This window comes from Pseudomonas berkeleyensis (assembly GCF_014109765.1).
Lineage (GTDB): Bacteria > Pseudomonadota > Gammaproteobacteria > Pseudomonadales > Pseudomonadaceae > Aquipseudomonas > Aquipseudomonas berkeleyensis.
In genome coordinates this window covers 2984008-3040082 of record NZ_CP059139.1, presented here as the reverse complement: position 1 = coordinate 3040082, position 56075 = coordinate 2984008, and the positions used below count along the sequence as shown (strand labels likewise).

General features: G+C 60.8%; 54 protein-coding genes and 1 pseudogene (1 of these 55 running past the window's edge). 32 read left to right on the top strand and 23 right to left on the bottom strand.

Annotated features, from left to right (window positions below):
* Nucleotides 1-100 precede the first annotated feature (100 nt).
* On the bottom strand, nucleotides 101-397 hold the full coding sequence (locus HS968_RS14125) for a hypothetical protein (RefSeq protein ID WP_119691450.1): 297 nt from the start codon (nucleotides 395-397) through the stop codon (nucleotides 101-103).
* 173 nt (nucleotides 398-570) lie between these two features.
* Between HS968_RS14125 and HS968_RS14120 the strand changes: the two genes are divergently transcribed.
* The 7 genes from HS968_RS14120 (at nucleotide 571) to HS968_RS14090 (ending at nucleotide 10627) form a co-directional block, all read left to right on the top strand.
* A complete protein-coding gene (locus HS968_RS14120) occupies nucleotides 571-1038 on the top strand; it encodes a PaaI family thioesterase (protein ID WP_119691449.1) in 468 nt (155 codons plus the stop codon).
* A complete protein-coding gene (locus HS968_RS14115) occupies nucleotides 1035-1481 on the top strand; it encodes a PaaI family thioesterase (RefSeq protein WP_182366560.1) in 447 nt (148 codons plus the stop codon). The genes HS968_RS14120 and HS968_RS14115 overlap by 4 nt, the downstream gene beginning before the upstream one ends.
* A gap of 72 nt (nucleotides 1482-1553) precedes the next feature.
* On the top strand, nucleotides 1554-2792 hold the full coding sequence (locus HS968_RS14110; protein ID WP_182366558.1) for an MFS transporter: 1239 nt from the start codon (nucleotides 1554-1556) through the stop codon (nucleotides 2790-2792).
* A 223-nt stretch (nucleotides 2793-3015) separates the two neighbouring features.
* Nucleotides 3016-4914, top strand: coding sequence for a molecular chaperone HtpG (gene htpG / locus HS968_RS14105; RefSeq protein WP_182366556.1), 1899 nt, complete (start codon nucleotides 3016-3018; stop codon nucleotides 4912-4914).
* 135 nt (nucleotides 4915-5049) lie between these two features.
* A complete protein-coding gene (locus HS968_RS14100; RefSeq protein WP_182366554.1) occupies nucleotides 5050-8742 on the top strand; it encodes a PAS domain S-box protein in 3693 nt (1230 codons plus the stop codon).
* Nucleotides 8739-9743: an HD-GYP domain-containing protein gene (locus tag HS968_RS14095; protein ID WP_119691445.1), complete on the top strand. Its 1005-nt coding sequence runs from the start codon at nucleotides 8739-8741 to the stop codon at nucleotides 9741-9743. Before HS968_RS14100 ends, HS968_RS14095 begins: the two co-directional genes overlap by 4 nt.
* A 95-nt stretch (nucleotides 9744-9838) precedes the next feature.
* Nucleotides 9839-10627: a dienelactone hydrolase family protein gene (locus HS968_RS14090; protein WP_119691444.1), complete on the top strand. Its 789-nt coding sequence runs from the start codon at nucleotides 9839-9841 to the stop codon at nucleotides 10625-10627.
* Nucleotides 10628-10689: 62 nt separating this feature from the next.
* Here HS968_RS14090 and HS968_RS14085 read toward each other — a convergent pair whose 3' ends face one another.
* From HS968_RS14085 to HS968_RS26750, 8 genes and pseudogenes are all read right to left on the bottom strand, one after another.
* Nucleotides 10690-11469, bottom strand: a complete 780-nt coding sequence (locus tag HS968_RS14085) for a DUF4394 domain-containing protein (protein WP_125879309.1) — start codon at nucleotides 11467-11469, stop codon at nucleotides 10690-10692.
* A 183-nt stretch (nucleotides 11470-11652) separates the two neighbouring features.
* Complete coding sequence (locus tag HS968_RS14080; protein ID WP_182366551.1) at nucleotides 11653-12366, bottom strand: anti-sigma factor; 714 nt, start codon at nucleotides 12364-12366, stop codon at nucleotides 11653-11655.
* The gene (locus tag HS968_RS14075; RefSeq protein WP_182366546.1) at nucleotides 12363-12911 is read right to left on the bottom strand and encodes a sigma-70 family RNA polymerase sigma factor; all 549 of its coding nucleotides are present in this window, start codon (nucleotides 12909-12911) and stop codon (nucleotides 12363-12365) included. The genes HS968_RS14080 and HS968_RS14075 overlap by 4 nt, the downstream gene beginning before the upstream one ends.
* Nucleotides 12912-13033: 122 nt before the next feature.
* On the bottom strand, nucleotides 13034-13846 hold the full coding sequence (locus HS968_RS14070) for an XAC2610-related protein (RefSeq protein ID WP_182366543.1): 813 nt from the start codon (nucleotides 13844-13846) through the stop codon (nucleotides 13034-13036).
* A 59-nt stretch (nucleotides 13847-13905) separates the two neighbouring features.
* Nucleotides 13906-14766 carry a pirin family protein gene (locus HS968_RS14065; protein ID WP_119691439.1) on the bottom strand — a complete coding sequence of 287 codons (861 nt, stop codon included), beginning with the start codon at nucleotides 14764-14766 and terminating at the stop codon, nucleotides 13906-13908.
* A complete protein-coding gene (locus tag HS968_RS14060) occupies nucleotides 14763-15164 on the bottom strand; it encodes an OsmC family protein (protein WP_179624835.1) in 402 nt (133 codons plus the stop codon). Before HS968_RS14060 ends, HS968_RS14065 begins: the two co-directional genes overlap by 4 nt.
* Nucleotides 15165-15269: 105 nt before the next feature.
* Complete coding sequence (locus HS968_RS26755; RefSeq protein WP_371919656.1) at nucleotides 15270-15422, bottom strand: PDC sensor domain-containing protein; 153 nt, start codon at nucleotides 15420-15422, stop codon at nucleotides 15270-15272.
* Between the two features lie 411 nt (nucleotides 15423-15833).
* Nucleotides 15834-16175: pseudogene (locus HS968_RS26750) on the bottom strand (methyl-accepting chemotaxis protein); the annotation flags it as partial.
* A gap of 739 nt (nucleotides 16176-16914) precedes the next feature.
* On the opposite strand from HS968_RS26750, the gene HS968_RS14050 reads away from it, so the two are divergent.
* Together HS968_RS14050 and HS968_RS14045 are read left to right on the top strand one after the other, a co-directional pair.
* Nucleotides 16915-17925 carry an amidohydrolase family protein gene (locus HS968_RS14050; RefSeq protein WP_119691436.1) on the top strand — a complete coding sequence of 337 codons (1011 nt, stop codon included), beginning with the start codon at nucleotides 16915-16917 and terminating at the stop codon, nucleotides 17923-17925.
* Nucleotides 17926-17991: 66 nt separating this feature from the next.
* Entirely contained in the window at nucleotides 17992-18456 is a 465-nt protein-coding gene (locus HS968_RS14045; protein ID WP_182366537.1) for a DUF3859 domain-containing protein, read from the top strand.
* Here HS968_RS14045 and HS968_RS14040 read toward each other — a convergent pair whose 3' ends face one another.
* From HS968_RS14040 to HS968_RS14020, 5 genes are all read right to left on the bottom strand, one after another.
* Nucleotides 18457-18843: a diacylglycerol kinase gene (locus HS968_RS14040; protein ID WP_182366535.1), complete on the bottom strand. Its 387-nt coding sequence runs from the start codon at nucleotides 18841-18843 to the stop codon at nucleotides 18457-18459.
* Nucleotides 18840-19544: a lipopolysaccharide kinase InaA family protein gene (locus tag HS968_RS14035; protein ID WP_182366532.1), complete on the bottom strand. Its 705-nt coding sequence runs from the start codon at nucleotides 19542-19544 to the stop codon at nucleotides 18840-18842. Before HS968_RS14035 ends, HS968_RS14040 begins: the two co-directional genes overlap by 4 nt.
* Nucleotide 19545: 1 nt before the next feature.
* Complete coding sequence (locus tag HS968_RS14030) at nucleotides 19546-20235, bottom strand: class I SAM-dependent methyltransferase (RefSeq protein WP_119691432.1); 690 nt, start codon at nucleotides 20233-20235, stop codon at nucleotides 19546-19548.
* Nucleotides 20236-20316: 81 nt separating this feature from the next.
* Nucleotides 20317-21585, bottom strand: a complete 1269-nt coding sequence (locus tag HS968_RS14025) for a sensor histidine kinase (protein WP_182366529.1) — start codon at nucleotides 21583-21585, stop codon at nucleotides 20317-20319.
* On the bottom strand, nucleotides 21575-22258 hold the full coding sequence (locus tag HS968_RS14020; RefSeq protein WP_179624840.1) for a response regulator transcription factor: 684 nt from the start codon (nucleotides 22256-22258) through the stop codon (nucleotides 21575-21577). Before HS968_RS14020 ends, HS968_RS14025 begins: the two co-directional genes overlap by 11 nt.
* Before the next feature lie 103 nt (nucleotides 22259-22361).
* Between HS968_RS14020 and HS968_RS14015 the strand changes: the two genes are divergently transcribed.
* The 5 genes from HS968_RS14015 to HS968_RS13995 all read left to right on the top strand — a co-directional run bounded on the left by HS968_RS14015 (nucleotide 22362) and on the right by HS968_RS13995 (nucleotide 27848).
* On the top strand, nucleotides 22362-24320 hold the full coding sequence (locus HS968_RS14015) for an LTA synthase family protein (protein ID WP_182366526.1): 1959 nt from the start codon (nucleotides 22362-22364) through the stop codon (nucleotides 24318-24320).
* A gap of 9 nt (nucleotides 24321-24329) precedes the next feature.
* Nucleotides 24330-25055, top strand: a complete 726-nt coding sequence (locus HS968_RS14010) for a phosphatase PAP2 family protein (RefSeq protein ID WP_182366523.1) — start codon at nucleotides 24330-24332, stop codon at nucleotides 25053-25055.
* Nucleotides 25052-25741, top strand: coding sequence for a phosphatase domain-containing protein (locus HS968_RS14005; protein WP_182366520.1), 690 nt, complete (start codon nucleotides 25052-25054; stop codon nucleotides 25739-25741). Before HS968_RS14010 ends, HS968_RS14005 begins: the two co-directional genes overlap by 4 nt.
* Nucleotides 25738-26088, top strand: coding sequence for a hypothetical protein (locus HS968_RS14000; protein ID WP_182366517.1), 351 nt, complete (start codon nucleotides 25738-25740; stop codon nucleotides 26086-26088). The genes HS968_RS14005 and HS968_RS14000 overlap by 4 nt, the downstream gene beginning before the upstream one ends.
* A gap of 119 nt (nucleotides 26089-26207) precedes the next feature.
* On the top strand, nucleotides 26208-27848 hold the full coding sequence (locus tag HS968_RS13995; protein WP_407681630.1) for a methyl-accepting chemotaxis protein: 1641 nt from the start codon (nucleotides 26208-26210) through the stop codon (nucleotides 27846-27848).
* 63 nt (nucleotides 27849-27911) lie between these two features.
* On the opposite strand, the gene fabB is transcribed toward HS968_RS13995, so the two are convergent.
* From fabB to HS968_RS13980, 3 genes are all read right to left on the bottom strand, one after another.
* Nucleotides 27912-29132, bottom strand: a complete 1221-nt coding sequence (fabB, locus tag HS968_RS13990) for a beta-ketoacyl-ACP synthase I (RefSeq protein WP_182366514.1) — start codon at nucleotides 29130-29132, stop codon at nucleotides 27912-27914.
* Nucleotides 29133-29143: 11 nt separating this feature from the next.
* Nucleotides 29144-29659, bottom strand: a complete 516-nt coding sequence (fabA, locus tag HS968_RS13985; protein WP_119691423.1) for a 3-hydroxyacyl-[acyl-carrier-protein] dehydratase FabA — start codon at nucleotides 29657-29659, stop codon at nucleotides 29144-29146.
* Nucleotides 29660-30134: 475 nt separating this feature from the next.
* The gene (locus tag HS968_RS13980; protein WP_182366511.1) at nucleotides 30135-32033 is read right to left on the bottom strand and encodes a response regulator; all 1899 of its coding nucleotides are present in this window, start codon (nucleotides 32031-32033) and stop codon (nucleotides 30135-30137) included.
* 287 nt (nucleotides 32034-32320) lie between these two features.
* Between HS968_RS13980 and HS968_RS13975 the strand changes: the two genes are divergently transcribed.
* From HS968_RS13975 to HS968_RS13940, 8 genes are all read left to right on the top strand, one after another.
* Entirely contained in the window at nucleotides 32321-33343 is a 1023-nt protein-coding gene (locus HS968_RS13975) for an NAD(P)H-dependent glycerol-3-phosphate dehydrogenase (protein ID WP_179624843.1), read from the top strand.
* A 29-nt stretch (nucleotides 33344-33372) separates the two neighbouring features.
* Nucleotides 33373-33720 carry a DUF4389 domain-containing protein gene (locus tag HS968_RS13970; protein ID WP_119691420.1) on the top strand — a complete coding sequence of 116 codons (348 nt, stop codon included), beginning with the start codon at nucleotides 33373-33375 and terminating at the stop codon, nucleotides 33718-33720.
* Nucleotides 33717-34175 (top strand): phosphohistidine phosphatase SixA, encoded by a 459-nt coding sequence (gene sixA, locus HS968_RS13965; RefSeq protein ID WP_182366508.1) that lies wholly within the window; start codon nucleotides 33717-33719, stop codon nucleotides 34173-34175. The genes HS968_RS13970 and sixA overlap by 4 nt, the downstream gene beginning before the upstream one ends.
* 123 nt (nucleotides 34176-34298) lie before the next feature.
* On the top strand, nucleotides 34299-35966 hold the full coding sequence (locus HS968_RS13960) for an AMP-binding protein (protein WP_182366505.1): 1668 nt from the start codon (nucleotides 34299-34301) through the stop codon (nucleotides 35964-35966).
* 55 nt (nucleotides 35967-36021) lie between these two features.
* The gene (locus HS968_RS13955; protein ID WP_182366502.1) at nucleotides 36022-36465 is read left to right on the top strand and encodes a hotdog fold thioesterase; all 444 of its coding nucleotides are present in this window, start codon (nucleotides 36022-36024) and stop codon (nucleotides 36463-36465) included.
* A gap of 205 nt (nucleotides 36466-36670) precedes the next feature.
* A complete protein-coding gene (locus HS968_RS13950) occupies nucleotides 36671-37474 on the top strand; it encodes an AraC family transcriptional regulator (protein ID WP_182366499.1) in 804 nt (267 codons plus the stop codon).
* Between the two features lie 46 nt (nucleotides 37475-37520).
* Complete coding sequence (locus HS968_RS13945) at nucleotides 37521-38153, top strand: LysE family translocator (RefSeq protein WP_182366496.1); 633 nt, start codon at nucleotides 37521-37523, stop codon at nucleotides 38151-38153.
* Nucleotides 38154-38287: 134 nt separating this feature from the next.
* The gene (locus HS968_RS13940) at nucleotides 38288-39469 is read left to right on the top strand and encodes a PqqD family peptide modification chaperone (protein WP_182366493.1); all 1182 of its coding nucleotides are present in this window, start codon (nucleotides 38288-38290) and stop codon (nucleotides 39467-39469) included.
* 93 nt (nucleotides 39470-39562) lie between these two features.
* On the opposite strand, the gene HS968_RS13935 is transcribed toward HS968_RS13940, so the two are convergent.
* From HS968_RS13935 to HS968_RS13915, 5 genes are all read right to left on the bottom strand, one after another.
* The gene (locus HS968_RS13935) at nucleotides 39563-41362 is read right to left on the bottom strand and encodes an asparagine synthase-related protein (RefSeq protein ID WP_182366490.1); all 1800 of its coding nucleotides are present in this window, start codon (nucleotides 41360-41362) and stop codon (nucleotides 39563-39565) included.
* 2 nt (nucleotides 41363-41364) lie between these two features.
* Complete coding sequence (locus HS968_RS13930; protein WP_182366488.1) at nucleotides 41365-42348, bottom strand: HPr kinase/phosphorylase; 984 nt, start codon at nucleotides 42346-42348, stop codon at nucleotides 41365-41367.
* Nucleotides 42349-42350: 2 nt separating this feature from the next.
* Complete coding sequence (locus HS968_RS13925) at nucleotides 42351-43919, bottom strand: glycosyltransferase family protein (RefSeq protein ID WP_182366485.1); 1569 nt, start codon at nucleotides 43917-43919, stop codon at nucleotides 42351-42353.
* 311 nt (nucleotides 43920-44230) lie between these two features.
* Nucleotides 44231-44392, bottom strand: a complete 162-nt coding sequence (locus tag HS968_RS13920; protein WP_182366482.1) for a hypothetical protein — start codon at nucleotides 44390-44392, stop codon at nucleotides 44231-44233.
* Nucleotides 44393-44425: 33 nt separating this feature from the next.
* The gene (locus HS968_RS13915) at nucleotides 44426-44755 is read right to left on the bottom strand and encodes a PqqD family peptide modification chaperone (protein ID WP_182366480.1); all 330 of its coding nucleotides are present in this window, start codon (nucleotides 44753-44755) and stop codon (nucleotides 44426-44428) included.
* Between the two features lie 413 nt (nucleotides 44756-45168).
* Between HS968_RS13915 and HS968_RS13910 the strand changes: the two genes are divergently transcribed.
* The 4 genes from HS968_RS13910 (at nucleotide 45169) to HS968_RS13895 (ending at nucleotide 48937) form a co-directional block, all read left to right on the top strand.
* Entirely contained in the window at nucleotides 45169-45972 is an 804-nt protein-coding gene (locus HS968_RS13910) for an alpha/beta fold hydrolase (protein WP_182366477.1), read from the top strand.
* Nucleotides 45969-46832, top strand: coding sequence for an alpha/beta hydrolase (locus HS968_RS13905; protein WP_182366474.1), 864 nt, complete (start codon nucleotides 45969-45971; stop codon nucleotides 46830-46832). The genes HS968_RS13910 and HS968_RS13905 overlap by 4 nt, the downstream gene beginning before the upstream one ends.
* Nucleotides 46833-46971: 139 nt before the next feature.
* Entirely contained in the window at nucleotides 46972-47775 is an 804-nt protein-coding gene (locus HS968_RS13900; RefSeq protein WP_182366471.1) for a DUF4892 domain-containing protein, read from the top strand.
* Nucleotides 47776-47851: 76 nt separating this feature from the next.
* Entirely contained in the window at nucleotides 47852-48937 is a 1086-nt protein-coding gene (locus tag HS968_RS13895; RefSeq protein ID WP_182366468.1) for an AI-2E family transporter, read from the top strand.
* Here the strand turns inward: HS968_RS13895 and HS968_RS13890 are convergent, their stop codons facing one another.
* Complete coding sequence (locus HS968_RS13890; RefSeq protein WP_182366466.1) at nucleotides 48938-49951, bottom strand: patatin-like phospholipase family protein; 1014 nt, start codon at nucleotides 49949-49951, stop codon at nucleotides 48938-48940.
* Nucleotides 49952-50260: 309 nt separating this feature from the next.
* On the opposite strand from HS968_RS13890, the gene HS968_RS13885 reads away from it, so the two are divergent.
* The 6 genes from HS968_RS13885 to HS968_RS13860 form a co-directional block, all read left to right on the top strand.
* On the top strand, nucleotides 50261-50539 hold the full coding sequence (locus HS968_RS13885; RefSeq protein WP_119691405.1) for a hypothetical protein: 279 nt from the start codon (nucleotides 50261-50263) through the stop codon (nucleotides 50537-50539).
* Nucleotides 50539-51144 (top strand): flavin reductase family protein, encoded by a 606-nt coding sequence (locus tag HS968_RS13880; RefSeq protein WP_182366464.1) that lies wholly within the window; start codon nucleotides 50539-50541, stop codon nucleotides 51142-51144. The genes HS968_RS13885 and HS968_RS13880 overlap by 1 nt, the downstream gene beginning before the upstream one ends.
* A gap of 127 nt (nucleotides 51145-51271) precedes the next feature.
* Nucleotides 51272-53236 (top strand): methyl-accepting chemotaxis protein, encoded by a 1965-nt coding sequence (locus tag HS968_RS26915; RefSeq protein ID WP_182366462.1) that lies wholly within the window; start codon nucleotides 51272-51274, stop codon nucleotides 53234-53236.
* 202 nt (nucleotides 53237-53438) lie between these two features.
* On the top strand, nucleotides 53439-54356 hold the full coding sequence (locus tag HS968_RS13870; protein ID WP_106740885.1) for an AAA family ATPase: 918 nt from the start codon (nucleotides 53439-53441) through the stop codon (nucleotides 54354-54356).
* Nucleotides 54356-55312, top strand: coding sequence for a DUF58 domain-containing protein (locus HS968_RS13865; RefSeq protein WP_182366460.1), 957 nt, complete (start codon nucleotides 54356-54358; stop codon nucleotides 55310-55312). Before HS968_RS13870 ends, HS968_RS13865 begins: the two co-directional genes overlap by 1 nt.
* Nucleotides 55309-56075, top strand: partial view of a transglutaminase TgpA family protein gene (locus tag HS968_RS13860; RefSeq protein WP_182366458.1) — the 5' portion only. It continues 1219 nt past the right edge of the window; the window shows 767 of its 1986 coding nt (coding positions 1-767); its start codon is at nucleotides 55309-55311; the stop codon falls past the right edge of the window. Before HS968_RS13865 ends, HS968_RS13860 begins: the two co-directional genes overlap by 4 nt.

Sequence of the window (56075 nt, the reverse complement as noted above, 5' to 3'; positions counted from 1 at the left end):
CGCACGGACTTATCTGCCTTCAAAAAGAAAACCCTCGGAGATCGCTCTCCGAGGGTTTTTTGTTTACTGGCCTATGCAGTGGCTGGCACTGCCGGCTTGCTTACTGGCCGTCAACCTTGTCTTTGGCTTCTTCGCCTGCGTTTTCGATGGCGTCAGCGGCGTCACTAGCAGCATCTTCGATCTTTTCGCCGGTGGTAGGCTCGGTGCCCATCACTTCGTCGGTTTTCTGTTCGATGGCATCGCCGGTTTCTTTGGCGGCATCGCCCAGGTTGTCCATGGCTTCGGAGACTGACTCCTTGGCCGACTCCATCTTGTCTTCCGGGGTTTTCTCGCAAGCGGCGAGACCCAGGGCAGTGGCAAGCAGCAGGGCATAAGTCAGAGGTTTGTTCACGGTCATCACTCCATGTGTGAGAGTTTTTAGGTGCCAGGGCAGACCCCATGCGCACAATCCTTCGAACATGGCCCCTGTGTTTTAGTTCCCTGAGCGGCCTGTCGCCGCTAGCCCAGCGCGTGTGAGCGCTGGCGCAAGGCGTTATGATGCGCACCTTTTTCACGTGGTGCAGATGTGCGATGAGCGATCAGTCGATTCAGGAGCGGGCGCAGCGGTTTCTTGCCGCCCTGCGTCATTGTCAGGTGCTGGGCATGAGCGTGGAGGCGGCCGACAACAAGGGCCTGACGCTGCGCTTGCCTTATGCGGCGCATATCGTCGGCAATCCAGATACCGGCGTCATCCATGGCGGTGCGATCACTACGCTGATGGACACCACCTGCGGGATTTCCACGGTCTGCGTGCTGCCAGAGTTCGAGATCTGCCCGACCCTCGACCTGCGTATCGACTACATGCACCCAGCCGAACCCGGCAAGGACGTATTCGGCTTCGCCGAGTGCTATCGGGTTACGCCCAACGTCATCTTTACCCGCGGCTATGCCTACCAGGACGATCCCGAGCAGCCCATCGCCCACGTGGTCGGCGCCTTCATGCGCATGGGCAAGGCCGTCAAGGGCAAGGGTGAGCTGACCCAAGGCGGTGCGGCATGAGCGATCTGAACCTGGAGCAACTGGTGGCGCGTGCGCACCAGCAGAACGACTACGACCCGCTGATCAACCTGATTCCCTACGCCAAGCTGCTCGGCATCGAGTGCCTGCGCCTGGGCGATGACATGGTCTTTCGTCTGCCGGCCAATCGCGACTGCATCGGCAATCCGGTATTGCCGGCGCTGCATGGCGGGGTGATCGCCGGCTTCATGGAGCATGCCGCCATGCTGCATCTGTTGATGTTCATGGGCATTCCACATTTGCCCAAAATCATCGACTTCTCGATAGATTACCTGCGCGCCGGCCATTATCGTGACACCTATGCGCAGTGCCAGGTCTGGCGCCAGGGGCGGCGGGTGGCCAACGTGGCGATCACCGCCTGGCAAACCACCCAGACCGAGCCGACTGCCACCGCCCGCGCTCATTTCAAGGTCGATGAACCCTGAGCCACTCATGAGGCTTGCCCGGTACCCGGAGCAGGCTGGCAGCGCAGCGAAATGACCACAAGGAATCTGTAGATGGATGCGTTGCTGATAATTGGTGGCCTGTTGCTGATGCTGGCCGGCCTGGTCTGGTTGGTGACGCGGGCATTCGCCACCAGCCTGCTGTGGGGCTGGGGTAGCCTGCTGCCGCCGATCACGCTGATCTACATCATTCGCCACTGGGTGCGTGCGCGCAGTGCCGTGATGCTGATTGGCCTCGGGGTGATTCCCCTGGTGGTCGGTTTGACCCTGCTGGCCAGCAAGGACGCCGAGCGCCTGGCGGCGATCATTCGCCTCGACTGGCTCAAGCCAGACATACAGGAGCCGGCCGAGCTGGCCATCGAGCTTGCCGGTGAGCTCAATGGTCAGCCTTTCCGGCCGCAGCAGGGGGAGTTGATCGACGGTGTGCTTACCCTGCGTGAAGGTCTGGATTTCTTCGCCCTGCGTGAACTGAGCATTCGTCTGCCGCAGCCGGTGGAAGGTCGTGTGCGTGTGGATGTCTTGCCACAGGACAGCGGCAATCTGCCGGAGGTGGAACTGAGCTGGTTGCTGCCGGAGCAGGATCTGCCCGAGGCGCGGCGCCTGAGCCGTGGTTACACCCTGCATCTTGACTTGCAGCCGCAGGAGCCGAATCGGCTGGCCGGTGACTTCCACCTGGTGCTGCCGCCGCGCTTCAAGACCAGCCTGAGTGGTCGGGTAGAGCTATATCGTGATCGGCTGCGTTATACCGATGGCCAGATCGACGTGCGCTTCGATTCTCGCGACACCATCGCCCATGTGCTGCAGGACTATCTGCAACGGCGTTTTGCCACGCGCAACGTGAGCGAGCTGAAGCTGCCGCCGTTCACTTTCGAGGGTGACACGCTGGAGGTGCAGGTCGAGGCGCAGATCGACCGGCGCAGCGAACGCCTGCCAATTCGCCTGCACAAGCGCGCCGGGCAGGGCTGGGCCGTGGACGGCGATCGCTTTCCGGCACTCCCTGCCGTGACGGCAACGCAATCGAGTGAGGCTGCTCCTGCGGAAGAGCGCCTGAGCCGTCCGGTCGACCGGCGCCAGCGTTTCAGCCTGGCCCGTTTGCAACGTAACCCTGAGCAGTATCGCAACCTCAGCATGCGCCTGAGCCGCGCCAGCGGCGGCACGGTGGAGGGGCGTTTTGCCGGTCTCGACGCAGACGGCAGCATTCGCCTCTCTCAGCAAATGGGAAGTGGCGGTGGCCAGGCCAGTTTCAGTTTCAAACCGGAGGAGATTGGTCGTCTGGAGTTGCTGGAACCCTAGTGTTACCCCACAGATCAGGCTGTTCGTAGGGGGTGCCGTGCGCACCAGGCAAGCACCGCGGTCTTCGCGGTGCGCGCAGCGCACCCTACTTCAAAGCACCCGACCGCATGCTGACATGAGATCCGTGTCGTGATGCCAGGCCCTTGAAATCCATTAGGTTGCCCCCATCTGCAGGTCATCGCCGCCGTAGCGGTTCCTGTCCTACAGATGGAGTTAGAAGACCATGAGTGTGGAAACTCAAAAAGAAACCCTGGGCTTCCAGACCGAGGTGAAGCAACTGCTTCACCTGATGATCCATTCCCTCTACTCGAACAAGGAAATCTTCCTGCGCGAGTTGATCTCCAACGCTTCCGATGCTGCTGACAAGCTGCGTTTCGAGGCGCTGGCCAAGCCCGAACTGCTAGAAGGTGGCGATCCGCTGAAGATCCGTCTGTCCTTCGACAAGGAGGCCAAGACCGTCACCCTCGAAGACAACGGTATCGGCATGAGCCGCGAGGAGGTCATCGCACACCTGGGCACCATCGCCAAATCCGGCACTTCCGACTTCCTGAAGAATCTCTCCGGCGACCAGAAGAAGGACTCGCACCTGATCGGTCAGTTCGGTGTCGGTTTCTATTCTGCGTTCATCGTCGCCGATCAGGTCGAGGTGTTCAGCCGCCGTGCCGGCAGCCCGGCCAGCGAAGGCGTGTATTGGGCGTCGAAAGGCGAGGGTGAGTTCGAGGTCGCCACCATCGACAAGGCCGAGCGCGGCACGCGCATCGTCCTGCACCTGAAGAGCGGCGAAGAAGAGTTCGCTGACGGCTGGCGCCTGCGCAACATCGTCAAGAAGTACTCGGATCACATCGCGCTGCCCATCGAGCTGCCCAAGGAACATCACGGCGAAGACGCCCCTGCAGAAGTCGAGTGGGAAACCGTCAACCGTGCCAGCGCCCTGTGGACGCGTCCGCGTACCGAGATCAAGGACGAGGAGTATCAGGAGTTCTACAAGCACGTCGGCCATGACTTCGAGAACCCGCTGAGCTGGAGCCACAACAAGGTCGAAGGCAAGCTGGAATACACCTCGCTGCTGTATGTGCCGGGCCGTGCGCCATTTGATCTGTACCACCGCGAAGCGCCGAAGGGTCTCAAGCTCTACGTGCAGCGCGTGTTCATCATGGATCAGGCCGATCAGTTCCTGCCGCTGTACCTGCGCTTCATCAAGGGTGTGATCGACTCCAACGACCTGTCGCTGAACGTCTCCCGCGAAATCCTGCAGTCCGGCCCGGTCATCGATTCGATGAAGTCGGCGCTGACCAAGCGCGTGCTGGACATGCTGGAGAAGCTGGCCAAGGACAAGCCGGACGACTACAAGACCTTCTGGAAAGCCTTCGGTCAGGTGCTCAAGGAAGGCCCGGCGGAAGACTTCGCCAACAAGGAGAAGATCGCCGGCCTGCTGCGTTTCGCCTCCACCAACGGCGAAGGCGAGGAGCAATCGGTTTCGCTGGCCGACTACCTGGGCCGCGTCAAGGAAGGTCAGGACAAGATCTACTTCCTCACTGGCGAAAGCTACGCACAGATCAAGAACAGCCCGCACCTGGAAGTCTTCCGCAAGAAAGGCATCGAAGTGCTGCTGCTTACCGATCGCATCGACGAGTGGCTGATGAGCTACCTGACCGAGTTCGACGGCAAGCAGTTCGTCGACGTGGCCCGTGGTGACCTGAACCTGGGTGAGCTGGACTCGGAAGAGGACAAGAAGGCTCAGGAAGAGGTGGCCAAGGCCAAGGAAGGGCTGATCGAGCGCCTCAAAGGGGCGCTGGGCGAGCAGGTTGCCGAGGTGCGCGTGTCTCATCGTCTGACCGACTCGCCGGCGATTCTTGCCATCGGCGAGCAGGATCTCGGTCTGCAGATGCGCCAGATCCTCGAAGCCAGCGGGCAGAAAGTGCCGGATGCCAAGCCGATCTTCGAGTTCAACCCAGCGCACCCGCTGATCGAGCGCCTGGATGCCGAGCCGGACGAGGATCGTTTCACCGACCTGTCGCACATCCTGTTCGATCAGGCCGCTTTGGCTGCTGGCGACAGCCTGAAAGACCCTGCCGCTTACGTGCAGCGTCTGAACAAATTGCTGGTAGAACTTTCTGCCTGAGTGGTCAGTTATTAGAAAAGCCCGCTTCGGCGGGCTTTTCTATGGGTGTTATTGATCTGCTCTAATTGACAAGCGTGACCCCGTCGTTTCAGATGCTGGCAATTGGCTGGCTTTCTGCCGGTACCCTGGGGTTGTATGTCGATTCTCGAGCTGTTCTTCATCATGGGCGCGGATCCTAGTGTTCTCGTGCTCAGCCACTACGATCCAGAGCTGGTGTTGTTGTCGCTGGCCATTGCCGTATTCGCCGCCGGCATGGCGTTGCAACTGGCTGGTGAGGCCCGCAACAGTTCCCACCCCGTCGCTCGGCAAATCACCATCTTTACCGGCTCGCTCGCGCTCGGCGGTGGCATCTGGGCCATGCACTTTCTCGGTATGCTCGCTTTCGAGTTGTGCGCGGCGGTGCGTTTCGACCTGGGTATCACGCTGCTGTCCATGCTGCCGAGCTTGGCAGCCTCCTGGGTCGCCCTGAACCTGTTGGCGCGACGTGATCTGAGCCTGCTGCAGCTTTGCGTCGGCGGTGTGCTGGTTGGCGCCGGCATTGGTGCCATGCACTACAGCGGCATGGCGGCGATGCAAATGGCGCCGCTGCTGCGTTATGACCCCTGGATGTTCGCCCTGTCGATTGTCGTGGCCGTCGCCCTGGCTATCGTCGCGCTGTGGGTACGCTTCGGTCTGGAGGGGCGCCTGCCGACGCTTTGGGCCTTGTTGATCAGTGCGCTGGTGATGGGCCTGGCAATCAGCGGTATGCACTACACCGGCATGGCAGCGGCACGCTTCGTCGGTACGCCGGAATCTGAGACGCCGATGGCGGTGGTCGACAGTGGCTATATTGCCGTCGCCATCACCCTGCTGACTGTGGCGCTTACGGTATTCGTGGTGGCGGTCAACACGTTGCTGCGCTATCGCCGCATGAGTCATCAGCTAAAGGCCAGCGAGCAGCACCTGCGTTCGATCTTCGATACCGCGCTGGATGCCATCGTCACCGTCGACCATGCCGGCACCATACGTTCGGCCAACCGTGCGGTCGCGCGTCTGTTCGGCTGGGAACCCGAGGATCTGGTGGGCATGCACATGCGCTCGCTGATGCCGGCGCGTTACGTCGGCCAGGTGGAGCAGCTCCTGTCCGACTACCTCAGAACCGGACGGCTGACCATACCGGGCGGTGAGCAGGAACTGGTCTGTCTTACCAGAAGTGGTGAGGAGAAACCCGTCCGCATCAGTGTCGGCATCACTCATGCCGGCAGCCGCCCACTATTCGTGGTGTTCGTCGCCGACATCAGCGAAAGGCAGCGCATGGAAAAGGCGCTGCGCAACAGCGAACAGCAATACCGCTCGCTGATCAGCAACATTCCGGGAGTGTCGTTCCGCTGCCTGCTGGATCGTGATTGGACCATGCTGTTCGTCAGTGACGCCGTGCAGACCCTGACGGGCTGGAGTGCCGACGATTTCATCAGCAAGCGTTGTTCTATAGCCGATCTCTACCACCCGGATGACTATCAACCCACTGCCGATCAGGTGATCGCGGCCATCGAGCAGGGGCGCAACTATACGGTCGAGTACCGCCTGTTCGACCGTGAGGGCAAGGAGCACTGGATCTGGGAAAGCGGTAGCGCGGTGTGCGATGAACAAGGCGTGCCGCGCTGGATCGACGGCGTTCTGCTCGATCAGACCGAAACCAAGCGACGCAACGCCGAATATGAAGGCAAGGTGACGGCGATCAGCAAGGCCATGGCGCTGATCGAATTCGACCTCGATGGCAACATTCTGGACATCAACGACAATGCCCTGGCGTTGTTCGGCTATGAGCGCGACGAAGTGATTGGCCATCACCACGGGATGTTCTGCTACCCGGATCAGATCGCCAGCGATACCTACCGTCAGGGGTGGGTCGACCTGCGTGCCGGCCAGTTCCGTGCGGGCGAATATCGCCGCAAGGGCAAGGATGGGCGTGAGGTCTGGATTCAGGCCACTTATAACCCGATCCTCGACACCGACGGCAAGCCGTTCAAGGTGGTCAAGCTGGCCACCGACCTGACGCCACGACGTCTGATGGAGCAGGAGCTGCGTGCCGCCCGTGACCGTGCCGAGGCCGCTGCTGCTGCGCGCAGCAGCTTCCTGGCCAACATGAGCCACGAAATCCGTACGCCGATGAACGCCATCATCGGCTTCACCGACTTGCTGCTGGAAACCTCGCTGTCGGTTGATCAGCGTCGCCACCTGAGTACGGTTCAGCATTCGTCACGCTCGCTGTTGGGGCTGCTCAACGACATCCTCGACACGGCCAAGCTCGACCGCGGCGCCATCGAGCTGGAACAGCTGGATTTCTCCCTGCGCGAACTGTGCGAGCAGGTCATCGCCAGTCAGCGCCTGGCCGCCGAAAGCAAAGGCCTGCAACTGCACCTGGATTACCCGGCAACCGTTACCGACTTCTTCTGTGGCGACCCGCTGCGCTTGCAGCAGGTGCTGACCAATCTGCTCGGTAATGCGGTCAAGTTCACCCTACGTGGCGAGGTTCGCCTGAGGGTGACGGGCGAGCCGGGGGCAATGCGCTTGGCGGTGAAGGACACCGGTATTGGTATCGCCGCCGATCGATTGGAGAAGATCTTCGAGCCCTTCGCCCAGGCTGACGCCTCGATGAGTCGACGCTTTGGCGGTACCGGTCTCGGCACCACCATCGCGCGGCAACTGGTCGAGTTGATGGGCGGTCGTTTACGGGTGGAAAGCACCGAGGGGCAAGGCAGCTGTTTCAGCGTCGAGCTACCGCTGCGTGCCGGTAAGCGCCTGGCCTCGCAACAGCGCGCGGTGCTGCCGGAGCTGGGGTCGTTGAGCATCCTGGCCGCTGATGACGTGCCGCAGAATCTCGAACTGCTGCAGTTGAGCCTGGAGCATTTCGGCCATCGTGTGCGCTGCGTCGCCGACGGTGAAAGTGCGTTGCAGGCTTTCACCGAGGAGCGTTTCGACCTGATTCTGATGGATGTACAGATGCCAGGTGTCGATGGCCTGGAAGCCTCGCGGCGGATTCGTCAGTTGGAGGCCCATGAGGCGCGGGAGCCAACGCCGATCATTGCCTTGACCGCCAGCGTGCTCGACCAGGATCGTCAGGCAGCGCTGGATTCGGGGATGAACGCCTTCGCCTCGAAACCGCTGGATCTCAATGCGCTGCTTTGGGAAATCGCGCGCCTGCTTGGCTTGACCGATGTACCCAGTGCGGTGGTCAGTGCCACCCGCTTTGCCGAGGATGGTTTGTTCGACTGGGTGCGTGGCAGCAACCTGTGGGGTGGGCCGTTGCGCATGGCGCAGGCGATCGCTGCCTTCGTTGATGAACAGCAGACCCTGGTGGCGCGCCTGAGCCAACTGCTGGAGGCGCGCGACTGGAGTGAGGGCAGAGCCCAGGCGCACCGTTTGTATGGCGCCGCTGGCAACCTGGCTCTGACACACCTGACCACACTGGCGCAGGCGCTCGAGCAGGCCTTCGAGGCGCAGGACGAGAATGTACTGCGTGCCTTGTTCGTGGAACTGGAGCAGGCCTTTCAAACCGTCAAGGACGTCGTGCCGCAGGTTCCTCAGGCGTCGTCTACGACAGATTCCACGCCCGTCGATCCAGGCACGTTGCGTGAACTGGTGGGCCAACTGCGGCATGCGCTGGAACGCGGCAGCCTGGACGATGAGGCTCTGGCTGCCATGGAGCACGCGGTGCGAGGCAGCGTCTACAATGCTGCCTTGAACGATATTCGCCAGGTACTGGATGACTTCGATTTCGATCAGGCGCTGACGATGCTCGATCAACTGTTACGGCAACTGCAAGACGAGGAAGCGACTCCATCATGATCACTGCTGCCGACACTCGTCCGCTGCTGTTGCTGGTCGATGACGAACCCACCAACCTGCAAGTGCTGCGGCATATCCTGCAGGAGGACTATCGCCTGTTGTTCGCCAAGGAGGGGCCGCGTGCCCTGGAAATGGCCGAACGCGAGCTGCCGGATCTGATCCTGCTCGATGTGATGATGCCGGGCATGACCGGCTATGAGGTATGCGAGCAGCTCAAGGCCAATCCGCTGTTGAAGGCGATTCCGGTGATCTTCGTTACTGCCCTTGGTGATGTCGACGACGAGGCGCGTGGCTTTGATGTCGGCGCGGTGGACTACATAACCAAGCCGGTCAGCCCACCCATCGTGCGTGCAAGGGTGCGTACCCATCTGTCCCTGGTCGGGGTCGAGGAGCTCAGGCAGACCCGCCTGCAGATCGTCCAGCGTCTGGGCATGGCGGCCGAGTACAAGGACAACGAGACCGGCCTGCATGTCATCCGTATGAGCCATTTCTCCAAGGTGTTGGCGTTGGCCGCCGGCTTCAGTGAGAACGCCGCCGAGGAGTTGCTCAACGCGGCGCCCATGCATGACGTCGGCAAGATCGGTATTCCTGACGCCGTGCTGCGCAAGCCGGGCAAGCTAGATGAGGCGGAGTGGCAGGTGATGCGTCAGCACGTGGAGATTGGTGCGCGGATCATCGGTGAGCACAGCTCCGGATTGCTGCGCATGGCGCAGCGAATCGCGCTGTCACACCATGAGAAGTGGGATGGTAGCGGCTACCCCAATGGTCTGAAGGGCGAGGAGATTCCCCTTGAGGGCCGTATCGTCGCCATTGCCGATGTGTTCGACGCGCTGACCAGTGTACGACCTTACAAACAGGCCTGGTCCGTGGAAGCGGCGGTCGATTTCCTGCGTGAGCAGAGTGGGCGTCATTTCGATCCGAGCCTGGTCGAACTGTTCATCGCCTGTCTGCCGGAAATTCTGCAGATCAAGGAACGCTGGGCCGAGCAGCCCGCTGCTTGAAATGTCCTGTGCAAATCCGCTGCGTCGCGGATTTGGCCATTGCCGCCGACGCGGCTATTGTTAGGGGCCTACCATTGCCAAGGGCAGGCCTCACCATGCAGAAGAAGACACTGGTTCCCCTGTTGTGCGCGGCATTCGCCGGTCTTGCCGATGCGGCTGTCGTGACCAAGACGGTTGCGTACGAAATCGATGGCGAAGCGTTCGAAGGCGTGCTGGTCTATGACGATTCGGTGACCACGGCACGTCCCGGTCTCCTGGCTGTACCCAGCTGGATGGGCGTCAACCAGGACACCGTCGCCAAGGCCGCGCGTGCGGCGGGGGACAAGTACGTGGTATTCGTCGCCGATATGTACGGCAAGTCCATCCGTCCCAGTAATGCCGAAGAGGCCGGTGCCGCGGCAGGTGCAGTGCGAGCTGACCGCGCGCTGATGCGCAAGCGTGCCCAGGCTGCGGTCGAGGTGCTCAAGGCGCAAAGCAGCGAAGTGGCGCTGGATGTCAGCAAGCTGGGCGCCATTGGCTTCTGCTTCGGCGGTGGCACGGTGCTGGAACTGGCCCGCTCGGGGGCGCCGCTGAAAGGCTTCGTTTCCTTCCATGGCAACCTGGACACGCCCAACCCAGCGGATGCCAAGAACATCAAGGCACCGATCCTGGTGCTGCATGGCGCGGACGACCCAGCCGTGCCGCAGGAGCAGGTCGACGGTTTCATCGCTGAAATGAAAGCGGCCAAGACCGACTGGCAACTGGTGAGCTACGGCGGTGCGGTGCACTCGTTCACCAATCCCAAGGCCAATGTACCGGGACGCAACGAGTACCACCCGGTAGTTGCTGCACGGGCTTTCAAGGCGATGAACGATTTGTTCGACGAGGTATTCGCCGAGCAGTGATGCCAGGTTTTATCGAGCGCTGAACGAAAGGCTGCGCCCATTGGGCGCAGCCTTTTTTCATCTTACTTCGCGGGCAGCACGGCGATATCGATGATGCCGTCCGGCAGGTCGGCGACGTCACCCAGGGTGGTGGGCTTGCCGCTGGTCAGATCCAACTGGTGCAGGGTCTTGCCGGTCAGCACGTAGGCGGTATTGCCTCCCTTGCCGTCGCTGGCGATATCCATGGCAGCTGCCTTGAGGCCATCGGCTACCTTGCCGACTTCCTGCTGCACGCCATCGTTTGGCGGGTTCTGCAGCATCAGGCTGCCGCTGGCCAGATCGATGTTGTACAGCGCCGTACTCTGCGTGCCGGCGTAGGCGTTGGTGTAGGCGCCGGCGACTACCTTGGGTTGCTTGCCGGCATAGGGGCCATCGGCGGCATAGGCGAGCTTGCCGTCGACGGCCACTTCGCCGGTGTCGACATTCACCCGCAGGCTGGTGCCGTCCGGGCCGAGCAGACGCAGGCGATCGGCCACCGGGTTGAAATCGACCACGGCCTGGCCACTGCCGGACAACGCGGTCTGCAGCTTGCTGCCGGCAGTCGCTTTACCGCTGGCTGGATCCAGAGTGTAGAGCTGATCGGTGCCGCTCAGGGCATAGAGCTGGCCGCTGGCCGGACGCACATCCAGGCCGCGCAGGTCGCTGGCGCCACTGACGGCCATGCTGGCGGTGACCTTGAGGCTGGCGACATCGACCTTGAACAGCTTGCCATCGGCGCCCAGGGCGAGCAGTTCGGTGGCGCTGGCGGCACCTGCGCTCAGAGTCAGCAGGCTGGCGGTGCAGAGGGTAGTGATGCGTTTCATGGTTGTTCCTCATAAAGGTTTCAGCATCGAGACGAAGCCGGCTGGCCGGCTTCGCAGGTGCCTCGACGAAACACCTGTGAGCTATACCCGTGAGGAACTGGCTTGGATGTCGGTGGATGAAAATATTTTTTCGGCAGGGGCAGGCTGTTTGAAAGGTCGCCGGCCGTGTGGCCGGCAACCTGTTCAGTTGGCGCTGGCCAGAACGGCACGGCCGATATACAGCACTGGACCGCTGGGACGGTTGTAGGGCGAACCACCGGCTGGCTCGAGCGTCAGCTCGAACAACTGGCCGGCTTGCACCGCGCCGATTTGCTCAGCTGGCAGGCGCAGCGGTTGGCCCGCTTCGACCAGACCCAGCGAGCGTGGGCCGTCGGCTGGATCGATCAGCGTCCAGAACTGCAAGGCGCGACCTTCAGGCACCTGATCGGCGACCAGCGGGTCGAGCGAGAGCGTGCCATCGCTGCTGACCTGGATGACCCAACCCGGTTTGGCGGCTTCACCCGGTTCCTGCAGCACCACGGTGTAGCGTTCGCCGGTGATATCCGGGCTGCGCAGCATCGGCATCAGCACGGCGACCAGCAGTGCAAGGGCCAGTGCGGCGGTGCTCAGGCGCCAGGTCAGCAGGCTGTTCCACCAGTTGGCCAGCGCGCTGGTGCGGGGTTCATCGTGCAGGCCCAGGCTCTGCCGAATACGCATCCAGAGCGCCGGGGAGGGGGCTTGTGCCGGCAACTGGTCACTCAGGTCGAGAAAGTGCCGCTCCCATTCCAGGGCCATGCGGGCGGCATTTTCATCGTCTTCGAGCAGTTGGCGAACCTCGGCGGCTTCGTGCTCGTCGAGCAGGCCGAGCAGGTATTCGCCAATCAGGGCGCGACGTTCTTCGGGATCGTGCGGAATCATGCTTGCAGACACTCCTGCAGCGCGCGCAGGCCGGCGCGGATACGGCCTTTGATGGTGCCCAGCGGTGTGCTCAGGCGACTGGCAATCTGCTCGTGGGTCAGGCCACGGTAGAAGGCCAGCAGAATCGGGTGACGGCGCGGCTTTTCCAGGCGCTGCAGGCAGTTGCGCAGCAGGCGCTGCTCGGCTTGCTCCAGCGCCTTGGCTTCAGCCTGTGGGCTGTCGTCCAGCACGCGCTCGAAGAACTCATCGTCCACCTCGGCATGCCGGCCGCCACTGCGCAGGGCATTGAGCACGCGGTAGCGCAGGATGCTATGCACCCAGGCGCGACCGCTACCCAGCTCGCGTCGAAAGCGTGCGGCGTGTTGCCAGATACGCACGAATGCATCGTGCAGGCAGTCCTCGGCAATATCGCGCCGCCCCAGCATGCTGATGGCCAGGCCGAGCAATTGCCCGGCTTCTTGCCGATAGAGCGCCTGGAAGGCTCGTTCGTCGCCGCGTGCGCAGGCTTCCAGGGTACTTTCGTAGTCGAACTCGCGATCTGCCATGGGTCATCCGTTGGCCTGAGAAATCCGCATGCAGCTTATACCCGGCAAGCGAAGCTCTGGATCACGCAGACGTAACAAAAAATCGGCGACAGGTATTTGCCTGTAGCCGGGGCCGCGATTGTTCAGGGTTGACCGAGTTCATATGCCTCGGCGAGCGAGACCCAGCGCTCGAGTGCGCCTTTGCGTGAGAGGTAACGAATTTGCAGCCAGTCACCCTGCTGATCCAGTACCTCGCAGACATCACCCTCTATCAGGTAGGCCTTGCTGCGACTGGACTCGTCCGGACGTTGGTATAGGTACAGGCGTGCGTTGGGTACCGTCCAGGTTTGCGGCTGATCATCGTCGTCGAGCGCGCGGCTGGCGACGATTTGGCCTTGCCGGTCGAATGTTTTCTCGAAGATGGCAAAGAACACGGGCGCGTCGGGATCGTAGTCGTAGCGCACCTGCAGTGTCTTGTACCGCCAGGGTGTTCCGGCCCCATCGAAACGGTAGGCGTCGTAGAACCAGCGCGGTCCGCTGCGGCAATGGCTGTACAGGGCGCGTTCGTCCTTGTTGGGCTGCAGCTCCGACAACTCCGAGCAGTTGGCGTTCTCCAGCAACTCGGCTGGCATGTGCAGGCGCTCGAAGCGTTGCAGAGCCGGGCGATAGAGATAGAGGTGATAGGCGGAATTGACCATTCCGACTGGTACGCGGATGGCCAGATCGAGGTGGCCATCGAAATCGTAGTCACCGACCTCGAAGCTCGGTGCCTCTGCATCGTTGCCCTCGGGAATGCTCAGCTCGATCCGACTACCGTCTGGTTGCCGCAGGAAGTAGAGCTCACCCTGCCGTTGCACCTGGGCGTACAGTCCTGGTTCCGGTTCGAGACTGGGTAGCTCAGCGAGGGCGCAGGCGGGCAAGCAGAGCAGGGCGGCGAGAGAGCGAGGCAGGAGCAAGATGACAGTCCTTTGCGACGTTGACAGGCGCCGTCTGGCGCCTGGATTTCATGAGCGCTTCAGCGCGGCAGTTCGATGCGCGTGGTTTCGCCTGGTACTTGTGGCCAGTCGCCCGCGGCCCAGCGCTGGCGTGCCTGGTCGATCAGTTCCGCGGTGGTGGCGACGAAGTTCCAGTTGATCCGCCGCGGGCCGATGGGCTCACCGCCGATCAGGGCCAGGTGGCATTCACCGCAGGCGCTGAGCACGGGTGTTTCACCTTCTGGAATGACAGCCATGGTGTGCTTGGGTAGGGGCTCGCCATCGAGCTCCGCTTCGCCATCGATCAGGTACAGCGCGCGCTCGCTGTATTCGGCCGGGATCAACAGGCTGGCACCGGCGGCCAGGCGCAGCTGCGCATACAGGGTCGGCGAACGAACCGGCACCGGGGATTCGAGGCAGAAACCGCTGCCTGCGATCAGGGTGATCTGTACGCCCATGGCGTCGCTGCGTGGCAGCGACGCAGCCGGATGGTGGCTGTAGGCCGGCTCGCACTGCTCGTCGGCCTCCGGCAGTGCCAACCAGACCTGCAAGCCGTGGGCTCGCTTGTTCTGTCCGACCTGTTCGGCCGGCGTACGCTCGACATGGGCGACCGCGCGCCCAGCAGTCATCCAGCTGACGTCACCCGGGCTGACCAGTTGATCCGAGCCCAGGCTGTCCTTGTGTTGCAGCTGGCCTTCGAACAGGTAGGTGAGGGTGGACAGGCCGATATGCGGATGCTGGGCGATGTTCATGCCGCTGCCAGCCGGGTAGGCCTTCTCCAGCATGTGATCGAAGAACACGAAGGGCCCAATGCTACGAAAGCGTGCCGAGGGTAGGGGGCGCAGGATGGGCTGGCCGGCGATGTCCTCGGCGCGCGGACGAATCAATTGCAGTTCGCTCATGCCGAGGCTCCAGCCAGACGGGTCTCGATCTGAATATCGGTGGTGGTCATCAGCTTGTGAATCGGGCATTTGTCGGCGATGCGCAGCAGTTGCTGGCGCTGTGCATCGTCCAGCGGGCCTCGGAGCGACAGCTCGATGATCAGGTGGTAATTGCCGTCGCGCTCTTCGCTGTCGTCACGCTCGACGCTGACGTCGATGCCTTCCAGCGGCAGGCCGCGCTGACGTGCATAGAGCAACAGGGTCATGGCCTTGCAGGTACCGATCGAGGCGTCGAACAGGTCGTGAGGATCGGGGCCGGCTCCGTCGCCACCCAACTCGGGCGAGACATCGCCAACGAGCTGGTGCGAGCCGATTTCGATCTGCTGCTGCAGACCCTTGCTGTTATGAATACGGATCATGACGCTTCCTTGTAGGCGTGACGGCAATGCCCGCCAGCCTAGGGGCTGTTGAGGTTTCGGCGCAAGCGGCGAAACGCCAACAGACCCACACCCAGGAAGGCCCGATCACACCAGTGCCGACAACCTCACGTCGGCACCGAGAACCCGCAGCAGACGCCCTTGGCCGTCGACGATAGGCACCGACACGGTGAAGCAGAAATCATCGGTTGCCGAGGATCGGTAGACCTGGGTGATATGGCCCTCCATCTGCTCGGCCACGGCGCGGAACCAGGGACGCTGGCTCCAGTCGCGGCCACGACAGCTGGCCTCGTCACTGTGCGTGACATCGGCGGCGAAGATGTTCTCGGAAACCTGCACGCCGCGGCTGTCGACCAGGTAGAACAGCTCGAAACGGCTGTCGCGCGCCAGCGTATCGGCAAGCAGTCGTTCGGCCGTTGTCACGTCGCTGGCCAGCTCGGGGCGAGTGGCCAGTTGCTCGACGCTGGCGCGTACGGCAGCGTGGATCTCCAGGCGGAAGTCGCCGAGTCCGGCGAGCAGGCGATCACCGTCTTCGCGCACGGCCTTGCTGTGGTGCAGCACCTGGCCGGCCTTGCCGAGCAGTTCGCCGGCGACCTGGGCGATGTTCTGCACATCACCATTGATCGAGCGCACCGCCTGGCCGATCTGCTCGGTGCCAGCGGCAATCTGGCCGACCTGGCCATCCAGACGATCCATGGCCTGGCGCGTGCTGTTCAGCCCGTCACTGACGGCAATGATGCCGGTGCGGCCGTCGGCCACGGCCTGGTTCATGTGCTGACCGGCATCGCCAAGCTGCTGCATGCCCTCGCGAAAACGCTCGATGATGCCGCTGACTTGGCCGGTGGCATCGGTGGTGTGGCCGGCCAGACGCCGTACTTCTTCGGCGACCACGGCAAAGCCGCGACCGTGTTCGCCGGCGCGGGCCGCTTCGATGGCGGCGTTCAACGCCAGCAGATTGGTCTGTTGGGAGATACTGGCGATCACGCCGATGACCTTGCTCACTTCATCGAGCTGTCCGGCGAGTTGCTGGATCACCTGAGCCAATTGCGCCTCGCTGGCATCGATCACTTCGACCTGGCGCAGCACGGCCTGGCCGCTTTCCTGGCATTGGCGCAAGGTGGCGGAGACTTCGGCGGACAGGCGTGCGACTTCGCCAGCGCCCGGCACCAGCTCGGCGTCCAGCGTGGTGGTGACCTGCTCGCTGGCGCTGGCGATCAACTCCGAGGATTGCGCCAGCGTTTCTCCGCTCTGCTGGTTGTCTGCGGCGATACGCGCCAGTTGCGGCGCATGAGAGGCGATGCCGACGGCGGCGCCGAGGCTGGCGCGAATACGTTGCTGGAGGCCGGCGCTGAAATCATTCAGGCGCACCATCCACTGGTAGTCCTCCGGGAGGCGAGTCGTGAGGTCGTGCTGTTGGAACAATGCGTCCAAGGCGGCCTCATCCTGAGCCTTGCGGGTTGGCTTGCGCAGCAACTGCAACATGGTGATTCCCCTGTCTGGTCTGCCTCGGACGTTGCAAGCGAGGTGCCATCATTGCCAGGCGTTTCCCGGGTGATCCTGGGCTGTTAGTCAGCTATCGATGTGCTGGTTTGGTGCATGCGTGGCCTGTGCGCGCCATATGAGGGCGTGACGCTGGCGGGAGCGGATGACCGCTCGTCGAACTTGCGCAGCGGGTCGGCGGTCTATGCTGCTCGTACCGTCAGGAGGACTCGCCTTGCCCAGATCTCGAACGATGCCATGGATACTTGCGCTCAGCGCCGTGATCGCGTGCAGCGCCCAGGCCCGCGAATACCGCTACAGCGATGCTCACCTGCACTATGTCGACTTTTTCCAGGAAAGCGCCGGCATGGATGAGTTGCTGGAGAAAATGGCGGAAAACAACGTCGATCATGTGATGTTCTCCGGTATTCCGGTGGCCAAGAAGTGGGACGAGGACGAGCCCAAGCGCCCGCGTTACTACGCCGGTGACGACGCCAATGCCTACTGGTACAGCGCCACCGACGTGTTCATCGCCGATGCCTACAAGCGCCTGCCTGCCGAGCAACGCAAACGTTTCCATCCGTTTCTGTCCGGCTTCAACCCCAACGACAAGAATGCTGACGCGCATATCCGCCGTATGCTGGAACTCGACCCCGGCCTGTGGCAGGGCATCGGCGAGGTCTTCACCCGGCATGATGATCTCACCGCGCTGATTCACGGCAGTGCGCCGCGGGCCAACAACGAGGCGCTGGCGCGAGTATTCCACCTGGCCGCCGAGTATGACCTGCCGGTGATGCTGCATTCGAACATCACCTCCAAGCGCGAGCGTGAACCGCTGTTCCTAGAGGAAATCGAGGCGCCGCTGCGCAACCACCCGCATGTGCGCTTCATCTGGGCGCATGCCGGCACCAGTGCCGAAATTCACCGTCATCAGGAGAAGCTCGACTTTCTGCTGGACACGGTCGAGCGCATGCTCGGCCAGTACCCGAATCTTTACATCGACCTGTCCTGGACCATGCTGCGCCCCTATCTGCTGGACGCGGACGGTAAGCCTGATCCGAAATGGGTGCATCTGGTCAGCAGTTACCCGGAGCGTTTCATGCTCGGCTCGGACGTGGTCGGGCGCTTCGGTAGCCTGGGGGATTACATGAAGGGCTTCGACCCGTTCCTCGATGCCTTGCCCGAAGACGTGGCGCACAAGGTGGCGCGCGACAACTTCCTCTCCGTGCTGCCGCGCCGGGTGCAGGCCGAGCTGGATCGCTAGCGCGGTTGTCATCAGGCTGTCACTCGGGCGTCATAGGCTCGCGCTCATCTCAACGAGGAGCGCACCATGCATTACACCCGAGTGGCCATGATGGCCGGTCTATTCGCCTGGGCAGGTCTGAGCCAGGCTGACGTCCGTGTCGACGGGCCGGTGGAATACGGCATCTTCCGCAGCCAGTATCAGGATTTTCAGCCCGGCGAGCGGGTACTGACCCGCAGCAATCAGGACATCGTGCGCACCGAGCAGATTCCCGCCAAGCTCGGCACCAAGTTCGGCATGCGTTACAGCCTGGCCGGCAAGCGTGAGGGTGATATTCCACTGACGTTGTTGTACCTCACGCCAGGCGTTGTGACGCCGGATGGTCAGCGTCATGACAAGTTCGAAGTGCAGCAGAAGCTGGTGGTCGGTGCACCGCAGGACGTGATGGCCTTCGAATTCACCGAGCATCACGAAGTGGTGCCCGGTGAATGGCATTTCATCGTCTATCAGGGTGATCGCAAGCTGGCCGAACAGCGTTTCATGGTGCGCTGATCAGAGCAGGATGATTGCCCAGGTCAGGGTGATCATCAGCAGCGCGACCATCTGCGCCGCGCTGCCCATGTCCTTGGCCTGTTTGGACAGCGGGTGCAGGTTCAGCGAGATACGGTCGACCACCGCCTCGATGGCGGAATTGAGCAATTCCACCACCAGCGCCAATAGCGGCACCAGCATCAGCAGCGCGCGCTCGGCGCGGCCGACATCGACCAGGCAGGCCAGCGGCAGCAGCACCAGGTTCAACCACAGCAACTGACGGAACGCGGCTTCACCCTGGTAGGCCGCGCGTAGCCCGGCCAGCGAATAACCGGTGGCGTCGAGGATGCGCGCCAGGCCTCGGCGGCCCTTGAAGGACAGGGCGTCCAGATCGGGGCTGTCGTTCATGATTGCAGCCCACCCCATGGATCGTTCAGTGCACGCTGGTAAGCCTGGCGCAGGTAGAGCATGTCAGCTTCGGGCATGCTGCCGCCGTGGCGTTGCAACTGGCCGAGATCACGCCGCGAAGCGCTGGCAATACGCCAATGCCGGCGGCTTTTCTCCAGATCCAGCAGGGCAATGTCCACATCACCGTCGCTACGCACTTTGACGAACAGATGCTTGGCGTAACAGCAGCCATGCTGCCATCCCCCCAGGTGCAGTCGCGCCAGGGTGACGGCCAGGCGTTGCAGCATGGCCTGGTTGAGCTTCGCTGCATGCGCCTCTTCGTACCACTGCTCCAGACTGACGAAACCTGGCAGGGCTTCGGTGACCAGCAGTGCTTGCCACTGTCCGCTTTGCTTGCGCGCTGCGCAGTAGACGATGTTCGGTGTACGAATGCCGAGACGGGCGAGGGCACGGTAGGCCTGCAGCTCGCGCAGGATGGTCGGTCGCCCCAACGGGTGACGCAGCGAGCGGTAGAGATGCCCGTTCTGGCGTTTGCAGTAGAGCAGGGGGCGATTACTGTCCCAGTGCTGCAGACGGCTGACCCCGCTTTCGCCACCGCGCCGCTGGTTGGCTGGCTCGACCGCTTCACCCTGGCTATGCCACCAGCGGTCGAATTCGGTCGAAGGCAGTGCGGCCAGTGCCTGTTCGCTAAGAATTCCCATGTCAGGCCACCTTGCGCAGGACGTAGGTGCGCCACATGGCATAACCGGGCAGGAAGTCCAGATGGCCGAGAATGACGAAGCCGGCCCGACGGAATTCCTCTTCCACCGTCGAGCGGGCGACGACGAAGCGGTTCTGGTTTTCCGCGGCGCGGCCCTGAGCCGTCCTACGGGCTTCCAGACGGCGGCGTTTCCAGGCTTTGTAGTTGCCGTCGACCCAGAGCGAGACGATCACCGTATCGCGGCTGACGCGATGAAACTCGCGAAGGATGGCCAGGCGGTGTTCGGCCGATTCGATGTGATGCAGCAGGCGGATACAGAAGATGCAGTCCACCGCATTGGCGCCCAGGTCGATATCGAAGGCCGAGGTACGGAAGCTGTTGATCCGCGCCACCACTTCAGGCGTTTGCGCCGCGCGGGCGGTGGCGATCATGTCGGCCGAGTTGTCGGCGGCGAAGATCACCCGGTTCGGCTGCTCGCAGAGCATCGGCCAGAAACGCCCGGCGCCGCAGGGCAGGTCGAGCACCAGATTCGGCTCATCAGCCATTTGCAGTGCACGGCGCGCTACTTGTACGTCGCGCCAGTGCGACAGGCGCCGGGCCAGGCCATCCTGGTGCTTGTGCAGGTATTGCTGCGAATGCTCGAAATCGTACTTGCGGGAAAAGTCCAGTTCGATGGGGCTAGGCTTGGGCATGACGAACGTCCCTTGATGGATACGTTCGTCAGCCTAAAGAGCAGGGCATCAAGGCCGCGTCAAAGGGGTGTGAAAATTTCGTCAAGCGCCAGTGTTCAGGCTGACCCGGAAGCGGGTAAGGCCGGGCTCGCTCTGCAAACTGACGCTCCAGCCCTGTTTGGCGCAAATGCGTTTGACCAGCGACAGCCCCAGCCCAAGCCCCTCGCCTCGGGCCTGCGAGCCACGCACGAACGGCTGGAAGATGCGCTCGTGCTGTTCGGCAGGAATGCCGGCGCCGCTGTCCTCGATACGAAACGCTCCCGCTTCGAGGATCAGGCGCACGCTGCCGTTCTCGGTGTAGTGCAGGGCGTTGCGCAACAGGTTGGCCATTACCGTACCGAGGAAAGTGGCGTTGTAGCGGCCGCTGTCCTGGCCTTCCTCGAGCAGTTGGAAGTCCAGGCCTTTCTCTGTCATCAGCCCCCCCCAGCGACTGGCTTGCTCATGGGCGACGGCGGCCAGGGTACGGTCGCCGACGAACACGGCTTCGTTGCTCTTGTCGCGCGCCAACTGCAGGAATGTCTGCACCAGTTCGCGCATTTCCTCGCTGGCGCGGGCGATGCGTGCCACCTGTTCCTTCTCGCGTGGGCCCAGGGGCGCCTCGGCAAGCAGCTCGCAGGAAGTGGCGATGACCATCAGCGGCGTACGCAGTTCGTGACTGACATCGCTGGTGAACAGACGCTCGCGTTCCAGTGACTGGCGCACCTGGCCCAGCGTGCTGTCGAAGGCAGCGGCCAACTGGCCGATCTCGTCGTCGGGGTAATCCGGTGCCAATGGCGGCGCCAGCGGATGCAACTGGTCGCGATGGCGCACCTGCTGAGCCAGGCGGCTGATCGGTGCCATGACCTTGCGCGCCATCATCAAGCCCAGGCCCCAGGCGGCGATCACCGTCAGCAGAAAGCCCGCCAGCACCACATTGAACAGCGCATTCTCGCGGGCTTCGAATTCCTGCTGCTCCTGCACCAGCAGGTAAGTCTCTCCATTGATCTTCTGTACGTAGACGTAATATGCCTCGTTGCCGCTGACGACCTCGTTGAACCCTTCCCGCAGGCCGTCGTATTCGGGCGGGATGGCATAGTCGGGATTATTCGACGAGAAGAAGCGGGTGCTGGAGTCCAGGCGCGGCGGGCGCCCCTGGCGGATGTCCTCGTTCAGCGTTTCACCGAGCTCGCGGTTCATCTCCTGGGAAACCAGATGTTCCTCGATGAAGTGCACCACGCCGACGATGCTCAGCGAGAACAGGCCGCTGACCACCGCCGTCATCAGCACAAAGGCGATCAGGATGCGCCGCTCGAAGGGCTGCTTAGACAGCATCGGGATTCTCCGCCAGGCGATAGCCGACGCCGTGGATGGTGTGCAGCAGTGGCGTCGGGAAGGGCTTGTCGAGCACCTGGCGTAGTTGATGAACATGGCTGCGCAGGCTGTCACTGTCCGGGCAATCGTCGCCCCACAGGGCCTCTTCCAGCGCTTCACGGCGTACCACCGCCGGGCTGCGCTGCATGAGGATGGCCAACAGCTTGAGGCCTAACGGGTTGAGCTTGAGCAACTGGCCGGCGCGACTGACGTGCAGGGTATCGAGGTCGTAGCTGAGATCGGCGACCTGCAGCTGGCGTTTGCGACTGCCGCGGCTACGGCGCAGGATCGCTTCGATGCGCGCCACCAGTTCGGAGAGGGCGAAAGGCTTGATCAGGTAGTCGTCGGCACCGGCATTGAGCCCCTGCAGGCGGTCATCCAGCGCATCGCGCGCGGTGAGCATGAGGATCGGCACCTCGCTGCGACCGTCCTCGCGCAGGCGCTTGCACACCTGATAGCCGTCGATGCCAGGCAACATGATGTCCAGCACGATCAGGTCGTAGTGGCCGCTGCTGGCCAGGTGCAGGCCGCTCAGGCCGTCCTGCGCGCAGTCGACGGAAAAGCCCTTGAGCTGCAGATAGTCGAGCACGTTGGCGAGGATGTCTCGGTTGTCTTCGATGACCAGAATGCGCATCGCGGGTTATTCCTGGGTTTGACGATTTTTTCACACGGCTTTGACGAGAGGCTCACAGCTCGCCTCGCAGACTGCGGCTCGTTCATCCTACAAGGATCATACGATGCCACGGCTCCATTACGCGCAACTTCGTTATCTGTCGATCATTCTGCTGGCCTGGCTGGCGGTTTTCTTCCTCACTCGTAGCGTGCTGCTGATCGCGCATCTGAGCGATGCCGGTGTCACCCTGTCGAACCTGCTGGGTCTGTATGGCGTCGGTCTGGTCTACGACCTGAGCTTCCTGGTCTACGCCGCCGCGCCGCTGGCGCTTTACCTGCTGTTGTGTCCTGCCTGGTTGTGGCAGCGCCGTTGGCATCAGCGTCTGTTGATCGCCCTGGCGGCCGTCAGCCTGTTCGCGATGTTCTTCACCGCGGTGGCCGAATGGCTGTTCTGGGACGAGTTCGGCGTGCGCTTCAACTTCATTGCCGTGGACTACCTCGTGTACTCCAAAGAGGTCGTCGACAACATTCTCGAGTCCTACCCGATCTATCCGCTGCTGGCGCTGTTGGCGGTCTTGGCCATCGGCTTGACCGTAGCACTGCGCCGGCCGCTGCGTGCGGCGTTGCAGGCGCCGCGTTTGCCACGGCTGCGTGCGGTCTATGCACTGGTCATGCTGGCATTGCTGGTCGGGCTGTGCAGCGGCCTGGTAGGGCAGGACGCGCCGCGTAGCCTGGGTGGCAATACCTACCAGCGTGAGCTGGCGAGCAATGGCCCGTACCAGTTCTTCGCTGCGTTTCGTAACAACGAGCTGGACTATCAGCAGTTCTACGCCACCTTGCCCGATGCTGCGGTAGCCGAGCAGTTGCGCGCCGAAGTGGCCGAGCCCAATGCGCGCTTCATCGGCAGTGACCCGCAGGACATCCGCCGGGTGATCAATAACCCCGGCAAGGCACGCAAGCTCAACGTGGTGCTGGTCACCATCGAGAGCCTGAGCGCCAAATACCTGGGCAGTTTTGGCGATACCCGTGGGTTGACCCCGAACCTGGACGAGTTGCGCAAGCACAGTCTGGTGTTCACCAACTTCTACGCCACGGGGACGCGCACCGACCGCGGTCTGGAGGCGCTGACCCTGTCGGTACCGCCGACTCCGGGGCGCTCCATCGTCAAGCGTATCGGCCGCGAGTCCGGCTATGCCAGCCTGGGCCAGCAGTTGGGCGCGCAGGGTTACGACAGCGTCTTCGTCTACGGCGGGCGCGGATACTTCGACAACATGAACGCATTCTTCGGCGGCAATGGTTATCGCATCGTCGATCAGAGCAGCGTCGATGAGTCCGAGATGAGCTTCCAGAATGCCTGGGGCATGGCCGACGAGGATCTCTACCATCAGGCGCTGAAGGTGGCTGATAGCGACCATGCGGCCGGCAAGCCGTTCTTCCTGCAACTGATGACCACCTCCAACCATCGGCCCTATACCTACCCGGACGGGCGTATCGACATCGCCTCCGGCGAGGGCCGTGAGGGTGCGGTGAAATACACCGACTACGCCATCGGCCAGTTCCTGGCGCAGGCGCGCAGCAAGCCCTGGTTCGACAACACGCTGTTCGTCTTCGTCGCCGACCACACTGCAGGCAGTGCCGGGCAGGAAGACCTGCCCGTGGCCAACTACCACATCCCGTTGTTCGTCTACTCGCCGAAACACATCAAGCCTGCCGAGTACGCCGACGTGGCCAGCCAGATCGACGTAGCGCCGACACTGCTTGGGGTGCTCAACCTGGATTACGTGTCCACCTTCTTCGGTCGCAACCTGCTACGCGCCGACCACGCTCCTGGGCGGGCACTGCTCGGCAACTACCAGCACCTGGGCCTGTTCGATGGGCAGAACCTGGCGATTCTCAGCCCGCGCCAGGGCATGCGTCGCCACGACGATGCTCTGGGCCTGAGCCATGAGTGGCGGGTGAATGATGCCGATCCGCTGTTGCGGCGCGACATCGTCTACTACCAGGGCGCGAGCCATGCCTTCGGCAAGCGGCTCATCGCCTGGCAACCCGAGAGCCAGCCGGGCCAGCAGCTCAGCCAGCGCTAAGGAGTGAAGATGTCGTCTCGTTATTTCGATTTTCGCCTGGCGCTGGGTATACCGCTGCTGCTGATGGCGTTGTTGCTGGTAGTCGATCCCAGCCCCGTGGACTTTGCCCTGGCCCGTCTGTTCTACGAACCTGGGCTGGGCTTCATCGGCCGTAGCAGTTTCTGGCTCGAAGACATCCTGCATGACCGTGCCAAGCAGGCGGTTATCGTGCTCGGTGTGCTGGCCATCGCTGGCTTTCTGCTCAGCCTGATGCCGACACGGCTGCGTGCCTGGCGTCGACAGCTCGGTTATCTGGTACTGGCGCTGGGCCTGTCGACTTCGGTGGTCACGCCGCTGAAGACCCTGACCGGCATGCATTGCCCCTGGAGCCTGAGCGAGTTTGGCGGGCAGGAGCAGTTCACCCCGCTGCTGAGCGAGCGCGCACCCACCGCCAACCCGGGCCGATGCTGGCCAGGCGGGCATGCCTCGGCAGGATTCTCGCTGCTGGCACTGTTCTTCGTCTTGCGCGACCGCCGCCCGCGTGCCGCGCGAATCGCGCTGGTGGTGGCGCTGGGGCTGGGTTCGCTGTTTTCCCTGGGGCGGATGTTGCAGGGCGCGCACTTTCTCTCGCACAACTTGTGGACGCTGCTGATCGACTGGGTGATCTGTGTACTGAGCTATCGCTGGCTGCTTTACCGAGCGCCTGTCGCACAAAGCGCAGGAAATCAGGTGGTCTGGGGAGAAACCTGCCGATGAACAGATTCCAGCAAGGCTTGCGCCTGGCGTTGGCCGCCGTGGTTTTCTTCAGTGCGCTGTTGGCGCTGCCCTTGAGCATGGCGTGGGGCGCGACGACATCGGCGGCGCCCCTGCATGGCGTGCGCCCAGCCAACTGGGCGCAGCCACTGGATACCCGCATCAACCTGTATCGCATGACACCGGATCTGTATCGCAGCGCATTGCCTGCGGCGCGGGACTGGCCGCAATTGCAGGCGCTTGGCATTGCCACGGTGATCAACTTCTATCAGCGCGGTGACGAGCAATGGTTGGGTGATCCGCGCGTTCATCAGGTACACCTGCCGTTACGCACTGATCGTATCGATGACACCGACGTTATCGAGGTGCTGCGCAGCATCCGCCAGGCGCAGGGGCGCGGCACCGTACTTATTCACTGCAAACATGGGCAGAACCGTACCGGGCTGATCGCTGCCCTGTACCGGGTGATCTACCAGAACTGGAGCAAGGAGCAGGCGTTGGCAGAAATGCGCGGTGGCGGCTTTGGCGGCGAAGAGCGTATGGGCGACGCCGAGCGCTACCTGCGCGACGCTGACATTCCGGCGTTGCGTTCAGCATTGGCCACAGGTGCCTGCAGCACCAGCGCATGGGCGCTGTGCGCGCTCAAGGATCGGCTGCTCGGTGCAATCGAGGGGGGTATGAAGTCATGAAGGTCGCGCGCTTGCTGATCTGTGGCCTGTCGTTGCTGGTCTTGCTGGGGTGTCAGAGCCTGCGCGAGCAGATGTTGGCGGCCAACTATCCGCCAACCTTCGTCGACGGCTTCGAGGACGGTTGCAGCAGTGGGCGTTCGGCTGCTGGCCCGCTCGGTCAGTTCGACAAGGACGTACCACGCTACATGGCCGAACCGCTATATGCCCAAGGCTGGGAGGATGGTTTCCGCCAATGCGAAGACGTGCAGCGCATCGATGACTGGCAGGCGCGCCGGGAGGAGCAATGGCGCGATGATGAATGGCGACACCACGTCGACCAGGCGATGGTCAAGGCGCTGCGTCGCTAGGGTTTTCTTTTTTCCTTGTCAAGAGTGAGGGAATTACGCCGATAAGCTCCCAGAGATTAGCCTAATCTCATCAGATCCTTCGACAGGTATGGCGAGGGATGATCTGATTTCCGCGCGCAATGGGAGTTGCACAAATGTCGCTGCGTAATCTTTCTATCGCACCACGGGCTGCTTTGGGGTTCGGCCTGGTGGCTCTGTTGGTGTTGTTGCTCGGAGCCTTTTCACTTTACCAAATGACGGAAATGCGTAAGCAGTCCGTAGCCGTCGATGAGGACTGGCTGCCCAGCGTCGTCGCGCTGGCCGATGTCAGCCAGGACATCCTGCGCCTGCGTGCCGTGACCCTGCGCCTGATGCTCAATCGCGAGCCGGATGAGTTGAAGCGCAACCTGCAACTGGCTGACGACTTGCGCTCGCAGCTGAGCACGGCTGACTCGACCTACGAGAAACTCATTTCCAGCCCCGAAGAGCGTGCGCTCTATGAGGGCTTTCGCCGTTCCGAAGCTGGCTATCTGCAGGAGCAGGGCAAGATCGTCGCGTTCGTTCGGCAAGGCAACTTCGATGATGCCATTACCGTGACCCGTGGCACGCTCAACCAGCATGCCGACGAAATGACGCGGGCGCTGCGCGATCTTGCCAACCTCAACCGCAAGGGGGCGACCGATGCGGCGCGTGATGCGGGCGAGGTGTTCGCCACGGCGCGTGTCTGGGTGATCGCGATGATCGTGTTCGCTGCTCTGGCCACCGTGGCGCTGGCCATGCTGCTGACGCGAAGCATCGTGGCACCGCTGACTGAGGCGGTGCGCGTGGCCGAGCGGGTGGCTTCCGGCGACCTGACCCAGGTCATCCAGGTCGCAGGTCATGATGAGCCGGCACGTCTGCTGGGCGCGCTGAAAAACATGCAGCAAAGCCTGCGTGCGACGATCCAGAGCATTTCCGATTCGTCCAATCAGCTGGCCTCGGCCTCCGAGGAGCTGCATGCCGTCACCGAAGACTCGACGCGCGGTCTGCACCAGCAGAACACCGAGATCGAGCAGGCGGCCACCGCAGTGAACGAGATGACGGCGGCGGTGGAGGAGGTTGCGCGCAATGCGGTGAGCACCTCCGAAGCCTCGCGTGAATCCAACGTCACCGCGCAGCAGGGACGCGAGCAGGTACGCCAGACCGTCGATTCCATCGGCCAGCTGGCGGCTGACGTCACCACCACCTCGGGAGAGGTGGAGCAGCTTGCCGAGCGCGTGCACGAGATCAGCAAGGTGCTAGACGTGATTCGCTCCATCGCCGAGCAGACCAACCTGCTGGCCCTCAATGCCGCTATCGAGGCTGCGCGAGCCGGCGACGCTGGCCGTGGCTTCGCCGTGGTGGCTGACGAAGTGAGGGCGCTGGCGCACCGCACCCAGCAGTCGACGCAGGAAATCGAGCAGATGATCGGCGGCATCCAGAGCGGTACGGAGCGCGCCGTCAGCGCCATGCAAAACAGCAATGGTCGCGCCCGTTCCACGTTGGAGGTGGCTCAGGCGGCCGGCGTTGCGTTGGAGCAGATCGCCCAGGCGATTTCCTCGATCAACGAGCGCAACCTAGTGATCGCCAGTGCTTCCGAGGAGCAGGCGCAGGTGGCGCGCGAGGTGGATCGCAATCTGGTCAATATCCGTGACCTGTCGATGCAGACCTCGGCGGGAGCCAATCAGACCAGTGCAGCCAGTCAGGAGCTGTCGCGTCTGGCGGTCGATTTGAACAACCTGGTGGCGCGCTTCAAGGTCTGACGTGTTTGGCAGGCCACGAAACGAAAACGGCGCCCGAAGGCGCCGTTTTCTTTACCGCAGCAGTTACTTGCCAGCCCAGCGCTTGAGCACCAGGGTGGCGTTGGTGCCACCGAAGCCGAAGCTGTTGCTCATCACGGTGTCGAGCTTGGCGTTCTCGACGGTGGCGAGCTGGATCGGCATGTCGGCCACTTCCGGGTCGAGCTCGTCGATATTGGCCGAAGCGGCGATGAAGTTGCCTTCCATCATTAGCATGCAGTAGATCGCTTCCTGCACGCCGGCGGCGCCGAGGCTGTGGCCGGACAGGCTCTTGGTCGAGCTGATGGCCGGCGCCTTGTCGCCGAACACTTCACGCACGCCACGGATTTCGGCGACGTCGCCGACCGGGGTGGAGGTGCCGTGGGTGTTCAGGTAGTCGATCGGGGTGTCGACGGTGGCCAGCGCCTGCTGCATGCAGCGGATCGCGCCTTCACCGCTCGGGGCGACCATGTCGTAACCGTCGGAGGTTGCGCCGTAACCGACGATTTCCGCGTAGATCTTGGCGCCGCGAGCCAGAGCGTGTTCCAGCTCCTCGACCACGACCATGCCGCCACCGCCGGCGATGACGAAACCGTCACGCTTGGCGTCGTAAGCGCGGGAGGCTTTCTCCGGGGTTTCGTTGTACTGGGTGGAGAGGGCGCCCATGGCGTCGAACAGGCAGCTCTGGCTCCAGTGCTCTTCCTCACCGCCACCGGCGAAGACTACATCCTGTTTGCCAAGCTGGATCTGCTCCATGGCCTGGCCGATGCAATGCGCGCTGGTGGCGCAGGCCGAGGAGATGGAGAAGTTGACGCCCTTGATCTTGAACGGAGTCGCCAGGCACGCCGATACGGTGCTGCCCATGGTACGGGTCACGCGGTATGGGCCGATGCGCTTGACGCCTTTCTCGCGCAGGGTATCGATAGCTTCCATCTGGTTGACGGTGGAAGCACCACCGGAACCGGCGATCAGACCGGTACGCGGGTTAGAAATCTGCTCTTCGCTGAGGCCTGAATCCTTGATCGCCTGTTCCATCGACAGATAGGCGTAGGCCGCAGCGTCGCCCATGAAGCGGAACAGTTTGCGGTCGATCAGTTCTTCCAGGTTCAGGTTGACCGAACCGGAAACATGGCTACGCAGGCCCATTTCGGCATAGGACGGGTTGAAACGGATGCCGGATTTGCCCGCGCGGAGGCTGTCGGCAACGGCTTCTTTGTCATTGCCCAGGCAGGAAACGATGCCCAGACCGGTAATCACGACACGACGCATGTGCAAGTCCTTCAGAAACTGTCGGTAGAGGTGAACAGGCCAACGCGCAGGCCTTCGGCACTGTAGATCTCGCGGCCATCGACGGCTACGGTGCCATCGGCGATACCGAGGATCAGTGAGCGGTTGATGGTGCGCTTGATATGGATGTTGTAGGTGACTTTCTTGGCGGTCGGCAGAACCTGACCGAAGAATTTCACTTCGCCCGAGCCCAGGGCGCGGCCCTTGCCTGGGTTGCCTTGCCAGCCCAGATAGAAGCCAACCAGCTGCCACATGGCATCGAGGCCGAGGCAGCCGGGCATGACCGGGTCGCCTTCGAAGTGGCACGCAAAGAACCACAGATCCGGATTGATATCGAGCTCAGCGACGATTTCGCCCTTGCCGTACTTGCCGCCGGTCTCGCTGATATGAACGATGCGATCGATCATCAGCATATTTGGGGCGGGCAGTTGCGCGTTCCCCGGGCCGAAGAGTTCGCCGCGGCTGCAGGCGAGCAGTTCTTCCTGGGAATAGGCGTTTTGTTTTGTCATGCGAGCTCCTCAATTGTCCCCATGCTTCTAAGGCTGGGCGAATCGTCCTGGCCGGCCCCCTTTTGGGGCGTCTGCCGGCAGCCTAGTCATAGACTGTTGCGTTGTGGTGAAAGTCACAGTCGGTGAGTACAGTTGTACTCCGCTGCCTGTGCATTGTCACATTAGGGTCTGTTTCCGTTTCATTCGCGAGCCGCGTTGCTGCGAGAAATGGCCCCCGGTTAGGCGCAGGACGCCGGTAATGGCCGCCCCTTGCCAAGTCCTGCAACAACAGCGGGGGCCATTTCCCGCGCAACCCGAAGGGCCGGGCCTGTTTTGTCGCGATGCGGCGTTACTCGATGGCTCATTTGGGCGACCAAACTTCGCATCTCGCGCCTTGCCTCGCGACAAAACAGGCTCCGGCGCGGTCACGAATGAAACGGGAACAGACCCTCGCAGTTTCTCCTTGTAACCCCGCAGCATTACAGGCGCTACTCGCCTATGGTCGGGCTGGTAGCCAGCGCTGCAGAATGCGTTGCAGGTCTGCACGTTTGAAGGGCTTTGCCAGGTAATCGTTCATACCGGCAGTCAGACAGGCTTCGCGGTCGCCCTGCAGTGCATTGGCGGTGAGGGCGATGATCGGCACGTTTCGGCCCTTGGCCTGTTGGCGAATCTGTCGCGTCGCCTCGTAGCCATCCATCAGCGGCAGGCGGCAATCCATGAGGATTGCCGCGTAGTCGTGATCGGCGAAACTCTGCAGCGCCTGCTGGCCGTCGCCGACCAGGCTCACCTGATAACCCAGGCTGCGCAGCATGGCTTCGATCACCGTCTGATTGACCGGGTTGTCCTCGACCAGCAGCACGGCTTGTCCGTCACCATTGCTCAGCGCCTGATTCTCGCTGCTTGGCATCTGCCCGCTATGCTCGCGGAACGGCAGGGGAATCTCCAGAGTGAAGACCGACCCTTCGCCCAGCTGGCTTTCCGCGCGCAGGGTGCCGCCCATGCGCTCGGCCAGGGTGCGGGCAATCGGCAGGCCGAGGCCGGTGCCGCCATAGCGTCGTGAAATCGAGGTGTCGGCCTGCTGGAAGGCGTCAAACATGCGCTCCAGGCGCTCGCTGCCGATGCCAATGCCGCTGTCGTGAACAGCGCAGGTGAACCACAGCACCTGGTCATCCAGTTGCTGCCAGTGGGTCTCCACGCGAATGTGGCCTTCTTCGGTGAATTTCAGCGCGTTGCCGATCAGGTTGACCAGAATCTGGCGGATGCGCGTGGGGTCGCCGCTCACCTCCAGCTGCTCCAGGCCTGTCTGCGTTTCCAGCAGCAGTTGCAGGCCACGCTGATGGGCGCTGTGCTGGAAAACCTGCACCGAGCTTTGCAGCAGTTCCAACAGGTTGAACGGGATGGCTTCGAGTTCCAGCGCGCCTCGCTCGATCCTTGAGAAATCAAGGATGTCGTTGATCACCTTGAGCAGGTGTTCGGTGGATTCGGTGGCCAGGGCGGCGTATTCGGTCTGTTCGTCGTTGAGGCTGGTAGTTTCCAGCAATTGCAGCATGCCCAGTACGCCATTCATTGGGGTGCGCAATTCGTGACTCATCATGGCCAGGAAGTCGGATTTTGCCCGGTTCGCCTGTTCGGACTCCTCGCGGGCCTGGATCAGTTCGGCAATCGCCAGTTGCTGCTCGCGGCCACTTTGCTCGAGGGTGCGGGCCAGGTTGTTGATATGCCGGGCCAGATCGGTGAGTTCGTCGTTACCGCGTTCGACCAGCGAAGGGCGGTAATCGCCGCTCTGGATGCGCTCCAGCGCCTGACCCATGGCGCTGAGCGGTTGCGCCAGACGGCGTGCCAGGCGCCTGGCGAGAAGAAAGGTCAATAGCAGGGCGAACAGTGAAAGAACCCCGGCCTTGAGCAGGATTTCCTGCTGGCGGGTATTGAAGGTGTCGTTGGAAATGCCGATCACGACGCGGCCGAGGTACCCGTCGCCGAGCGCTTTGCCCAATGGTGGCAGGGTATTTGTCGGGTAGGGCGGGCCCTGCAGACGGATCGGCGCCTCGAACACCTCGACCTGCGGTGAGCTGTGGCCTTGCTCCTTGGGCCGCTCGACGTAGACCAGGATGTTGTCGTCGCGATCGCGCACTTCGGCGAAGCGTACGTCGGGCGTGCTCAGAGTCGCACGCAGCAGGCTTTCCAGGGTGCTCAGGTTGCCGTTGAGTACGCCGTACTCGGTAGCTGGAGCCAGTTGATTGGCGATCAGCTGGCCGGTATGTCCCTGTTCCTGACGCAGATCCTGCAGACGGGTGAAGGTGAGAAAACCGGTGAGCAGCAGCGTCAGCAGCAGGGCCGGGCCCACGCTGATCAGTTGGGTGCGGGTATGGATGTTCCAGCCGCGGCGCTGGGCCATGGCTGTACCGTCCCTGGTCAGGTGCGGCGCTGCTGCCTGTTGGCGAGGGGAGCAGGGCGGGGGCAAGGGGTTGCCTGTGGGCACGAATCGTCCTTGGCAATTAACGTCGATCCGGCATGTTAACCGACCCGTCGCGCTTTGCCAGCTTCAGGCGCGTGCACTCTGCGGTAATTCTCGTTTGCTCCCTTAACTGACGGTCAGCACTGAACTTTTGCCCTGGCCGGGTACTCTCGGCTCCGTATAATGCCCGCAGACCGCCATCACGCATGGCCTCATTCGGAAGACCTATGACACAGCTCCAACCCATTGCCGTACTCGGCGGCGGTAGCTTCGGCACCGCCCTGGCTAACCTGCTGGCGGAGAATGGCCAGCGCGTCCTGCAGTGGATGCGTGATCCCGAGCAGGCCGAGCAGATGCGCCAGAGCGGCGAGAACCCGCGTTATCTGAAGGGCGTCAAGCTGCATGCGGGGATCGAGCCGACCAGCGACATCCACATGGCGTTGCAGCAGGCCGAGCTGGTGTTGGTGGCGTTGCCCTCCAGCGCCCTGCGTGATGCCTTGCAGCCGGTGGCGGCGCAGTTGGCGGGCAAGATGCTGATTAGCACCACCAAGGGTATCGAAGCCAAGACGTTCAAGCTGATGAGCCAGATTCTCGAAGAGATCGCCCCGCAGGCGCGCATCGGCGTGCTCTCCGGGCCGAATCTGGCCAAGGAAGTCGCCGATCACGCCCTGACCGCCACGGTGATCGCCAGCGAGGACGAAGAGCTGTGCCTGCGTGTGCAGCAAGCGCTGCATGGCAGAACCTTCCGTGTCTACGCCAGTGCTGACCGCTTTGGCGTCGAACTGGGCGGGGCCTTGAAAAACGTCTACGCCATCATGTCCGGCATGGCCGCGGCGCTGGGTATGGGCGAAAACACCAAGAGCATGCTGATCACCCGTGCCCTGGCCGAGATGACCCGGTTCGCGGTCAAGCTCGGGGCCAACCCGATGACCTTCCTCGGCCTGGCCGGCGTGGGTGATCTGATCGTCACCTGTTCGTCACCGAAAAGCCGCAACTATCAAGTTGGCTTCGCCCTGGGCGAGGGGCTCAGCCTGGAGGAGGCGGTGCAGCGCCTCGGCGAAGTCGCCGAAGGCGTCAATACGCTCAAGGTGCTCAAGGCCCGTGCCGAGGAACTTGAGGTGTACATGCCGCTGGTCGCCGGTCTGCATGCCATTCTGTTCGAGGGGCGTACGCTGGCGCAGGTCATCGAGCTGCTGATGCGCGGCGAACCCAAGACCGATGTCGATTTCATCCCAACTGCAGGTTTCTGAGCCTGGCAGCCAATCAAGGAGAACGAGTCATGAGCGATGAAAAGCAGGAGCTGGAGCGCGAGTCGATTGTGTTGCGCATTCTGTGGATGGTGATTTTCCTCGTCGTCTGGCAACTGGCCGAGCTGGTGCTGGGCGCTGTGGTGCTGTTGCAACTGGGCTACCGCCTGTTTTATGGCGCCCCCAACGCCGGGTTGATGGGTTTTGGCGATAGCCTGAGCCAGTATCTGGCGCAGATCGGTCGTTTCGGTACCTTTAATACCGATGAAAAACCCTGGCCGTTCGCCGACTGGCCGACACCACGTACGCCGGACGGCGAAACCGCCCACAGCATTCCGCCTGCGCCGCATCCGGTGCGTGACGAGGAGCCCAAACTGTGAGGTTGTGGTTGCTGCGTCACGGCCAGGCCGAGCCGCATGCGGCCACTGACGCGGCGCGTGAGCTGACCGCCCATGGCCGCCAGGAAGTACGGCAGGCCGCCAAGCAGCTGGCTGGAAGACCGTTGACCGCCATTCTCGTCAGCCCCTACGTGCGTGCCCAGCAAACGGCGGAGCTGGTGCGCAGCGAGCTGGGTTTCAATGGGCCATTGACCACCGTGCCGTGGCTGACGCCGGACAGTGACCCGCGCGAGGTGCTCAAGTATCTCGATGAGCGTGAGAGCGCCGAGGTGCTTCTGGTCACCCACCAGCCGCTGGTGGGGGCTTTGGGTGGTTTGCTGGTGCATGGCCATCGTCAGGAACCCTTGCCGATGCGCACCGCCAGCCTGGCCGAGTTGGAGGGCGACATACCGGCGGCGGGGCTGATGGAACTGCTGGCGCTGATCCATCCGCGCTGAGTGTTTTTCCCTTCCGCTACAGCGGGAAACATTTCTTAACTTGCACCTCCTTTGTCTGCGTGGAATAGTCAACCAAGCAAGTGCTTGGTTGATTCCTACAAAAACAACAAAGGAGGAAGCCCTGTGGCTGATGCAATCCGTTTGCCGCTCGAGCTGTTTTACGAACGTGAAGCAAGGCACCCGAACAAACGCTACATGGTGCAACCCCTTGGTGGTGGGCAACTGCTGGAACTGACCTGGGCCGATGTGGGCGAGCAGGCTCGCCGTACCGCCAACTGGTTGCGTAGTCGCGAATTGCCGCAGGGCAGTCGCATCGCCATCGTTTCCAAGAACTGCGCGCACTGGATCATTACCGATCTGGCGATCTGGATGGCTGGGCATGTGTCGGTTCCGCTCTATCCCAACCTCACAGCTGAGTCCATGCGCCAGGTGCTGGAGCATTCCGAGGCGCAGCTGGCCTTCATCGGCAAGCTCGATGACTGGGCCGCGATGGCGCCAGGGTTACCTCAGGGGATGCCGACTGTCAGCCTGCCGCTGCATCCGCAAGGCACCTTCGATCACAGCTGGGACGACCTGCAGCGCAGTGCGCCGATTCAGGATGACCCCAAGCCTGCCGCCAACCAGTTGGCGACCATCATCTACACCTCCGGTACGACTGGCACGCCCAAGGGCGTGATGCACAACTTCTCCAATTTCGGCTTCGCCGCTGGCAACGCCATCAAACTGTTCGGAGTGGGTGAAGACGATCGGCTGATTTCCTATCTGCCGCTTTGTCACGTGGCTGAACGCATGTTCGTCGAGCTGGCGTCCATCTATGCGGGGCAGACGATCTTTTTCGCCGAAAGCCTGGATACCTTCCTTGAAGATCTCAAGCGCGCACGGCCGACCGTGATGTTTGGCGTTCCGCGTATCTGGACCAAGTTCCAGATGGGTGTTTACAGCAAGATGCCGGCGCAGAAACTCGATCGCTTGCTGAAACTGCCGATCATCGGCCGCATCGTCGGACGTAAGGTGCTTGCCGGGCTCGGCCTGGACGCCATCCGTTATGCGCTGTCCGGGGCGGCGCCGGTGCCGATTGCGCTGCTCAACTGGTATCGCCGTCTGGGTATGGAGATCCAGGAGGTCTACGGCATGACCGAGAACTGCGGTTATTCCCATGTCTGCCTGCCGGGCAAGTTCAAGCAGGGCTGGATCGGCCAGAACAACCCTGGTGTCGAGGTGCGCATCGCCGAGGACGGCGAAGTTCAGGTACGCAGCGGTGCGACCATGCAGGGGTACTACAAGGATCCGGCCAAGACCGCCGAAGCGCTGACCGATGATGGTTTCCTGCGCACCGGTGACAAGGGCGAGCAGGATGCCGAGGGCAATCTGCGGCTGACCGGGCGGATCAAGGAAATCTTCAAGACCAGCAAGGGCAAGTACGTGGCGCCTGCACCGATCGAGAACCGCATCGGCGAGCACTCGCGCATCGAACAGGTCTGCGTGGTTGGTGACGGCCTGCCGCAACCCATCGCGTTGTGCGTGCTGTCCGATGTGGGGCGTCAGGAAGCCGCCAACGACAGCCGAGACGAGCTTGAAAGCAGCCTCAAGGCATTGCTCGCCGAGGTCAATGGTCGCCTCGATCAACATGAGCGGCTGCAAGGTCTGGTTTTGGTCAAGGAGGTCTGGGCGGTGGAGAATGGCTTTCTGACTCCGACCCTGAAGATCAAGCGCGCGGTGATCGAAGGTACCTATGGCGAGCGTTTCGCCGAGTGGCAGCAGCGCAGCGAAACGGTGCTTTGGCACGACTGATCATCAATGGGCCAGGCAACTGGCCCTGTTCTTCAAATGCACAAGGAATGCTTCCATGGGCTTGTGGCAACGAACACCCGATCTCGAGGCACTCAACGCAACGCTGAAAAACAGCATTGGCGAGGTGTTGGACATCCGCTTCGAATCCTTTGACGAAGAATCGCTCAGTGCCAGCATGGTGATCGATTCGCGCACTCATCAGCCTTACGGCCTGCTGCATGGTGGTGCCTCGGTGGTGCTGGCGGAAACCCTCGGTTCGACCGCCAGCTATCTGTGTATCGACAGCAGCCGTTTTTACTGTGTCGGTCTGGAGGTCAATGCCAACCATCTGCGCGGCCTGCGTAGCGGGCGTGTGCATGCGGTGGCGCGGCCGGTTCATCTGGGGCGTACCACTCACGTCTGGGATATTCGCCTCAGTGGCGACGACGGCAAGGCCAGCTGCATCTCGCGACTGACCATGGCCATCGTGCCGTTGGGCGAGCAGCCGCCGAAGCTCTGAGAGCCTGTTCAACGTCTGCTGCGCGTCGGCCATGCTGCATTGAAATCAGGCTGGAACACCAGCCCGGCCAAAAACTCATTTACAGCCCAGACGTTCTTCGCTCGATTCGAGTGGTCGCTGCTCTGTCTCGATAGCCTTTGCAAAGGCTCCGATATCTGCAATTTCATCCAAGATTTGCCTGATCCATGGCGCTACAGTACGCGCCATGGATCACATCACTCACATTCAAAGCAGTTTGCCCGGCGTACGCCTGATCGACGCCGAGTACCGCCGCTTTGCCTTTCCCCGGCACTTTCACCTGGAATACCACGTCGGTCTGCTGGTTCAGGGGCGGCACCGCTATGACTATCGTGGAGAGCGCCGCCAGGTCGGGGCGGGAGACGTCCTGGTGATGGCCCCCGAAGGCATACACGATGGCGCCTGTCTGGATGGCGAAAGTTACCGTATCCGTGTGATGGCCTTCGATCCACACTGGCTGGACGAGGCCAGTCGTACCCTGAGTGATGGACGTCAGGGCGCGCCACGGCTGACCACTTCCAGCCTGCGCCACCCGCTGTTGTCGCAGCATCTGCATCAGTTTCATGCTGCGATGCTGGGGGGCTCGGCACTGGCTCAGGAGACTGCTCTCTGGCAAGCGCTGGCGAGCTTGCTGGAGATGGGCTCGACATTACGCGTCAGTGATACGGAGAGCGTCTTCGATAGGCGTACCTGGCAAGAATTGCGTGATTGGTTGGAGAGTCGTCTGGACGACCCGCCGTCGCTGGAAGATATCGCGAGTTTCTGCGGGATGAGCCCCTGGCAGGTGCTACGCCGATTCCGTCAGCACACGGGCTTGCCACCGCATCAGTGGCTTACCCAGCTGCGCTTGCAGCGGGCGCTACCGCTAGTGTTGGCGGGTGAGCCCTTGAGTGAGATCGCGCTGCGTCTGGGCTTCTACGATCAGGCGCATTTCTCGCGCTTGTTCCGCCGCACATACGGTTTACCGCCGGCGCGCCTGCGCCAGGGCTGATTCGTCCGCACTTTCGTTTTCCCCCTTCTATCCCTTGGAGATCACCATGCAGGAGACGTCCGTCTTGCTGTCGCTGGCTGCCGTGTTCGCGGTAGCCCTTATCAGTCCTGGCCCCGATGTCGCATTGGTGGTACGTACTGCCTTGCATCAGGGGCGGCGAGCGGGTTTGCTCAGTGCGTTGGGCCTGGCTTGCGGCATTCTTCTGCATGGCACTCTGGTGCTCAGTGGTGTGGCGTTGTTGCTCAGCCGTACTGAATGGTTGTTCGACCTGGTGCAGGTCGGTGGCGCGCTTTACCTGGGGTGGCTGGGTGTCGGCGCTGTATGTGCTTGGTGGAGCGGCTGTGTGGGGAGTAGGCGCTTGGATGGCGAGTTGGCGCCTTCGGTATTCGGCCCTTGGTTGCGCGGTGTGCTCACCAACCTGGGCAACCCCAAGGCGCTGGTCTTCTTCCTGGCGCTACTCAGCAGCCTGGTGCCGGCGGATATGTCGCTGCCAGGCAAGATGGCTTGTGCGGCGCTGCTGTTCGGCCTGAGCCTGGTTTGGTTCAGTCTGCTGGGCCTGACCTTGAGTCGTCCGTTGATGCGCCAGCGCCTGCTGCAGATCGCCCCGGTCATCGATGTGATTTGCGGGTTGGTATTCCTACTAGTCGCTGCGAGCATCTTTGGACATCTGTTGCTGTAGTAATCATTGATGAATCGTAGGCGAGATAGATAAAAAATATTAAGAAAATACCGTTTACCAGCAGATCAATAAGATTTATTCTGAGTCGCTTTTGTTGATAAAAAGTTTAGTAGGCAGTTCTGATAAAAGCTTTTATGGCGCAGTCCCAGTTTGCTCCGTCTATTTTTAAAGAAGCTGTATTTTTTTTTAGGCTCCCATTAATTCTATTGGTCGATATGTCGAAGAACTGGTATTTCTCTCCTGAGAAAATTGTGGCGCAGCTTGAAGAAGATGGTGCATTAGTGGCTCATGTGGGCGATCTATCTTCATTCAAGCTGAACCAGGTGGCGTTTGAAATACTGCAGTTGCTGTATGAGCCGCAGACACTGGATGGTATGGTTGAGCAGCTATGCCAAACATATGATGTGGATGAAAGGGAATGCGCTCGGTTCATTCTACCTTTCCTGCATGAGTTGGAATTGGCTGGCTGGATTGTTGCACTTGCCCCGGATCAAAACGAGTCGTCGCTCCATTCACGCTACCTCTGCCTGCTGAAGCGTGCTTTGGTAAACTGGATATACCCCGAGCACGAATTGCAGGTGAACTATCTTCAAAGTGACCGCGTTGCCAGGGATCGACTAACCCGTAGCCGCTACTTGCGCGATATCTCGCATGTTGAGGCAGAAAAATATGCCGAACTTCTGGAAAAGAAAAGGCATGGCTTTGTAACGGTCTTATCCCACACTCTAATAGGGCTACGACGGTTGAATCACCTGGAGTACTGTGCGAGACAAATTTTTGCACAAGGTATACCGGGTGACTTTTTCGAGGCTGGTGTTTGTCAGGGGGGGGCGAGTATTTTTCTGCGGGCATTGCAAGTAGCTTTTGGTGAGGAACAACGCAAAACATGGGCGGCAGATTCTTTTGAAGGGTTGCCACCGGCTACTTTGCCTCAAGATGAAGGTTTGGATTTTACCGAGTCCAATTACCCGTGGCTGGCATTCAGTCAGGAAAGAGTCGAAGAGCACTTCAGGCGGTATGAGCTATGGAGTGATCATGTACGCTTGGTCAAGGGGTGGTTTAGTGAAACCTTGCCAGGATTGGACTGTGGGCTGCTTTCTCTTCTCAGGCTCGATGCAGACTTATATCAGTCAACTATGGAAGTCTTGACCAACCTATATGACAAAGTGGTTCCTGGTGGTTTTGTGGTCGTTGACGATTATGGTGCGTTTGAGGCCTGTCGATTGGCGATTGATGATTTCCGACTTGAACGGAACATTCAGGCTCCGCTGAAATGGATAGATTGGAGCGGGGTTTATTGGCGCAAGGAGTCCTAAAGGTCGCCTTTTCTAGGTTTCTTGAATGGGGCGGCCCCGTACATAATGGTTCGCTCCATGCAGTTTCCTGGTTTGAATTAAGGTATCCGTATGCTAGAAATCGTGGCTCGATATTTTCCCTTCCCGAACTAGGAAGAACAGTCCAGCCTGTAAACCTCGATGAAAGTCAAACAGGTTTCTATCGGGCATCTTTGAAGCCTGAGCGCCATGCCAATATTTAGTAATTGCGTTCAGGTTGAGGTAATGAGCTGCCGTAGCTGAGTTGTGCATCAAGTCCAGAACATAGGCGACAGATTCTCGATATTTACTGTAGCGGTACCCCAGGTCTGCGGGTTGCAGCCCTCTGAGGTTTGTGGTGCGTGTCGATTCAGGGATGATGCCTTGCATGGCATTTCTCATTAATAGCCTACTCTGTTTGGCGTTAGTAAATTCTGCATCCGGGATTTGCAAGCACCATTCGAAAACGCTTTGATCGCTCGTGGGGTCAGTCAGGGTTACGCCATAGGCTCTGGCGATTAATTGCCCAAAGCTGTGAGACGTTGTCAGCATGGGGAACATATGGTCACGAAACTGTCGGTGTGTGGTGATTGTGGCAGAATCCAATATAAAATCAGTTTCGAATCTACGTTGCCAGTGCAGGCATAGATCTGGGTGCGTTATAGCTGTTGCCGCTGGAGTAAGGCGGGGGGTAGGGAAGTCTCGGGCAGGGTTGATATAGCGGAGCGTGTCGCGTGCTAATAATTTCAGTCTGCCAGGACAGTTTTGCTGGCTGTGACGTATATAATGCGAGGCCTGAGTCCATTCTTTCCTGCGCAATAAATCCCAGAAATTGTTCTGACCTCCGCTCCATGAAACAGTGATATTGCCTGCCTGACCGCTCAATAGTGTGTCGAAGCCGTCCTGTTTGACAGTCTGATATAAATGATGAATCCAGGTTGCGTTCGAATTGGCCGCCTGCATTCTGCCTGTCGCTTGAAGCATGAAGATCATGGCACTGATAGGATTGAGATGGTCACTCTCGAGCGCGATGTGCTTTATATTGGGGTGCATCGTTGCCAGTTGTTGAGCGGCGGGCCATTCATTGACCAGTTTCCCTGGCAGGCATAGATTTTTAGCCTCTTGAACTGGTACGTGAGTGTAGGCGCATAGCTCGCGGTTTTCTTTCATCAAGACGCTAGCGGCCAAGGCGGTGACTGAGCCTGAGTCCAGGCCGGCACTGAGCATGCTGGCCGCATTGCCTGTATGGGCTAATCTGCTGACTATAGCCCGCCGGTAGCGTCTTAAGAATTCTTCGATGTACTCTTCGGATGTGTTGGCTTGCTTTATCTGAAATTGAGAGGCTTGCCAGTAGGTTTCTGTCTGTACTTTGCCTGGTTTGAATATATTGAAGGTTGCTGAGCCAATCTGACGAATGGCTTTGTATTCGGTTTGCAAGAAGTCGTTATAGCGTATCCATTGTAAAAGATAGCTCAATATCCGCGCTTCGTGCAGTTCTTGGGAAATACCTTCAATATTCAGGATTTCAGTGAGTGAGTCGGAAAATGCCAGTTGCCCTGTTGTTGTCCATGCGTAGAACAATGTGGTTGGACTGCTTGGGTCAATTGCCAGGATTACGGACTGTTTGCGGGCATCCCAGACGGCAATCCACCAATCTCCTCTGATGTGTCGAAACATGTCGACATTCCAATGCTCGAATGCCAGGAGTAGTAGTGCCTGAGTCGTGATGCTGTGGGTGAAAGAGTCATTCAAGCCAAGTTTGGCTTTCAGTTCGGATAGGTTGTCAATTCGGGCATGGCAGCCCAGTATGCAGTTTTTTTCGGGTAGTGATTGTGTGCTTTGGTTTGCTGAGGTCTGAGTGAATTTATTTCCTGAAAAGTCTACGAGAATTGCCATATTCAGAGCCCGCTTACCCGGTCATTCGGTATGCTTGTGAGATGCGATAGCAGGAAATCATGAGCACCTTGTAGGTTGTGTAAGCCCTCTAGGAGTTGCAAGGTAAAAACAGGAACTTGTTGCACCAGCTTGACCAGCGCCTGGAAAGGGCTTTGCCATAGCTCTGGATGAGCAGGCTGCCCCAGGTACAGTTGCTGCAATAGTGAGCCTATAGCTAGGTTGGCAGGTAATGACTGTGCTGATATTCGATCTTTACTGCGTTCTCCCAGCAGGTAAATAGCCTGTATCGGGCAGTCTTTCGGATTGAATGAATCAGGTTGCTGCGCAAGATCCCAGTAACGCTTATCACCCGTCAGTGCTGTTCGTTTATAGACGCTCTCCAATGAAGTCATATCAGGAAGCAGCTCGGATGCAGTGTCTGGCCATAGTCGTAACTGAGCAAAACCATGGGCGGCAATGAATTGATTGTTGATGTTTTCTATGTTGACGATATCGTCGCTGAGCAAGGTTGCTCCAGCTTTCAAAAGTGCTGCTGTGGTGCTGGACTTGCCCGCGCCCGATGGCGCAGCCAGCAAAAGACATGACCCGCCAACTTGAACTGCATTGGCATGTAGAGCCAATTTCCCGAGTGCGTTCAAGATGCGGCCCATCATGATTGAGGTGCATACACGTATTACATCATGCACGTCCACCTCTGGGGTCCACCAAGCGTCCAGCTGATTCCCACTCGATTGCAGCTTGAACTCGACCTCTCCATGGTTCAGAGGATCATGGAATCGAATGACTGTTTCCCCATTATCAGATATCCATTCACAGGAGATGGAAGTGGTTTGCTTGGTCTGTGGAGGTGTCTTTGCAAGAGAAGTGCTGCCATGCAACAAGATCAGGCAGTCAGGTTTTCTTGCGTTGGTTTCGGTTAGGAAGTGAATGGGGCGATTGACGGTAAGGTTAAGCCCGAATGTTCGGTAATAATATAAGTTGGGCATGATCAACCCTGCGATGAATTTTCTGGTGCCAGGAGATTGGCACGTGATCTGAGCATATCCAGCTCTCTGCTTTCTGGGCTGTGTTTCTCTAATATCTGGATGAGACCAAATAAGGAGAAGTAATCGTAAGGCAGCCAGTCTAGTGTCAGTCGAAAATGGTGTTCTAGACCTTTTGCTGGTAGTCCTTTGAGCTGAATCTTTTTCAGGGGATGTTGTAATTTTTCCAAAAGGCTTGCTTTGCGCTGAGTATCAGATGACGGAGCAATCGAGTGGGCCAGCGCAGAAAACTCATCTGCCCAGATGGCGCTGTGGGTGGGCGCCTGTGTTGCGTCGAATGCCTGTTCTCTCTGTCCTGCAGCAAGCAGGCTCTGTATCAATAGCCAGCGTACTTGAGGCAGGTCTGCGTGTTCATCCAGCAGCGTATCGCACAGCAGAATCGATTGCTCGTAATCCTGCGCGCTCATGGCTTCGTGAATTGCCCACCATATATTTCGTTCTTTTTCAGGCCAGAGCATCTGCTTGCCATGAGGTGTCTGCGGAAGGAACATCGAAAATATCGATTTCAGATGATTCTTTACGGCTAACGGACTTCGATGTTCTCGTGCCCATTGGTGGGCTGTTTCTGCCAGTCTGCTTAGTGCAGAACGATCCTGATAAAGTCGTTCCAGCCCCTGATAGAGGGTTTCTGGTGAGTCAAAGAGAATGGCTCGCTCGTGATGAGCGTGAAATGGGGCTATGTTGCTGAGAAGGCTGGCGCAGCCATTGATGGAATATTGAACGAATTTGCCGTCGCTGCGGCAGCGGTTGAAGCGAGTGTCTTTGAGTGGCGCGATGCCCACATGCAGCGATTGTAAAAAAATGAAGTATTCGGTTTCATCCCCAAAAGGAGTATGCATGACTTGCTCAGATGGTAATGCGTTCAAGAACTCGCTTAGCGTACTATTGCAACCCATGATCGAAAATCGAGTGTCGGGGTGGCATTCAAGAAATTTTCTTAGCGCTGGGGCAATCCACAGCAAGTCATCCAGGTGAGTGGTCGAACCTCCCCAGCCAATGACGAATCCATCTTGCTTGAGGGTATTGGTGCGGAGGGGGCTAACCCATGGATCGCAGACCAGTCGCACGGGGTGTAATATTTGATAATATTTGGCGAGTTCTTGAGATGAAAATAAAACTGCATCGCAACAATGAGCCAGATTCAGTAGATGCTGTCGGCCTAGCGGGGAGTTCAGTGGATGAGTCGCAGGCAGCCAGTCGCCAAGTGAGGCAATATCATCATTGATCTCATACAGCGTGGCTCGGTTGGATTTTTTTCTGTGCTGAATAACGTTCCATAGCCAGTGGATATCACACTGAATAACGACTAGCAGATCGCAGTGTAGTGAAAAGTCGAAAGCTTCTGGAGCATGTACGGATAGCTCCGTAATATCGACTAGAGAATCGTTATGCCACAAAGAACATGGCTTCAATACTCTCTGGAGGAAGTTTCCATAGTTCTCGTTTTTAATGGTGCCTGAGTGAAGCCAAATAATGCTGATTTTTGGTTGGGCATCATGTAGGGCGTTCAGCATCTCTAAATTTTCTGTTTGTAATGGCTTGGATGATTCCTGTGTTGGAGGTCGCTTGCTCTGAGTAAGATGTGGAATATATGGTCGTGCTCCTGCACTTGCCGCAGGTATATACGGCGGGCGCTTATGAGTGCCTCTAAGATTCTAGTTTTTCCGATGTATTTTTCAAGGAGTGAATTCCGTTTTCAATAGTTTCCATTGTGTTAGCTGCTTTTCTTGAATTTTAGAGGCGCGCTGTGTAGTGGGAGTATATTGTCTATCAGAGCGAGCCTTCCGCCAGTGTGTGAAAAACGGTATTGTTAGAATGCTTTGGGTTAGCTTTGATATGTGGCGAGGTCAGAGGTGGTAGAGGTTCCCGCGCCACTTTTGGTTAGTGCGGTATCCAGTTTTTCCAGTTTTGGCGCAATAAAGGCTTTTTTGGCAGAAGAGACTGGGCTGTTGGCATTTTTGCGCTGCTTGGTGTCTGTTTTTTGCATGATTTTCTCGGCTGTTGAGGTTGCTTGAAAGGTTTAGGCTTGCGATGTTTCGATTGCTTGGGTGGTGAGGTCTTGCAAGGAAACCATGTTCTCTTTGTGTAATTCCAAAACAAAACGCTCTACCGAATCTTTGCAGTCTTGTTCAGAGACCTCGTATTCTTCATGGATAATCATGCATAGCTCATGCATTGTGCGAGGGCTAGCTAGCGATTCCCATATCAGTTTTGCTGTTGGGTTCAGGTCAAAGTAGGCGCCCTGTTCAACGCTCAGCATGACCAGGTGCTCCCCCATCATGGCCGATACGCCGGGTGAGGCCTGGCCAATCACTGTATCGGGCATGAGAGTGGAGAATTTTTCAGCCATTTCAGGGTTCTAACTCTGGGCACGTGGTGAAGCCGGCACAGTCAGCTTCGACTGTTTGTCATTGGTTATTGCATCGCTCATGCACAGCGCGTCATCCAAGCTTGCATGACAGCCTCTAAGTAAGGTCGTGCTGACTGTCTTGTGGGCTGGGAGCATGCGGGGCTCGCTTGTTGTTTTTCTGTGTTGCTAATTTGCGCTGGTGGACTGGCGCTGCCATGGCTGCATAGCACATTAGCACTGATTACGCTGAGGGGCGGCGCCTGCCAGCCTCGCTTATCCTATTGCTAACTCAGGTGGCTTTTCAACGACTGGATATATCTGACCATTGCGTCGCCATCGATGGCCATTACAGTCATTGCCGGCCTGGCGGTGCTACTGGAGAATCGGCGAATACCTATCAGCAGGAATTGCGCATGTCGCAGCCGATCTTCTTCGCCCACGCCAACGGTTTTCCGTCTGCTACTTACGGCAAGCTGTTCGCCGCCTTGGCCCCGGATTATCAGGTGCGCTATCTGGAGCAGCACGGCCATGATCCGAAATTCCCGGTCAATGAGAACTGGGACAATCTGGTGGATGAGCTGATCCACCATCTGCAGCAGAGCGCTGAACCAATATGGGGTGTTGGTCACTCGCTGGGGGGCGTTCTGCACTATCACGCCGTACTGCGCCGACCTGAGTTGTATCGCGGCGTGGTGATGCTCGACTCGCCGGTACTGACCCTGGTCGACCGCGTGGTGATACGTGCCGCCAAGCGCTTTGGATTCATTGATCGCATTACGCCGGCCGGGCGTACTCTCGGGCGTCGGGAGGCATTCGCCGATCCGGTCGAGGCGCGGGAGTATTTTGCCGGCAAGAGTCTGTTTCGCCGTTTCGATCCCGAGTGCCTCGACGCCTATGTCAGCCATGGCCTGCAGGTGGCGGAGCAGGGCTTGCGCCTGAAGTTCGATCCGGCCACGGAAATCAGCATTTATCGTAACGTGCCGCATACCTCACCAGGTCGGCCTCAGCAATTGGCCGTGCCGCTGGCCATGGTGCGTGGCCGTCATAGCCGGGTAGTTCTGCCGCATCATGCTCGACTGTTGCGGCGCATGCCGCAGGCCGAATATCACCACCTACCGGGCGGACACATGTTTCCTCTGGAGCGCCCGCAGGATACGGCTGCGTTGCTGCGCCAACTGTTCAACCGCTGGGATGACTCGAATGAGGAGCGCGCATGAATAACAGCTTCGAGGAAGTTCGCCTGAGCTTGCCGCATATCGAACTGGCGGCTCACCTGTATGGGCCGGACGATGGGGTGCCGGTGTTGGCCCTGCACGGCTGGCTGGACAATGCCGCCAGCTTCGCGCGTCTGGCCCCGAAGCTCGACGGTCTGCGCATCGTGGCCCTGGACTTTGCCGGTCATGGCCATTCCGAACACCGCTCGGCGGGGGCCGGTTATGCGCTATGGGACTACGCCTTTGATGTGCTGCAGGTCGCCGAGCAGTTTGGCTGGGAGCGCTTTTCCATCCTCGGTCACTCGATGGGGGCGATCACCTCGGTGCTGCTGGCGGCGGCCATGCCCGAGCGGATTGCGCGTCTGGCGTTGATCGATGGCCTGGTGCCCTATACCGGTGAAGCCGAACAGGCGCCACAGAAGCTCGGTGAGGCGCTGCGCGCCAGGCAGGCGCTGAATGACAAGCGCAAGCCGGTGTACGCCGAGATGGCGCGTGCTGTCGAAGCGCGCATGAAGGGGGTTGGTGCAGTCAGTCGCGAGGCTGCGGAGCTGCTGGCCCAGCGTGGGCTGATGCCGGTGCCGGGTGGCTACACCTGGCGAACCGATAGTCGTCTGACCTTACCGTCGCCGCTGCGCCTGAGCTGGGCGCATGCCCAGGCCTTCGTCCGTGCGCTGCAATGCCCAGTCAGCCTGGTGCTGGCGGAGCAAGGCATGATGGGCGCCCAGTCCGCAGTACAGGCGTTGCTGCAGGATCTGCCGTTCGAGATTCACCGCTTGCCGGGCGGCCACCATCTGCATCTGGATGACGAGGCGGGCGCACAACGTGTAGCGGATTGTTTCAATCCATTCCTGCGCTTGCCTTGACTTGCCTGTGGTCGTGGGGAAAGGTGTGGCGGTCTGCCATGGAGGATCGCATGATCGACCCGCAAAAAGTCGCCACTTGCTGCATCGCACGTTTACCCGCCGCTTACTTTCAACGGATTGCCATTCGATGAAGGGACATATGAAGCTATTTTCCGCGGTGTTTGCCACGTTCTGCAGCGGTGCCGTGTTGGCGGCCGATCTTCCTGGCAGCCGTGACCTCGAGGTTCTTCCTCGCTTTCCTGCAAGCCACATCGTTGCGTTCAAGGACGCACCGGATGTCGAGCGCATCTATCCGCAGGGGTCGATTCGCCGTATCAGCGGTCGCCTGCGTTACGAGCGGGAGATTCTGGTGCAGGGCCAGCACACTGCGGTGACCTACGAACTTCCACGCACCCACAGCGCTGACCAGGTGTTCGGAGATGCTCGCGAGGCCTTGCTGGAGCAGGGCGCCGAACTGCTCTACTGGTGCCAAGGACGTGAGTGCGGTGCGAGCAGCCTGTGGGCCAACTCGGTATTCGGCAATGCCACACTGTATGGCTCCGACGATCAGCAGTCTTATGCGCTGTTGCGTCTGGCCGAGCCGAATCATGAAAGCCTGCTGGCGCTCTACAGCATCACCCGCGGCAACCGCCGCGCCTATCTGCATGTCGAGCAACTGGACGCCGCTGCGCCGCTGGGCGAGCTGTTACCGACGCCTGCGACGCTGTTGCGTCAGTTGCGTACCGATGGGCAACTGAAGCTACCCGATGACGCCAAGGCCGATAGCGCCTGGGTGGAAGTGCTGGCACGCAGCCTGAATCTGGACAGTACCTTGCGCGTCGCGCTGTCCGGTGATCAAGCGGAGCCCTGGCGCGAGGCCCTGATCGAGCAGCGCGTGCGCGAAGCTCGCCTGGAGCTGGGCGATGGTGAGGATGGCGCACTGAGCGTACGTTTGTTGCGTTAAGCTATCGCCCGCAATCGCCTGTTGCAGAGCGCCCATCATGGGCGCTTTGTCGTTTCGTCGAAGGGAGTTTCGCTTCATGGCCACAAATGATCGTCTGCTGGTACAGATCCTGTTGTTCGGTTTGCTGGCGGCCAGTCTCTGGGTATTGGCGCCGTTCTGGTCGGCGCTGTTCTGGGCAGGTGTGCTGGCATTCGCCAGCTGGCCGCTGATGCGTCTGTTGACGCAACTGCTCAATGGGCGGCTGTCGCTGGCGGCGGGTATTCTGACCGGGGTGTGGGTCGTACTGGTGGCGGTGCCGTTGATCTGGCTGGGATTCAACCTCGCCGATCACATCAAGGATGCCAACGCGCTGGTCAAGGATCTGCAGGTAGAAGGCTTACCGCCGCCGCCCAATTGGTTGGCCGGTGTACCACTGGTAGGCGAACGACTGGTTGAGCTGTGGCGCACCATCGACCAGCAGGGCGCCGCATTCTTCGATACCGTGCGTCCGTATCTGGGCCAGGTAGGCAATTGGCTGTTGGCGCGCAGTGCGAAGATCGGCGGCGGTATGGTCGAGCTGGCACTGAGCCTGGTGCTGGTGTTCTTCTTCTACCGTGATGGGCCGCGCCTGGCGGTGTTCGTCCACAGCCTGCTGGAGCGACTGATCGGCGAGCGTGCCGATCATTATCTGGAACTGGTCGCCGGTACCGTGCAGCGGGTGGTCAACGGGGTCATCGGTACCGCCGCCGCGCAGGCCGTGCTGGCCTACATCGGTTTCGTCATCGCCGGCGTGCCGGGCGCACTGGTGCTGGGCCTGCTGACCTTCGCTTTCAGCTTCATCATGATTCCGCCGCTGATCTGGGGCCCGGCTGTGGCCTGGTTGGTCTGGCAGGGGGAGATCGGCATGGCGATCTTCCTTGGCGTCTGGGGTTTCTTCGTCATCAGCGGCGTGGACAACATCCTCAAACCCTATCTGATCAGCCGTGGCGGCAACCTGCCGCTGGTGGTGGTGCTGCTGGGGGTGTTCGGCGGCATTCTCGCCTTCGGCTTCATGGGCCTGTTCCTTGGCCCGACTCTGCTGGCGGTGGCCTACAGCCTGCTCAGCGACTGGGTAGCGGACAAGACGCCGCCAGCCGAAACGGTGGTGGACAAGCCGTTGCCTGGCGAGGAGCCGCGCGGCTGATTAGCCGCGCTCGCTTTCGTATTTGTCCAGGGTGTCGCGAGCGATCTGCCGGCCGAGCATGATCAGCTCCGGCGCCTTGTAGAACTCGAAGAAGCGGCAGGCGCGCTTGGGAACGTTGATCAGGATGTCCGGTGGATAGCCGGCGATCTTGTACTGCGCCAGCGAGGTCTGCATGACTTCGAAGCTCTGGTTGACCAATTCCAGCAGCGAGGCCGGACCGCTGAACTCTGCAACCCGCGAGCCGCTGGCGGATTTCGGCGCTGCGTCATCCCCATCCTGTTTGCGGTTTGGTGCAGCGGCCGGGCTGACTTCGTCAGCGATGCGCTGCTCTTCGGCGAGCAGCAGTGCTTCATCCTCGCTCTTGCGACGAAAGCTCGGCAGACGTGAGCCGAGGCTGCTCATCAACTGATCGATGCGTCCCTTGAGTGCCGCGGGGCGCTCGATCACCGGCAATTGGTAGTGATTCTGGTTGGTGGCGTTGAGGTTGACCGCGACGATCAGGTCGCAGTGGCTGGAAACCACTGGCACGATCGGCAGCGGATTGAGCAGGCCACCGTCGACCAGCATGCGTTTGCCCTGGATGACTGGTGTGAACAGGCTGGGGATTGCCGCCGAAGCGCGCATCGCCTGGTGCAGGCAGCCCTCCTGGAACCAGATTTCCTGCTGGTTGGTCAGGTCGGTGGCGACAGCGGTGAAGGGGATATCCAGGTTCTCGATGTCCACCTCGCCGACGATCTCTTGAATGCGGCCAAACACCCGCTCACCGCGAATGGCGCCGAGGCGGAAGCTGACGTCGAGCAGTCGCAGCACGTCCAGATAATCCAGGCTTTCTATCCACTCGCGGTATTCGCGCAGCTTGCCAGCGGCAAAGATGCCGCCGACCACGGCGCCCATGGAGCAACCGGCGATACAGCCGATTTCGTAACCCCGCTCCTGCAACTCTTCGATCACGCCGATGTGCGCATAACCACGTGCGCCCCCGGAGCCTAATACCAGCGCTACTTTCTTGCTCATTGACGATATCCCTCACAGAGGCATCGACCTTACCCCTGAGGTGGGGCGGCGCCAAGAGACCCTTTGCTAGAATTCGTCGATGGCTGCCTTGGCTCGTTCACCGACAGGCGGGTGCTGCTTTGCGGCGCCATGCAGGGAAGCTGATTTTTCACCCTGAGCACGATATTGCACGGAGTGGTTCGCCAGCCGGCAGCAGGCATGGGTATGATCGTGCAAGCGAAACGGCCGGGAGCCGGGCACTTTCGTCCGGCCGGAGCGTCATAGACTGGGCCAACCCGTAGTCATATCCGTTCGAGGAGTGTGGTCGAAATGAAACACTGGATCTGTTTGCCGCTGCTGGCGGTCGTGCTGACCGGCTGCGCCGGCAAGACCGTTTACCGTGATACCTGTGCCAATCAGCTGGATGCCGCCTGGAAGGAGCTGAGCATCGCCGAAGCCGAGGGCTTCGCCGGTACCGTTAGCTATTCCAAAGCACTTTCTCTGCTCACAGCAGCCAAGACCCAGCAGCAGTTCGAAGCCTATGCCGGTTGCACCAGCAAGGCCGAGCGTGCGCGCTTCTACATCCGTGAATCGCGAGCGGGGCGCTGATGCAACTCGATTTCGCCACCCTGAGCCCGTTGGACGCCTACCGCTGGCTGGCCTCGAGCATCACCCCGCGGCCTATTGCCTGGGTTTCCAGTCGTTCGCCCGAGGGCGTGGCCAATCTGGCGCCGTTCAGTTTCTTCCAGGTGATCAGCGACAATCCCCCGACCCTGCTGGTCAACGTCAACACCCGTGATGACGGCAGCCTCAAGGACACCTTGCGTAACGCCCAGGCCACCGGCGAGCTGGCGATTCAACTGGTCAGCCATGCGCAGGCAGAGGCGATGAACGCCAGTGCCGCGATTCTGCCGCATGAGGTCAGCGAGTTCGCCCACTGCGGCATTGCCAGTCTGCCGTGCGAGCGACTGAACGTACCCCGCGTCGCTGGTGCGCCAGTGACCTTCGAATGTCGGGTGGCGCAGATCCAGCCCTATCCAGCGCAGCAGCCCAATTGCCACCTGATCTTTGCCGAGGTTCTGCTGGCGCATATCAATGACGCCGTGCTCAACGAGCAGGGCCGTCTCGATCCACTCAAGCTCGACCTTGTCGGTCGCCTCGGCGGCAGCGCCTATTGCCGCACGCGTGATCTGTTCCAGATGCAACGTCCCTGAACCCGTTCTGAAAACGACGTCCAGTTAACTGTTCCGGCCATCCTGGCACTTGCTGGCTTGTCGCCAGCAAGGCTGCGCTTCTATGTTCCAGAATTCCGGGGCTGGCTGCAGTAGGCAGGGGGATGTCATGGGTGGCTCATTGGCGAATCGGCTGGCCAGTCTGAGTACGGCCAGCAAACTGATGCTCGGCTTTGCACTGGTGCTTGGTCTCACCGCGTTGGTGGCTGGCACCGGCTTGTTGGCGCTGCGCGAAGTGAGCACGGGTGCCGAATTGCAGCAGCGCATGAGCGCTCTGGGCGAGCAGGTGCTGCGCATGCGTCACAGCGAGCAGGCGTTCGCATTGAATGGCGACAGCCAGCACGCCCAGCGACTGGCCGAACAGGCTGATGCCATCGTGCAGGCCAGCACAGCGTTACAAGGCGATCTGGACAGTGATACCGGGGCGATTCTGGCCCAGGTCGAGCCTGCCCTGGGCGATTACCGCAATGCCTTCGCCCGTTACGTCGAACTGACCGACAGCATGCAGTTGTCCCTGCAGGCCGCAGACTGGCTGGTGGTCAGTGCCGCCAACAGCCTCGATCTGCTGCAGGAAGGGTTGGCCGAAGATGGCGTTGATCTGCTCAAACGTACCCAGGGCGAACAGGGCGGCGACTCGGTTGTGCAGGCCGGCCAGGTTGGCAAGATCCATCAACTGCTGCTGCAGGCGCTGGATCAGGCTCGGCAGCGACTGGAGGCCAGCCGTCGCAGCGATGCAAGCGAACAGGCCGAGATCGCCCAGGCTGGCGAAGCCCAGGCGTTGGCTGCGCAGTTGCGCGATGCGCTGGACGATCCGGGATACGCCGCCGTACTCGGTGAGGTGGTGGTCAATGTCGACTCCTTCAACGAGCGCCTCAAGGAATACGCCACCCAACTGCAACAGCAGAAGCAGGTCTATCTGCAGCTGGTTGCGCAGGTCGAGCAGTTGCTCGATAAGGTCGATCAGGCGTTGGCGGCGCAGCGCCAGGTCATGCAGGCCGACCAGCAGTCCAGCAGTGGGCTGATCGTACTCGCTGCGGCGCTGGCTCTTCTGTTCGGGCTGGGCGCGGCAGTCACCATCAGTTTGGCCATCGTGCGGCCGCTCAAGCGCGTGATCGGCCTTGCCGAAGCCATCGCTGGCGGCGACCTCAGCGTGCGCATCGAGCAGGATCGCCGCGACGAGATCGGCCAACTGCTCGCAGCCATGCAGAGCATGTCTGCGAACCTGCGGGAGATGGTCGGTCGCCTGCAAGGCGGTGTCGCGCAGATTTCCAGTTCGGCTCAATCGCTTTCGGCGACCGCCGAGCAGACTCGACAGGGCGTCAATGGGCAGAAGCTGGAGACCGATCAGGTCGCCACTGCCATGAGCCAGATGACCGCCACCGTGCATGAAGTAGCGCGCAATGCCGAAGCTGCGGCTGCCTCGACCGAGCAGGCCGATCAGCGTGTCGGCAATGGCAACCAGGTGGTGCGTCAGACCTTGCAGCGTATCGAACAGCTGGCCAGCGCCATGGACGCCACCACGGCGAGTATCCAGCGCCTGAGTCAGGACACGCAGCGTATCGATGCGGTGCTGGACGTGATCAAGAGCGTCGCCGAGCAGACCAATTTGTTGGCGCTGAATGCGGCTATCGAAGCCGCGCGCGCTGGCGAGCAGGGGCGCGGTTTTGCGGTGGTCGCTGATGAGGTACGAGCGCTGGCCAAGCGCACCCAGCAATCCACTGCCGAGATCGAGTCGCTGATCGCCGCGTTGCGTGAAGGGAGTCGCCGGGCGGTGGCGGACATGCAGGAAAGCGCCAGCCTGGTGAGCCTGACGGTGACCGATGCGAACCAGACCGAAGGTGCTTTGGCAGCCATCGCCGAAGCGGTGGCGCTGATTTTCGAGATGAACCAGCAGATCGCTGCCGCGGCCGAGCAGCAGACGGCAGTGGCCGAGGAAATCAACCGCAGCGTGACTTCGATCCGGGACATCGCCGACCAGTCGGCCACAGCGATGGACGAGACGGCTGCTTCGAGCATCCAGTTGGCCGAGTTGGGGCGCGAGCTGCAGGGGCTGGCCGGGCATTTCCGGCTGTGAGCGAACCGCTCGGAGGGTGTTCTGCGGCTGGCTAGCCAGACCCATGCCACATCGATGGTTGCTCTGCCGGTTTTCAATACTGCAGGACCGATGCGTAGCAGACTTTGTACGGGCTCTCACAGTTTCGTGAGCAAAAATGTCATGGCGCTTTGCCGTACACCTGCGGCCCAGTAGCATCGGCGTTCTGCATAAGGAGCGAACGATGCGAAGCAAACTGGATGCCTGTCTCGATGCGGTCAATGAGGTAGTGCTGGGCAAAGAAGCACAGGTACGCCTGGCGCTGACCTGCCTGCTGGCGCGCGGTCACCTGCTGATCGAAGACCTGCCCGGCATGGGCAAGACCACGCTCAGCCATGCCCTGGCCCGCGTGCTGGGTCTGAGCTTTCAGCGTATCCAGTTCACCTCGGATCTGTTGCCAGGCGACATTCTCGGCACTTCGGTGTTCGACAAGGACAGCGGGCAGTTCGTCTTTCACCCGGGGCCGATCTTTGCCGAGCTGGTGCTGGCCGATGAGATCAACCGCGCTACGCCGAAAAGCCAGAGTGCGCTGCTCGAGGCCATGGAAGAGGGGCAGGTGACCATCGAGGGCGCGACGCGGCCGCTGCCTGAGCCATTTTTCGTCATTGCCACGCAGAACCCGGTCAGCAGTGGCGGCACCTTCGCGCTGCCTGAATCTCAACTCGACCGCTTCCTCATGCGCTTGTCGCTTGGCTATCCGGCACAGGCCGCAGAGCGGGCGCTGTTGCTCGGCGATGCGCGGCGTGATCTGCTGCCGCGCTTGCAGCCGATTCTCGATCATGCCGAGCTGGCACGTCTGCAGGCCGAGGTGCCCAAGGTACGCGCCAGTGATGCGTTGGTCGATTACGTGCTGCGCTTGGTCGAGGCGACCCGCAGTCAACCGCAGTTCGCCTGGGGCCTGTCGCCGCGCGCCAGCCTGGCGCTGCTGGCTGCCGCGCGGGCCTGGGCGTTGCTGGCCGAGCGCGACTACGTGATTCCAGAGGACGTACAGGCGGTGCTGCCGTCGGTCGTCGGGCACCGTCTGCGCGAGCGTGCCGACCCCACCGGCCACGGTGGTGGCAGCCTGGTGCAGTGGTTGTTGCGCGAAGTGCCGGCGCTCTGATGCGTGCAGCGCTGAAACCACTGTGGCGCCGCTGGTTGGCCAGGCGGATTCCGCCTGCGGCCAGTGTGCGCCTCAACCAGCGGCGCATCTTCATCCTGCCCAGCCGGGTGGGCGCGGCCTTCGCCGTGGCGTTGTTGCTGATGCTGCTGGTGGGGATCAACTACCAGAACAGCCTGGCCTATGGGCTGACCTTCCTGCTGATGTCGGTGTTCGTCGTCACCATCCTGCACACCTATCGAAATCTGGCCGGGCTGGTGCTCAAGGCTGGCGGCGGCTGGGCCGTGTTCGTCGGCGAGCAGGCGCGTTTTCGCGTACGCCTGGAAAGCCGCGAACGTGAACATCAGGCTGTGGCGCTGGGGTGGCCGCCGAGCGATCTGCTGGTGCGCGATGTGCCGCGTGAGGGCCAGACCGAGGTGGATCTCGGTCTGCCAGCCGTGCGCCGTGGCTGGCTGCGGCCTGAGCGCCTGCGGGTGGAAAGCCGTTTTCCCCTGGGCTTGCTGGTGGCCTGGAGCTGGGTCGACCTGGATCAGGCGATCCTGGTCTATCCACGTCCGCTGGAGGGCGACCTGCCGCTGTCGGCCGGTCTTGGTGATGAAGAGGAAGAAGAGGGCATGTGTGCCCGTGGTCAGGGCGCCGATGATTTCCAGGGCTTGCGCGACTATCAGCCTGGCGATTCCAAACGCCGCCTGGACTGGAAGGCTTACTCACGCGGTCAGGGCCTGCTGGTGAAGGACTTCGCCATGCTCAGCGGCCGCGACCTGTGGTTGGATTTCGACAGCCTGGGCGGTGACAGCGAAATGCGTTTGTCACTGCTCTGCCATTGGGTGCTGCAGTTTTCCGAGCGTCAGCAGGCATTCGGCCTGCAACTGCCGGGGCAGGTGATCGCGCCGGATTATGGCGAAGGCCATCGCGATGCCTGCCTACGTGCTCTGGCGCTGTTCGGAGAGCGGGCATGAGCACGCTGCCGGGTATTCCGCGCATCGCCCTGACCTGGTTGCTGGTGGCGCAGGTTCTGGTGATCCTGCCGCATCTGGTGCACTTGCCGCTGTGGACGATTGCCCTTTGGCTGGTCGCCGCGGGGTGGCGTGTGCAGATATTTCGCATGCGTGCGCGTTACCCCAATGGCTGGGCCAAGGGTGGGCTGATGGTGCTGGTGCTGGCTGGCATCCTGTTGTCGCGTGGCACGCTGGTAGGGTTGGACGCGGCCGTGGTGCTGCTGATCGCCACCTTCATCCTCAAGCTGCTGGAGATGCGCAGCCGACGCGATGCGTTGGTGCTGATCTTTCTCGGTTTCTTCTGCGTGGTCACGGCCTACCTGTTCGAGGACGGCATTCTTGCTGCGCTCTACAGCTTGCTGCCGGTTACCGCGCTGTTGGCCGCGCTGGTGGGGCTGCAGCACAGCGGTTTCGCCGAGCGCCCCTGGCCGACCTTGCGACTGGCCAGCAGCCTGCTGTTGCAGGCACTGCCGCTGATGCTGTTGCTGTTCGTGTTCTTCCCGCGCATGGGGCCGCTGTGGTCGTTGCCGGTGCCCAGTGACAAGGGTGTGACCGGTTTATCGGACAGCATGGCACCGGCCGATATCGCTGAACTCAGCCGATCCTCGGCGCTGGCGTTCCGTGCCAGTTTCGAAGGCGTTGTGCCGCCGCGCGAGCAACTCTACTGGCGCGCCCTGACGTTGGAGCGTTTCGATGGCCGCCGTTGGTCGCAGTCCAGCTATGC

Excerpts from the sequence above, each read along its gene's own strand:
- HS968_RS13915 (WP_182366480.1), bottom strand. The coding sequence starts at position 44,755 with ATGGCTGAAAAATTCTCCACTCTCATGCCCGATACAGTGATTGGCCAG.
- HS968_RS14110 (WP_182366558.1), top strand. The coding sequence starts at position 1,554 with ATGGATGCGTTGCTGATAATTGGTGGCCTGTTGCTGATGCTGGCCGGC.
- fabA (WP_119691423.1), bottom strand. The coding sequence starts at position 29,659 with ATGACAAAACAAAACGCCTATTCCCAGGAAGAACTGCTCGCCTGCAGC.
- HS968_RS14050 (WP_119691436.1), top strand. The coding sequence starts at position 16,915 with ATGCCATGGATACTTGCGCTCAGCGCCGTGATCGCGTGCAGCGCCCAG.
- HS968_RS14040 (WP_182366535.1), bottom strand. The coding sequence starts at position 18,843 with ATGAACGACAGCCCCGATCTGGACGCCCTGTCCTTCAAGGGCCGCCGA.
- HS968_RS13945 (WP_182366496.1), top strand. The coding sequence starts at position 37,521 with ATGCAGGAGACGTCCGTCTTGCTGTCGCTGGCTGCCGTGTTCGCGGTA.
- HS968_RS13930 (WP_182366488.1), bottom strand. The coding sequence starts at position 42,348 with ATGCCCAACTTATATTATTACCGAACATTCGGGCTTAACCTTACCGTC.
- HS968_RS13970 (WP_119691420.1), top strand. The coding sequence starts at position 33,373 with ATGAGCGATGAAAAGCAGGAGCTGGAGCGCGAGTCGATTGTGTTGCGC.
- HS968_RS14125 (WP_119691450.1), bottom strand. The coding sequence starts at position 397 with ATGACCGTGAACAAACCTCTGACTTATGCCCTGCTGCTTGCCACTGCC.
- HS968_RS13895 (WP_182366468.1), top strand. The coding sequence starts at position 47,852 with ATGGCCACAAATGATCGTCTGCTGGTACAGATCCTGTTGTTCGGTTTG.
- HS968_RS14030 (WP_119691432.1), bottom strand. The coding sequence starts at position 20,235 with ATGCCCAAGCCTAGCCCCATCGAACTGGACTTTTCCCGCAAGTACGAT.
- HS968_RS14075 (WP_182366546.1), bottom strand. The coding sequence starts at position 12,911 with ATGGCAGATCGCGAGTTCGACTACGAAAGTACCCTGGAAGCCTGCGCA.
- HS968_RS14065 (WP_119691439.1), bottom strand. The coding sequence starts at position 14,766 with ATGAGCGAACTGCAATTGATTCGTCCGCGCGCCGAGGACATCGCCGGC.
- HS968_RS13890 (WP_182366466.1), bottom strand. The coding sequence starts at position 49,951 with ATGAGCAAGAAAGTAGCGCTGGTATTAGGCTCCGGGGGCGCACGTGGT.
- HS968_RS13995 (WP_407681630.1), top strand. The coding sequence starts at position 26,208 with ATGGGAGTTGCACAAATGTCGCTGCGTAATCTTTCTATCGCACCACGG.
- HS968_RS14045 (WP_182366537.1), top strand. The coding sequence starts at position 17,992 with ATGCATTACACCCGAGTGGCCATGATGGCCGGTCTATTCGCCTGGGCA.
- fabB (WP_182366514.1), bottom strand. The coding sequence starts at position 29,132 with ATGCGTCGTGTCGTGATTACCGGTCTGGGCATCGTTTCCTGCCTGGGC.
- HS968_RS13940 (WP_182366493.1), top strand. The coding sequence starts at position 38,288 with ATGGCGCAGTCCCAGTTTGCTCCGTCTATTTTTAAAGAAGCTGTATTT.
- HS968_RS13975 (WP_179624843.1), top strand. The coding sequence starts at position 32,321 with ATGACACAGCTCCAACCCATTGCCGTACTCGGCGGCGGTAGCTTCGGC.
- HS968_RS13865 (WP_182366460.1), top strand. The coding sequence starts at position 54,356 with ATGCGTGCAGCGCTGAAACCACTGTGGCGCCGCTGGTTGGCCAGGCGG.
- HS968_RS13885 (WP_119691405.1), top strand. The coding sequence starts at position 50,261 with ATGAAACACTGGATCTGTTTGCCGCTGCTGGCGGTCGTGCTGACCGGC.
- HS968_RS13905 (WP_182366474.1), top strand. The coding sequence starts at position 45,969 with ATGAATAACAGCTTCGAGGAAGTTCGCCTGAGCTTGCCGCATATCGAA.
- HS968_RS13955 (WP_182366502.1), top strand. The coding sequence starts at position 36,022 with ATGGGCTTGTGGCAACGAACACCCGATCTCGAGGCACTCAACGCAACG.
- HS968_RS14005 (WP_182366520.1), top strand. The coding sequence starts at position 25,052 with ATGAACAGATTCCAGCAAGGCTTGCGCCTGGCGTTGGCCGCCGTGGTT.
- HS968_RS13900 (WP_182366471.1), top strand. The coding sequence starts at position 46,972 with ATGAAGCTATTTTCCGCGGTGTTTGCCACGTTCTGCAGCGGTGCCGTG.
- HS968_RS14020 (WP_179624840.1), bottom strand. The coding sequence starts at position 22,258 with ATGCGCATTCTGGTCATCGAAGACAACCGAGACATCCTCGCCAACGTG.
- HS968_RS14060 (WP_179624835.1), bottom strand. The coding sequence starts at position 15,164 with ATGATCCGTATTCATAACAGCAAGGGTCTGCAGCAGCAGATCGAAATC.
- HS968_RS14090 (WP_119691444.1), top strand. The coding sequence starts at position 9,839 with ATGCAGAAGAAGACACTGGTTCCCCTGTTGTGCGCGGCATTCGCCGGT.
- HS968_RS26915 (WP_182366462.1), top strand. The coding sequence starts at position 51,272 with ATGGGTGGCTCATTGGCGAATCGGCTGGCCAGTCTGAGTACGGCCAGC.
- HS968_RS14025 (WP_182366529.1), bottom strand. The coding sequence starts at position 21,585 with ATGCTGTCTAAGCAGCCCTTCGAGCGGCGCATCCTGATCGCCTTTGTG.
- HS968_RS14035 (WP_182366532.1), bottom strand. The coding sequence starts at position 19,544 with ATGGGAATTCTTAGCGAACAGGCACTGGCCGCACTGCCTTCGACCGAA.
- HS968_RS14100 (WP_182366554.1), top strand. The coding sequence starts at position 5,050 with ATGTCGATTCTCGAGCTGTTCTTCATCATGGGCGCGGATCCTAGTGTT.
- HS968_RS13870 (WP_106740885.1), top strand. The coding sequence starts at position 53,439 with ATGCGAAGCAAACTGGATGCCTGTCTCGATGCGGTCAATGAGGTAGTG.
- HS968_RS14015 (WP_182366526.1), top strand. The coding sequence starts at position 22,362 with ATGCCACGGCTCCATTACGCGCAACTTCGTTATCTGTCGATCATTCTG.
- HS968_RS13935 (WP_182366490.1), bottom strand. The coding sequence starts at position 41,362 with ATGGCAATTCTCGTAGACTTTTCAGGAAATAAATTCACTCAGACCTCA.
- HS968_RS14085 (WP_125879309.1), bottom strand. The coding sequence starts at position 11,469 with ATGAAACGCATCACTACCCTCTGCACCGCCAGCCTGCTGACTCTGAGC.
- HS968_RS13980 (WP_182366511.1), bottom strand. The coding sequence starts at position 32,033 with ATGGCCCAGCGCCGCGGCTGGAACATCCATACCCGCACCCAACTGATC.
- HS968_RS13880 (WP_182366464.1), top strand. The coding sequence starts at position 50,539 with ATGCAACTCGATTTCGCCACCCTGAGCCCGTTGGACGCCTACCGCTGG.
- HS968_RS14115 (WP_182366560.1), top strand. The coding sequence starts at position 1,035 with ATGAGCGATCTGAACCTGGAGCAACTGGTGGCGCGTGCGCACCAGCAG.
- HS968_RS13920 (WP_182366482.1), bottom strand. The coding sequence starts at position 44,392 with ATGCAAAAAACAGACACCAAGCAGCGCAAAAATGCCAACAGCCCAGTC.
- HS968_RS14000 (WP_182366517.1), top strand. The coding sequence starts at position 25,738 with ATGAAGGTCGCGCGCTTGCTGATCTGTGGCCTGTCGTTGCTGGTCTTG.
- HS968_RS13925 (WP_182366485.1), bottom strand. The coding sequence starts at position 43,919 with ATGCTGAACGCCCTACATGATGCCCAACCAAAAATCAGCATTATTTGG.
- HS968_RS14120 (WP_119691449.1), top strand. The coding sequence starts at position 571 with ATGAGCGATCAGTCGATTCAGGAGCGGGCGCAGCGGTTTCTTGCCGCC.
- HS968_RS14095 (WP_119691445.1), top strand. The coding sequence starts at position 8,739 with ATGATCACTGCTGCCGACACTCGTCCGCTGCTGTTGCTGGTCGATGAC.
- HS968_RS13910 (WP_182366477.1), top strand. The coding sequence starts at position 45,169 with ATGTCGCAGCCGATCTTCTTCGCCCACGCCAACGGTTTTCCGTCTGCT.
- HS968_RS14010 (WP_182366523.1), top strand. The coding sequence starts at position 24,330 with ATGTCGTCTCGTTATTTCGATTTTCGCCTGGCGCTGGGTATACCGCTG.
- HS968_RS13950 (WP_182366499.1), top strand. The coding sequence starts at position 36,671 with ATGGATCACATCACTCACATTCAAAGCAGTTTGCCCGGCGTACGCCTG.
- htpG (WP_182366556.1), top strand. The coding sequence starts at position 3,016 with ATGAGTGTGGAAACTCAAAAAGAAACCCTGGGCTTCCAGACCGAGGTG.
- HS968_RS14080 (WP_182366551.1), bottom strand. The coding sequence starts at position 12,366 with ATGATTCCGCACGATCCCGAAGAACGTCGCGCCCTGATTGGCGAATAC.